This window comes from Paenibacillus sp. yr247 (genome assembly GCF_900103825.1).
Lineage (GTDB): Bacteria > Bacillota > Bacilli > Paenibacillales > NBRC-103111 > Paenibacillus_E.
Genome location: NZ_FNIF01000029.1, coordinates 1 through 52,313, shown reverse-complemented (window position 1 = coordinate 52,313; position 52,313 = coordinate 1). Strand labels below are relative to the sequence as shown.

General features: G+C 45.1%; 44 protein-coding genes, 5 tRNA genes, 1 rRNA gene and 1 pseudogene. 18 read left to right on the top strand and 33 right to left on the bottom strand.

What is annotated here, in order from left to right:
• The 3 genes from BLT91_RS26725 to BLT91_RS26715 form a co-directional block, all read right to left on the bottom strand.
• A 16S ribosomal RNA gene (locus BLT91_RS26725) occupies window positions 1-187 on the bottom strand; the annotation flags it as partial.
• A gap of 439 nt (window positions 188-626) precedes the next feature.
• Window positions 627-935 (bottom strand): YwmB family TATA-box binding protein, encoded by a 309-nt coding sequence (locus BLT91_RS26720; protein ID WP_090826836.1) that lies wholly within the window; start codon window positions 933-935, stop codon window positions 627-629.
• 126 nt (window positions 936-1,061) lie between these two features.
• Window positions 1,062-1,451 carry a VOC family protein gene (locus tag BLT91_RS26715; protein ID WP_090826834.1) on the bottom strand — a complete coding sequence of 130 codons (390 nt, stop codon included), beginning with the start codon at window positions 1,449-1,451 and terminating at the stop codon, window positions 1,062-1,064.
• Between the two features lie 250 nt (window positions 1,452-1,701).
• Between BLT91_RS26715 and BLT91_RS26710 the strand changes: the two genes are divergently transcribed.
• The gene (locus BLT91_RS26710) at window positions 1,702-1,980 is read left to right on the top strand and encodes a hypothetical protein (protein WP_090826832.1); all 279 of its coding nucleotides are present in this window, start codon (window positions 1,702-1,704) and stop codon (window positions 1,978-1,980) included.
• Between the two features lie 139 nt (window positions 1,981-2,119).
• Window positions 2,120-4,270 (top strand): 5'-nucleotidase C-terminal domain-containing protein, encoded by a 2,151-nt coding sequence (locus tag BLT91_RS26705; RefSeq protein ID WP_090826830.1) that lies wholly within the window; start codon window positions 2,120-2,122, stop codon window positions 4,268-4,270.
• A gap of 78 nt (window positions 4,271-4,348) precedes the next feature.
• Here the strand turns inward: BLT91_RS26705 and BLT91_RS26700 are convergent, their stop codons facing one another.
• Window positions 4,349-7,066 (bottom strand): response regulator, encoded by a 2,718-nt coding sequence (locus BLT91_RS26700; protein ID WP_090826828.1) that lies wholly within the window; start codon window positions 7,064-7,066, stop codon window positions 4,349-4,351.
• 94 nt (window positions 7,067-7,160) lie between these two features.
• Between BLT91_RS26700 and BLT91_RS26695 the strand changes: the two genes are divergently transcribed.
• The 4 genes from BLT91_RS26695 (at window position 7,161) to mscL (ending at window position 9,446) form a co-directional block, all read left to right on the top strand.
• A complete protein-coding gene (locus tag BLT91_RS26695) occupies window positions 7,161-7,703 on the top strand; it encodes a pyridoxal phosphate-dependent aminotransferase (protein ID WP_254777147.1) in 543 nt (180 codons plus the stop codon).
• A gap of 246 nt (window positions 7,704-7,949) precedes the next feature.
• On the top strand, window positions 7,950-8,330 hold the full coding sequence (locus tag BLT91_RS26690; protein WP_175532538.1) for a hypothetical protein: 381 nt from the start codon (window positions 7,950-7,952) through the stop codon (window positions 8,328-8,330).
• Window positions 8,314-8,817 (top strand): hypothetical protein, encoded by a 504-nt coding sequence (locus tag BLT91_RS26685; protein ID WP_090826822.1) that lies wholly within the window; start codon window positions 8,314-8,316, stop codon window positions 8,815-8,817. Before BLT91_RS26690 ends, BLT91_RS26685 begins: the two co-directional genes overlap by 17 nt.
• A gap of 161 nt (window positions 8,818-8,978) precedes the next feature.
• Window positions 8,979-9,446, top strand: coding sequence for a large conductance mechanosensitive channel protein MscL (mscL, locus tag BLT91_RS26680; RefSeq protein ID WP_090826820.1), 468 nt, complete (start codon window positions 8,979-8,981; stop codon window positions 9,444-9,446).
• Between the two features lie 39 nt (window positions 9,447-9,485).
• Here mscL and BLT91_RS26675 read toward each other — a convergent pair whose 3' ends face one another.
• The 9 genes from BLT91_RS26675 to BLT91_RS26635 form a co-directional block, all read right to left on the bottom strand.
• Complete coding sequence (locus tag BLT91_RS26675) at window positions 9,486-10,244, bottom strand: (S)-benzoin forming benzil reductase (protein WP_090826817.1); 759 nt, start codon at window positions 10,242-10,244, stop codon at window positions 9,486-9,488.
• Window positions 10,245-10,333: 89 nt separating this feature from the next.
• Entirely contained in the window at window positions 10,334-11,140 is an 807-nt protein-coding gene (locus BLT91_RS26670; protein ID WP_090826815.1) for a hypothetical protein, read from the bottom strand.
• 74 nt (window positions 11,141-11,214) lie between these two features.
• On the bottom strand, window positions 11,215-12,312 hold the full coding sequence (locus BLT91_RS26665) for a HupE/UreJ family protein (RefSeq protein WP_090826813.1): 1,098 nt from the start codon (window positions 12,310-12,312) through the stop codon (window positions 11,215-11,217).
• A 103-nt stretch (window positions 12,313-12,415) separates the two neighbouring features.
• Window positions 12,416-14,866 carry a heavy metal translocating P-type ATPase gene (locus BLT91_RS26660; RefSeq protein WP_090826811.1) on the bottom strand — a complete coding sequence of 817 codons (2,451 nt, stop codon included), beginning with the start codon at window positions 14,864-14,866 and terminating at the stop codon, window positions 12,416-12,418.
• A 95-nt stretch (window positions 14,867-14,961) separates the two neighbouring features.
• Window positions 14,962-15,165: a copper ion binding protein gene (locus tag BLT91_RS26655; RefSeq protein ID WP_090826809.1), complete on the bottom strand. Its 204-nt coding sequence runs from the start codon at window positions 15,163-15,165 to the stop codon at window positions 14,962-14,964.
• A 17-nt stretch (window positions 15,166-15,182) separates the two neighbouring features.
• On the bottom strand, window positions 15,183-15,515 hold the full coding sequence (locus BLT91_RS26650; protein WP_090826808.1) for a metal-sensitive transcriptional regulator: 333 nt from the start codon (window positions 15,513-15,515) through the stop codon (window positions 15,183-15,185).
• Between the two features lie 114 nt (window positions 15,516-15,629).
• Window positions 15,630-16,811, bottom strand: a complete 1,182-nt coding sequence (locus BLT91_RS26645; RefSeq protein ID WP_090826806.1) for a polysaccharide deacetylase family protein — start codon at window positions 16,809-16,811, stop codon at window positions 15,630-15,632.
• A gap of 571 nt (window positions 16,812-17,382) precedes the next feature.
• The gene (gene add / locus BLT91_RS26640; protein ID WP_090826805.1) at window positions 17,383-18,435 is read right to left on the bottom strand and encodes an adenosine deaminase; all 1,053 of its coding nucleotides are present in this window, start codon (window positions 18,433-18,435) and stop codon (window positions 17,383-17,385) included.
• 253 nt (window positions 18,436-18,688) lie between these two features.
• On the bottom strand, window positions 18,689-19,387 hold the full coding sequence (locus tag BLT91_RS26635; protein ID WP_090826804.1) for a DNA alkylation repair protein: 699 nt from the start codon (window positions 19,385-19,387) through the stop codon (window positions 18,689-18,691).
• Window positions 19,388-19,509: 122 nt separating this feature from the next.
• Here BLT91_RS26635 and BLT91_RS26630 point away from each other — a divergent pair, with 122 nt between their 5' ends.
• The 7 genes and pseudogenes from BLT91_RS26630 to BLT91_RS26605 all read left to right on the top strand — a co-directional run bounded on the left by BLT91_RS26630 (window position 19,510) and on the right by BLT91_RS26605 (window position 26,197).
• Entirely contained in the window at window positions 19,510-20,307 is a 798-nt protein-coding gene (locus tag BLT91_RS26630) for a Cof-type HAD-IIB family hydrolase (protein ID WP_090826802.1), read from the top strand.
• A gap of 142 nt (window positions 20,308-20,449) precedes the next feature.
• On the top strand, window positions 20,450-22,069 hold the full coding sequence (locus BLT91_RS26625) for a long-chain fatty acid--CoA ligase (protein WP_090826800.1): 1,620 nt from the start codon (window positions 20,450-20,452) through the stop codon (window positions 22,067-22,069).
• A 7-nt stretch (window positions 22,070-22,076) separates the two neighbouring features.
• Entirely contained in the window at window positions 22,077-22,526 is a 450-nt protein-coding gene (locus tag BLT91_RS26620) for an acyl-CoA thioesterase (protein ID WP_090826798.1), read from the top strand.
• Window positions 22,527-22,559: 33 nt separating this feature from the next.
• A pseudogene (locus BLT91_RS34025) lies at window positions 22,560-22,682 on the top strand (2,4-dienoyl-CoA reductase); the annotation flags it as partial.
• 282 nt (window positions 22,683-22,964) lie between these two features.
• On the top strand, window positions 22,965-24,074 hold the full coding sequence (locus BLT91_RS26615; protein WP_368086857.1) for an alanine racemase: 1,110 nt from the start codon (window positions 22,965-22,967) through the stop codon (window positions 24,072-24,074).
• Between the two features lie 22 nt (window positions 24,075-24,096).
• The gene (locus BLT91_RS26610) at window positions 24,097-25,701 is read left to right on the top strand and encodes an N-acyl-D-amino-acid deacylase family protein (protein WP_090826796.1); all 1,605 of its coding nucleotides are present in this window, start codon (window positions 24,097-24,099) and stop codon (window positions 25,699-25,701) included.
• Window positions 25,702-25,732: 31 nt separating this feature from the next.
• Window positions 25,733-26,197, top strand: a complete 465-nt coding sequence (locus BLT91_RS26605) for a RidA family protein (RefSeq protein ID WP_090826795.1) — start codon at window positions 25,733-25,735, stop codon at window positions 26,195-26,197.
• Window positions 26,198-26,451: 254 nt separating this feature from the next.
• Here the strand turns inward: BLT91_RS26605 and BLT91_RS26600 are convergent, their stop codons facing one another.
• The 7 genes from BLT91_RS26600 to BLT91_RS26570 all read right to left on the bottom strand — a co-directional run bounded on the left by BLT91_RS26600 (window position 26,452) and on the right by BLT91_RS26570 (window position 36,713).
• The gene (locus BLT91_RS26600; protein ID WP_090826793.1) at window positions 26,452-28,182 is read right to left on the bottom strand and encodes a methyl-accepting chemotaxis protein; all 1,731 of its coding nucleotides are present in this window, start codon (window positions 28,180-28,182) and stop codon (window positions 26,452-26,454) included.
• A gap of 130 nt (window positions 28,183-28,312) precedes the next feature.
• Window positions 28,313-29,344, bottom strand: a complete 1,032-nt coding sequence (gene mglC / locus BLT91_RS26595; protein ID WP_090826791.1) for a galactose/methyl galactoside ABC transporter permease MglC — start codon at window positions 29,342-29,344, stop codon at window positions 28,313-28,315.
• Between the two features lie 19 nt (window positions 29,345-29,363).
• Complete coding sequence (locus BLT91_RS26590; RefSeq protein ID WP_090826790.1) at window positions 29,364-30,881, bottom strand: sugar ABC transporter ATP-binding protein; 1,518 nt, start codon at window positions 30,879-30,881, stop codon at window positions 29,364-29,366.
• Window positions 30,882-31,032: 151 nt separating this feature from the next.
• A complete protein-coding gene (locus BLT91_RS26585; RefSeq protein WP_090826788.1) occupies window positions 31,033-32,103 on the bottom strand; it encodes a galactose ABC transporter substrate-binding protein in 1,071 nt (356 codons plus the stop codon).
• A 108-nt stretch (window positions 32,104-32,211) separates the two neighbouring features.
• Window positions 32,212-33,192, bottom strand: a complete 981-nt coding sequence (locus BLT91_RS26580; protein WP_090826786.1) for a substrate-binding domain-containing protein — start codon at window positions 33,190-33,192, stop codon at window positions 32,212-32,214.
• A gap of 54 nt (window positions 33,193-33,246) precedes the next feature.
• Window positions 33,247-34,974, bottom strand: a complete 1,728-nt coding sequence (locus tag BLT91_RS26575) for a cache domain-containing sensor histidine kinase (RefSeq protein WP_090826840.1) — start codon at window positions 34,972-34,974, stop codon at window positions 33,247-33,249.
• Window positions 34,975-35,054: 80 nt separating this feature from the next.
• On the bottom strand, window positions 35,055-36,713 hold the full coding sequence (locus tag BLT91_RS26570; protein ID WP_090826784.1) for a response regulator: 1,659 nt from the start codon (window positions 36,711-36,713) through the stop codon (window positions 35,055-35,057).
• A gap of 267 nt (window positions 36,714-36,980) precedes the next feature.
• Here BLT91_RS26570 and BLT91_RS26565 point away from each other — a divergent pair, with 267 nt between their 5' ends.
• From BLT91_RS26565 to BLT91_RS30975, 4 genes are all read left to right on the top strand, one after another.
• Complete coding sequence (locus BLT91_RS26565) at window positions 36,981-37,937, top strand: AAA family ATPase (RefSeq protein ID WP_254777146.1); 957 nt, start codon at window positions 36,981-36,983, stop codon at window positions 37,935-37,937.
• 3 nt (window positions 37,938-37,940) lie between these two features.
• Window positions 37,941-39,092 carry a DUF58 domain-containing protein gene (locus tag BLT91_RS26560; protein ID WP_090826782.1) on the top strand — a complete coding sequence of 384 codons (1,152 nt, stop codon included), beginning with the start codon at window positions 37,941-37,943 and terminating at the stop codon, window positions 39,090-39,092.
• On the top strand, window positions 39,055-40,422 hold the full coding sequence (locus BLT91_RS26555) for a DUF4129 domain-containing protein (protein WP_090826780.1): 1,368 nt from the start codon (window positions 39,055-39,057) through the stop codon (window positions 40,420-40,422). Before BLT91_RS26560 ends, BLT91_RS26555 begins: the two co-directional genes overlap by 38 nt.
• Window positions 40,423-40,629: 207 nt before the next feature.
• Complete coding sequence (locus BLT91_RS30975) at window positions 40,630-40,812, top strand: hypothetical protein (protein WP_141225086.1); 183 nt, start codon at window positions 40,630-40,632, stop codon at window positions 40,810-40,812.
• A gap of 65 nt (window positions 40,813-40,877) precedes the next feature.
• On the opposite strand, the gene BLT91_RS26550 is transcribed toward BLT91_RS30975, so the two are convergent.
• Window positions 40,878-41,147 (bottom strand): zinc ribbon domain-containing protein, encoded by a 270-nt coding sequence (locus tag BLT91_RS26550; RefSeq protein ID WP_090826778.1) that lies wholly within the window; start codon window positions 41,145-41,147, stop codon window positions 40,878-40,880.
• A gap of 14 nt (window positions 41,148-41,161) precedes the next feature.
• Window positions 41,162-41,458, bottom strand: coding sequence for a hypothetical protein (locus BLT91_RS32385; RefSeq protein ID WP_090826777.1), 297 nt, complete (start codon window positions 41,456-41,458; stop codon window positions 41,162-41,164).
• 63 nt (window positions 41,459-41,521) lie between these two features.
• Here BLT91_RS32385 and BLT91_RS26540 point away from each other — a divergent pair, with 63 nt between their 5' ends.
• Entirely contained in the window at window positions 41,522-42,625 is a 1,104-nt protein-coding gene (locus tag BLT91_RS26540; RefSeq protein WP_090826775.1) for a hypothetical protein, read from the top strand.
• A gap of 173 nt (window positions 42,626-42,798) precedes the next feature.
• Here the strand turns inward: BLT91_RS26540 and BLT91_RS26535 are convergent, their stop codons facing one another.
• From BLT91_RS26535 to BLT91_RS26485, 11 genes are all read right to left on the bottom strand, one after another.
• On the bottom strand, window positions 42,799-44,793 hold the full coding sequence (locus tag BLT91_RS26535) for a transglycosylase domain-containing protein (protein WP_090826773.1): 1,995 nt from the start codon (window positions 44,791-44,793) through the stop codon (window positions 42,799-42,801).
• 156 nt (window positions 44,794-44,949) lie between these two features.
• The gene (locus tag BLT91_RS26530; protein ID WP_090826771.1) at window positions 44,950-45,828 is read right to left on the bottom strand and encodes an aldo/keto reductase; all 879 of its coding nucleotides are present in this window, start codon (window positions 45,826-45,828) and stop codon (window positions 44,950-44,952) included.
• A 148-nt stretch (window positions 45,829-45,976) separates the two neighbouring features.
• Complete coding sequence (locus BLT91_RS26525) at window positions 45,977-47,635, bottom strand: thiamine pyrophosphate-binding protein (RefSeq protein WP_090826769.1); 1,659 nt, start codon at window positions 47,633-47,635, stop codon at window positions 45,977-45,979.
• 5 nt (window positions 47,636-47,640) lie between these two features.
• Window positions 47,641-49,434 (bottom strand): sensor histidine kinase, encoded by a 1,794-nt coding sequence (locus BLT91_RS26520; protein ID WP_175532537.1) that lies wholly within the window; start codon window positions 49,432-49,434, stop codon window positions 47,641-47,643.
• Window positions 49,435-49,461: 27 nt separating this feature from the next.
• Entirely contained in the window at window positions 49,462-50,352 is an 891-nt protein-coding gene (locus BLT91_RS26515) for a GGDEF domain-containing response regulator (protein ID WP_175532536.1), read from the bottom strand.
• Between the two features lie 49 nt (window positions 50,353-50,401).
• Window positions 50,402-51,439 (bottom strand): HD-GYP domain-containing protein, encoded by a 1,038-nt coding sequence (locus BLT91_RS26510; RefSeq protein WP_090826764.1) that lies wholly within the window; start codon window positions 51,437-51,439, stop codon window positions 50,402-50,404.
• A gap of 359 nt (window positions 51,440-51,798) precedes the next feature.
• Window positions 51,799-51,872 (bottom strand) — tRNA-Pro (locus tag BLT91_RS26505).
• Between the two features lie 25 nt (window positions 51,873-51,897).
• A tRNA-Arg gene (locus tag BLT91_RS26500) sits at window positions 51,898-51,974 on the bottom strand.
• Window positions 51,975-52,020: 46 nt separating this feature from the next.
• Window positions 52,021-52,095: transfer RNA gene (locus BLT91_RS26495), tRNA-Gly, on the bottom strand.
• 43 nt (window positions 52,096-52,138) lie between these two features.
• Window positions 52,139-52,218, bottom strand: a tRNA-Leu gene (locus BLT91_RS26490).
• 19 nt (window positions 52,219-52,237) lie between these two features.
• A tRNA-Lys gene (locus tag BLT91_RS26485) sits at window positions 52,238-52,313 on the bottom strand.

The window sequence follows — 52,313 nt, the reverse complement described above, 5'->3', positions numbered from 1 at the left end:
TGCGAGAAAACCAGTTATCCGGTCTTAGCTATCGTTTCCGATAGTTATCCCGATCTTATAGGCAGGTTACCTACGTGTTACTCACCCGTCCGCCGCTAACTTATCCCGAAGGATAAATCCGCTCGACTTGCATGTATTAGGCACGCCGCCAGCGTTCGTCCTGAGCCAGGATCAAACTCTCCATAATAGTAAAACTATTTGAAAGCTTAATTGCTCATTTGCGTTGCTAGCGAGATTTTACAATCTCTTTTTTGGTCGATTACTCGACCGTGCTTACTCACTCGTTGTTCAGTTTTCAAAGATCAATTTCTTTCGCTCACTGCCGTGTTACCGAAGCAGCGAGAAGTAATATACCACAGATCGTCCATCAATTGCAAGAACTTTTTTTCTTGTCATTTTCTGTCGTTGTCTGTCGGAAAGCTATAATAACATACGTTGCTGATTGAATGCAAGTCCCTTTTAATGGTTCATGGTATTTGCTGCTTCAAAGCAACGAGGACTAATGTAACACGTAGAGAAACCAATTACAACCCCTTCGGAAATGTTCCGCAATTGCAATTGTTTTGAATGTTCCTACTTGAACATACAACAAAAAAGGATGCATCGACTGCACCCTCGCTCTCTCTTTAGTATTCCATTGTAATAATCGGTGTCCCTACGGTTAAACGCCATAAGCCAGTTATAAATTCCTGATGAAGAGCATTCTGCAAATTCACCTTTTGATTTCCGCTCATTATTGAAGACTTAAATTCAGAGGAAGCTAGAGATGAACTTAACGTATTCACATCCCCATAGCTTTCAACAACTGCCCCTTTGAGCGCATGAGCCATACTATTCACTAAATCAGATGAGTTATTTTGCAAGGAGAACACTTCTGAAGAAACATATCCTTGGGTCATCACATTCCAATTGCTGTTCCAACTTTCCAGAAACATCTAAACGCACGCAATACTGTATAACAGAGAGAAAGCAGTCAGAACTTTTGCATCAAAAAAAGCACCTCTTTACTTGAATCTACAACTCTAGTAAAAGGATGCTATATCTAGCAGATTATAATCGGATCAACGTGTAGATTGAAAGAATTCGATGCGTTCTCCGTCTAAACCATTAAAGAAGAAATATCGGGATCCATTCGGGAGAGTTGTAATTTCAGCATCCAACTGCTCGACTTGCAGTCCTTTAATTCTTGTAAATTCTGCTTCAATATTATCCACGGTAAAGGCTAAATGGTGAACCTTCCCCTCTTGCGGTAATCCCGCGTTATAACCCTCAATTAATTCAACTTCGGTTTCATTCTGCGCTTCAAAGCCTAGAAAGCCGAGTCGAATCACACCGTTCGTATGTAGCAAAGTACTTTTGTGCTTAAGTCCGATTACTTCTTCATAGAAATGAATCGATGCTTCCAAGTTTGCTACCATTACACCGACATGCTCCATTTTCAAAACTGCCATTGTACATAACCTCCTAAATTCATCTACTTCTATTGTAACGAAAAGAGCGCGGGAGGGCTAGGTAGCAATTAAGAGATGCTTGTAAGCATCATTCTATCAACATCTCCGTTTCCAATCAAAAATTGTATATTTAAGAAACTAAGACAGTATCAGGACATTACTATATATGTGATAGGTTTATAAAATTTGGCCTTAGATCCCAAAGTCATTGTATACTAGAATAAGAGGTTCAGATTGGAGGGTACATAACATGAGATTGCTAAAGCTTCTTCAAATCTACGAAGTGGATGGAATTACACCCAAGCATAGGTCAGAACGATTCGATTTTGATGAGATTCAAGGGCAGACTTTTCGTGAAATGAACCCTACCGAGGTCGGGTCCCCAATGATCTTATCAGGTATTCATCGCTATATCCCCTTCAAAACAACTAGAGTTCAAGCGATAGACCAGGACGGACTGGATTTCCGGGTGCTAACACGTAATACCATCTATCATTTTGAAGTTTATACGGACCGCAAAGCCACGTAACCTTTGGAAGGTGAATGGCTTTTTTTGTTTGTTTTAATGATAATAATTTCTTCACTTCTCAAAATCTACCATTTTCCTTTATACTATAGATGGGCTAATTAAACAACGTTCTATTATATGAAGGAGGACTTTTTCCCACATGAAAAAAACATTGACCACTCGCCTTACTGCACTTGCTCTTGTAACCTTTCTTACTAGTACTTTCGCTAGCAGTCTAGCATTTGCCGAAACGTCAGCACCAGCTTCTACCGTTACGATGAAATCAGACATGCGTCTCGCCATTGATAACGGCGCTGTTGAGGGCTACGGGGATACCGATTACCGTGGCGCAAACGCGGCTACACGTGCTGAAGTCGTAACGATGATCAACCGTGCTGCCAAGCTGAAAAGTGCAGACCTAGGTACAGTTACGTTCACAGATCTTGCAAATTGGCAAAAACAAGCTGTTGCGAATGCTGTTGCAGCTAAGCTGATTAGTGGTTTTGCTGATGGTACGTTTCACCCGAATGCTTCCATTACTCGTCAAGAGCTTGCTGAGTTGATTGTTAAAGTCATAACTGGCGGCCAACTGCCAAAAGTGAACGAGAATGTGTTGAACTACTTCAAAGATTCCTCTTCTATTGCTAAAGAATCCCGCCCTTATGTCGCTTATGCCGTCATCAGCGGTATTTTTGCGCCTACCCTCGATGGTAACTTCAACCCTTCTGCTGAAGTGACTCGTGATGAAGTAGCGAAGGCGCTTAAGCCCATTTTATTTAAAGTCGTAGACATTTTAACTACCAATGATATTCACGGTAAAATCGAAGTTGGCTTCGATAAAAAACGAAATCAAGGTCAAGGCGGTATCGAGACACTCGGAGGTATAGTCACAGATTTCCGAGCTATAAATCCAGGTGGCACGGTAGTTGTTGATGGCGGAGACGCTTGGCAAGGTACGCTGATTTCCAATACAACGAATGGCCAATCCGTTATGGATACGATGGCTCAAGTGAAATATGATGCTGCCGCTATCGGGAACCATGAGTTTGACTTCGGCCGCGACGTTCTGATCGACAACATTAAGAAAGCTAAATTCCCAATTCTCGGAGCTAATATTATTGATGATAAAACAGGTAAACGTGTCGACTGGACACAGCCTTATGTGATTGTTGAAAAAGACGGCCTGAAAATCGGAATCATCGGCTTCGCAACACCACAAACAACGACAACAACCAAATCAACAAACATTGAAGGTCTCTCCTTTGTAAATCCGGTTCCCTTGGCAAAAGAATTGTCCGCTGAACTGCGAGCTAAAGGCGTTGACATCATTATGGTTACCTCCCACCTACCAGGTGAACAAAACCAAAAGTCTGCTGAAATCATCAGCGAGCTTGCTGATCTAGCAAAAGGCACTGGGAATGGCACTCTAGATGCGATTGTTGGCGGTCACTCACACATGCGTGTTGCCGGCATCGTAAACGGTATTCCTGTGGTTGAGGCTCAAAGCTGGCTATATGCGGTTGGTCACATTCAACTGTTTGTAGACAAAAAATCAAAGCAAGTCGTTTCCTCCAATGCAAGCTTGCTTGAAACCTATACGAACCTGACGACTGCTGACGCGAAGATTCACCAAACGGTTGAGGATTACAAAGCTAAAATCTCTGCAAAATCCGGTGAAGTAGAAGTCGTTGCTGCAGAACCCCTTGGTCGTAAGTCCTTCCGTTTTGCGACGAATGGCGGGGTTGACCGCGATGGCGCTTCACAATTAGGAAACAGCATCACGGATGCGATGCGCGCTTCCGAGAAATCTGACATTGCCTTCACCAATATTGGCGGTATTCGCGCTGATGTGGACAAAGGTGAACTGACGTATGGCAAAATGTTTGAAGTGTTCCCTTTCGGCAATTACAACGTTACGGGAACAATGACGGCAGCACAAATTAAAAAAGCATTGGAAGTGACAGATAAATATACCAATCTTCCGGCTATTCAATTCTCCGGCTTGAAAGTAGAGTGGGATAGCACGAAGCCACTCGGCGAAAAATATTCAAAAATCACCCTGGTTGATGGTACGCCTATCTATGTGGATGGCAAGTTGAATACAGATCGCACGTTCAAGGTAACTACCAATGATTTCATGGCAACAGGCAATGGCGACGGCTTTACAGTATTTGGTGAAGTGAAGGATTGGAAAGATGGCGCCATCATGCTGGATGCTTGGGTAAATTACGCTAATTCCTTAAAAGCTGCTGGCAAAGAGCTGTCTGTGCAGGACGATGGTCGCGATGTGCGTTTGGATCTGAAGAAGTAAGCTATTATTACTAATTATTAACCTCATTAAAAAAAAGATCTTTGACCCTGTCCATTTAGGATAGAGTCAAAGATCTTTTTACTCAGCTAACCAAACTCGCATTAGCGACAACAATTGGTTTAAATTCAGCGGTTTACTTATATAATCGGAGGCCCCTGCTTGTAAACAAATATCCCGATCCTGTTTCATGGCTTTGGCTGTTAATGCTATGATTGGCACTTTCTCATAGCTGGTGTTTTTCCTAAGCATACGCATAGCCTCATAACCATCCATAACCGGCATCATCATATCCATAAGGATAAGATCGATATGCGAATCTTGCTGAATAATAGTCAGACATTCCTCTCCATCATGCGCGACGCTGACTAACATCCCTTCTTTTTCAAAAGCATTGCTTAATGCAAAGACATTACGCACATCATCGTCAACGACAAGCACTTTCTTTCCTTTCAACTTGCTTGTCTCTGCCAGAACGACTGCCTGCTCATTATCACCCCCTTGAGATGAGTCGTATAGCGTTGGCAAATGCGCTGCTGCTGCTGCTTCCTCCAGTGCAGTCTTAAAATCATTTATCCCTGGTTCCAATGAAGGAACGTAGAGCGTAAAGGTACTTCCTACACCTTCCTCACTTCTCATCCCTATACTTCCTCCAAGAAGTCCGGCTAGCTCGCGGCTGATCGAGAGGCCAAGACCCGTTCCTCCATACTTTCGATTGGTTGTACCATCGGCCTGTCGAAACGGTTCAAAGATAAGCATCTGTTTGTTCGGAGAAATGCCTATCCCTGTATCGCTTACCGAAATAGCAAGGACTTGTCTATGCTTTGCTGAAGGTAGGAACTCCGAAATTTGTTCGGAGTCACACATACTTATGTTCACTTGAACACTGCCATCATGTGTAAACTTAAAGGCATTAGACAGCAGGTTTTTAAGAATTTGACTTAGCCGTTGTTCATCCGTATGAAAGATATCCGGCAACTTTGGATCTCGCTCAATGTTAAATGTGAGGTTGCGCTGCTCGGCCACCTTCGCAAATTGACTTTGGATGAGAGCAGGAAGTTCTTTAAGGTTCAATTCACCTACATGAATATCTAACTTTCCGGCTTCCACTTTCGATAAATCAAGAATGTCGTCAATGAGCAGCAGCAGATCCGTCCCTGAAGAATGAATAACACGGGCATATTCTTCCTCTTCCTTTGTCAATGTCCCCATTTTATTTTCTTGCAGCATTTGGGATAAGATAACCACACTGTTAAGAGGGGTCCGAAATTCGTGGGACATATTAGCCAAAAACTCCGATTTATACCGAGAACTTACCTGCAGCTGAATCGCATGCTCTTCAAGGGATACCTTGATACGCTCAAGTTCTCTCGACTTTTCTACCGCGCATCGATTGTGCTCCTCCAACTGTTCATTCGTCATATGCAGCTCTTCTTGTTGGCTTTGGAGCTCTTCTGTTTGGATCTGCAGTTCTTCCGTCATGATCTGGTATTCTCTCAGCAGCCGCTCCACTTCGACGCGCGTTTGCACACTATGTACGATCGTTCCCAGTACTTGAAGTATATCTTCAAGCAGTTCCAGCTGCTGCTGCGTAAACCTATTTAAGCTTGCTAACTCCATAATGGCAATGACTTCATTGTTATGTTTTATGGGCACAATAAGCACACTTTGCGCCTTCACGGCTCCAAGTCCGGAAGTAATCTTAACGTAATGATCCGGCACATTCATAAAGTGAAACATTCGCTTCTCTAACGCACATTGCCCGATAAGTCCTTCGCCTAATCGGAATCGTTGGATCCCGATGTCATCACTCTCCCCCATCACTGCGTAAGAAGCCAATTTAATCATGGCATCTATCCCTTCATGCGTAGAACGAAGGTAGAAGAGACCGAATGATGCACCGAACAGCTCAGCAGCTTTACTAATAAAAGATGTGCCCAAGGTCTCCAGATCGGATATGCCTTGAAGCATATGAACTACTTCCGCCAGCTTACGCTGCTGCCACTCCATTTCCTCTTGGTTCTCCAGCAGCATGTTGGTAGCCTCTGCGAGATCTTTCACCTCATCATTCATGGTGACATGTATGCGCAGGGAATGATCTCTCTTGAATGAGCTTAACTTCAGAATACTTTTTGTAACCTGCTTAATCGTTCCAACAATAGATTGCGAAATCAATAGCGCAGCGGTTAATGAAAATATCAGTAACACTGTTAACATCACAAATAAGGAAATCGTAAGCATCTTATTCTGATCGTCTAATTGCTTGGCTCTCTCCTTGGTAAGCCCAATCTCTATGTTTCGAAATCGATCAAGCTGTGAACGTATATCTTCGACATTTTGCTTACCCAAATAAAAATCATATAAATCGATGCTTTCAGGACCTATAATCTTTTTCATCAATGGGGCCGATGTCCCTCCAACTTGCATTACCCAACGCTCAATAGAATTTTTAATAGAAACTAAACTTTGCTCCTGTACGGCGTTATCCCTAGTAAGTTGACTAAGTGTCATGTAGGATTGCCGCCAGTTAGACTCCCCATTGTTATAAGGTTCAAGATAGGTAGGATCTCCGGTTAACAGATAGCCTCTTTGTCCACTTTCCATATCCATTACGAATTTTTCGATGCGATTGATTTCATTATGAACGGCAAAATCATGCTCAATGATATAATTTCTATCTGTTTGCATCGAAGTTACTTGGTTAAACACTAATGTAAACGAAATGCTTATACAGACGATAATGAAGATGTAGCCAAGCATTATTTTGGATCGGATACCAAACCTCTTCTTTTTCCCCATCCCGCTGAGTCCTTTCCTTTGTCGGAGTACGCTTCATTATGTATTATACTACTCTCCTAAAAGTTGGGATATGGGTTTTTATGTCCTAGCACACATGAAACCTTACTCTCCCGGAAAACCAATTTGGGAAGTTCAGCGGGAATTAGGTATTGAGAAAGTCACCAAGCTTGCTTCCAACGAAAATCCATTAGGCCCGTCCCCTCTAGCACTTACTGCAATTCAATCTTATCTGTCCGATATCCATCGTTATCCCGACGCGGACACGGTTGATCTCAGAGCCGCTATTGGAAATAAGTGGCAGTTTAAAGTCCTTGTCACTAATGGTGCAGATGAACTCATTACGCTCATTTCGGAGACGTTCTTGGAGCTGGGAGATGAGATTATAGTGCCTTCTCCAACTTTTAGCGAATATAAATTTGGGGCTAATTTGATGGGTGCACGCGTAGTTCACGTACCGCTTTGTAAAGATTACAGCTATGATGTCGACGATATACTCGCTGCTGTAACAGGACAAACCAAATTGATCTATATTTGCTCACCTAACAATCCAACAGGCACTTATATGAAGAAACAGGATTTGCATCAACTTATGGATAACATCGGACGATCAGCTCGCGCTGATTGGGGCGCTCCATGAAGTGCTGCATGAAGCTAAGGTTGATAAAAGGGACAGATAGGTTAGCTGCATAAACCTCTATGGATACTTCGAATGTATATGAATTCCCTAAATTGTACAATATAGACATCATTCACCTTCTTTATAAAAAAGGGGATTCCTATGGCTCTGTCCATCTCTATCACACTAGTGATAATCATTGTACATATTTTCTGTTTTCTGAAGAAAAAACTGTCTTTCCTGCAAAATTCAATCGTATTTATGATCATGGCTATTGCTACAAAAAATTACATAACCATCATGACAATGGAATTGAAAATGATTAAAACAACAGAAGACAATTTCTTATTCGTTTTTTTACTCATGTTTCGAGAAATGATAATTCCCTTAATCGTACTCATTTTTACAAATGCCTACTTGTTAACTCCCTCTTGGAAGAAGAGGATATTACTTTTTATTGTTGTTTTAGCAGTCATGCAAGGAATGGATTATCTTACCATTCATTTTAAAGTGATTCAATTTATCAAATGGAATTTTATTTGCGCTGCAATTATGGATGCCGCTTTCCTCCTATTCGGTTTAATGCTTGCCAAAACAGTATTGTATCTAAAAGAATGGGAGCGCAGAAAACATGAAAGTCGTGTATGATAATTCATTTAATGCAAATGAATGGTTTGTCATCTTGTCCCTTTTATCCTTAAACATACTCGTCTTCATTATCCCGAAGATCTTTTCTCTATTAGAAGGAACAGCACATTATATTTATGGCTTTTATATTGGCATGTTCTTTGATCATACGATTGGTATTCGACCGTGGGACTTTTATGATGTTAATGACACTTCAGATTATCAATTCATTGATTTTTTGAGTTATTTTATGTTTTGTCCCTATAGTTATTTTTATATATATCTCTATGAGAAGTTAAACATAAAAGGATATATGCATCTCATCTATGTTTTGTCTTGGACTTGCTTCTCACTTGTGATGGAATGGATCGGAGTACAAGTTGGATTGTATCATTATGATAAGGGATATAAAATGTATTGGTCGGTTCCGATTTATTTATTGGCTGAAAGTATGCAAATCATTTACTATCACTTCATTAAAAGAAAAGAAAACTTCAAACGATTATAGAACCTTTACTGACCTTTTCGCGTATTTCGATAGAATCAACTTTTTCTCCATGGACATATTCGACCTGAGGAAACAGAGCCCTTGCCAACCCTGCAGCCATTTGTTTGGGTACAACCGAATATGGTACAATGCTAACAATTATTGTCTCATGGGGGTAAGCGATGCTAAAGGAATTTAAGAATTTTGCATTCAAAGGAAATATGGTAGATTTAGCCGTTGGGGTTATTATCGGGGGGGCTTTTGGGAAAGTCATTACTTCGATCGTGAATGATTTAATTATGCCGTTGATTGGACTTCTGCTCGGTAAAGTGAAGTTCAACGATTTATTTATTTCATTAAACGGCGTTCACTACGACACTTTAGAGCAAGCAGCTAAAGCTAGTGCGCCTACTTTTAATTATGGTCAATTTATTTCGACTTTCCTGGACTTTCTTATTGTTGCTTTTGTTATCTTCCTTGTTGTCCGACAGCTTAGCAAGTTCCGTAAGAAAGAAGAGCCTAAAGAAAAGGCACCAACGACAAAGGTGTGTGCGCACTGCTTGTCCGATATTCCGGCACAAGCAACTCGCTGTAAATATTGTACATCCGAGCTCTCATCAGGGGCGGCTGTGACGGGGAGCATTCAGTAGGACTGCAATATGATGGGGATAGGAAAGCCCGAATCGGATTTACGATTCGGGCTTTTTTGTTCGTAGATCGGCGATCTCGCCTTGCGCGAAAGCATTCGCTTGCAGCAGGTTGAGCAGCTGCTTCGCCGTAGCTTCGGGCGATTGCAGATCGCCATTTTTTTGAAGCTCAACGAACCGGCTCACCTGCGGGAAGTCCTCTTTGGATGCAGCGCGAATCTCCCGCTGCATATCGGTGTCAACCACACCCGGTGCTATGGAGAATACCTCCACCGGGTAGGGCTGGTTCTCCTGCTCGACGCCAATACAGCGCGTCAGCATGTCGAGCCCGGCCTTAGCGGTGCAGTACGCACCCCAGCCGGGATAGGGCTTCTTCCCCGCGCCCGATGAAATATGGACGACCCGCTTCACAATCGGCAGCGCCTGCGTATGCCGAATGAAGCTGTTCGTCAGCAGCGCGGGCGCGACGAGATTGATCTGCAGGCTGCGCTGCAGGTCGTCATGGCCGGCTCGGCCGATCGATGTCATCGGCTCGAGCTGGCCTGCGTTGTTGATGAGCGTGATGGTATCCGCTTCATCGATAGAGCCGAGGATTCGCTCCATCAGCGAATCCAGACCTTGCGTTTGCGCCAAGTCGTAAGCGTGGAAGGTGAGTTCACCTTCCGCGCGAAGCGCCTCTTGGCGCAAGGTCTCGCTCTCGCTGCGGGAAATGCAGTGAACCGCAGCGCCCTGCTGTAAGAGCTGCTGCGTCAGCGCAGCTCCTAGACCTTTAGAGCCTCCCGTTATGATATAGGTAGGCATGTGTTAAGCACCTCTTTTCGTATGGGGATCGCATGGAATTTAAGGCACCTTTACCACGAAAGGAACAGTAAATACTTTGCCATCTTTAATTAAGGCACTTTCACAACAAAAGGTACGGTAAATACTTTACCGTTCTGCTGGAATTGTCCCCAAATCTTATATACACCGCTATGCGGGAACGTCGTCATAAATTTGGCATCCGGTCCTGACGCCTTTTCATCTGCAGGATGCACATGCAAATAATTTTCTGCATCTTGGGTTAAGATTACAACGTGGCCAACTGCCCCAAGGTAAGGCTGGAGATCCGTTATTGGTTGTTTTGACTGAGCGTTTTTAATGTTGAAGTTCAAGTTCAGTTCCATGTTTGCCATTAGGTGATCAACCGAAAGCGTGACTTCCTTCCCGTCCACTACTTTAGTTAGGATTGCGTCTGGCTCAATGGCTTTTGGCGCGGGAGCGTTCCCTTGAACTGTAATCCACTGGCTCTTATTCATTGCTCCCATACCCGTTGGAGTGATATCGGCAATCACCTTGAACTCACCGGCTGTTGGGAATTGTGTTGTAACAGTAAACTCGCCATTTCCTTTATAATCTGGGTGAATGTGGTTAAAGAATGACAAATCCTTGCTTACAATGATAAAGTGCATTTGTTTTTCATGCACAGTATCAAATTTATCAATCGCTTTACCGTTTTTGTCCTGAATTTTAATCGTAATAGTCGTATCTTGGTTTGGCAGTGTTTTATCACTAGAAAGCTTAAACTGAGCTTGTACATTTCCTGCTTGCGAGGAACTTGCCTCTTTTGTCATACCACTATGGTCCATCGAAACGCCTGATTTTCCGCATGCCGTTAAGAGCGCAGCTGTAAGTAAAATCGAAATTGCTACTTTTTTCATGATTTCCTCCTCTTTATTATAAAAGGTACTTGTGTGAAAGCGAAATCTATATTCTTGCTTATTATTATTTTCAATTACAAAATAATACCCATACGCTGTAATGCCCAATATACTGCGATTAAAAAGACAATAATAGAAACTCCAATTAACATTTTTCGATACCATGTAAATTTTTGAAGTTTAAGTAGGAATGGAAGGATTGCAAGAACAATACCCAGTTGACCAGTTTCTACTCCTACGTTAAAAGATAACAAAGAACTGATTAAATACTCTCTTGGTAATCCTATTTCACTAATTGCACCTGCGAATCCCATTCCATGTATTAAACCAAATAAGAACGTTATGACCCAGCGCATTCGAACCGATTTGATAAACGGATTTTCTATAGCAACGTAAGCAATGGTTAATGCAATCCCTGTTTCTATCCATCGTGAATTAACAGAAATGTGCCCTGTCGCAGTTAAAAATAATGTAATACTGTGGGCTAACGTAAAAGCAGTGACGATTTTTATTATATCTTTAAGTCTTATAGCAACTATAATTAATGAAAGCAAGAATAATAAGTGATCATAACCGGTTAAGATGTGTTTAATCCCCAATAAAAAATATTGCCAAGCAGAAGATGCCATTGTTGTATTATTCATGGGGACATAATGATAAAAGCGGTGTCCCGTGTCAAATATGGTTTGATCTATATCATCCTCTTTAGTGATGATTAAAAAATTAACGTGCTGAGGGTCGTAATCATCAAAAAGTAAATTATATGTGATTGAAAGACTTTCGACCGATGAAACCGACGTAAATTGTAAGTTGAATTCGATTGAAGGAATCCCAAGATTATCTGTCTTAGATATGGAATGCAAAGAACATTCTAACAGTTTCGATTTGTTTTCAAGCTTTAGATGAGTTTTAAAGTAACTTTCAATTTCTGTTCTCTGATTATTTAACTCTTCTAAGGTCAATACATTATTCTTGTCAGTGTCAAAAACAAGCAGACTGGATTCAGGTAGTGTCAAGTTAAAGTTAACCTTTTTACTTTCAATCGTGACCTCTGAGTATCCGCTGTCTATTGAATGTGCTTTGCTGGGAGTAATAAAGATAAAAAAGGGTATACATAAAATAAACAATAAACTTACGATTTTAGGGATCAATATCCTCATCCGTTGATCCATCTTCGTTCAAATCCTCCAACCTTTGTTATATCTCTTTTATTCTTTTGATGGACTAATGATGGTTCTTTTCAAATGAATACTGACTTCAGTTCCTTTGCCTTCTTCACTTTTGATATGAATTTCTCCATAACCTCATTCGTTGCAAGCGTAAGGCGTTTAAAACAACCGATACCGAGCTTAGAGCCATGGCAGCACCGGCTACCCAGGGTGCTAAAAGTCCAAGTGCCGCAATCGGTATTCCGAGTGCATTGTAACCGAGTGCCCAAAACAGGTTCTGTTTAATGTTCGTCATCGTTTTGCGGCTCATATAAATGGCATCTGCAATGCTAGTAAGTTCTCCGCGCATCAGTGTCACATCCGCTGCTTCAATCGCAATGTCAGTGCCCGTACCGATAGCTATGCCGACGTCAGCCGTCGCAAGAGCTGGAGCATCATTGATGCCATCACCCACCATTGCCACTTTTTTTCCTTGTCCTTGAAGTTTCTTCACTTCCTCAGCTTTGCCTTCCGGGAGCACTTCAGCAAGAACATGATCGATGCCAACTTGCTGTGCGATGGCATGCGCCGTCCGTTGGTTATCACCTGTCATCATGATGACCTCAATGCCCATTTCTTTTAAGCGAGCGACCGCCTCTTTTGATGAATCCTTGATTGTATCCGCTACGGTTACCATACCTGCGTACTTGTAATCCACCGCTACGAGCATAGCGGTTTTGCCTTCGGATTCGAGCTTTTCCATAGCAGTTTCTGCTTTTCCAAAGTCGATGGCTTCACGCTGCAGAAGCTTGCGGGTTCCAACAAGTACTTCCTTACCTTCTACGATGGCTCGAATTCCGTAGCCAGGAATGGACTCAAACTGCTCAGTAGTGGTAAGTAGGATACCTTTAGCAACAATCCCAGCAACAATCGCCTCAGCAAGCGGATGCTCTGATTTTTTTTCGGCAGAACCGATTAGTCTAAGAATTGTATCTTCTTCATCTATGTTTTCAATTTGAACGTCTGTAAGTTCCGGTTTCCCTTTAGTTACCGTACCCGTTTTATCAAGCACGATGGTTTGCACTTTTTGCATTGATTCTAAATGTTCCCCGCCCTTAAACAGGATGCCAAATTCCGCAGCGCGACCGGATCCGGCCATAATCGATGTTGGTGTTGCAAGTCCTAAAGCACAAGGGCATGCAATGACAAGGATCGCAATGGCCTTTTCCAGCGCAGCTGCAAACTCATTTGGAGCAACCCAGATATACCAAACCAAAAATGTTACAACAGCAATTCCTGCAACAATCGGGACAAAGATACCCGAGATCACATCCGCGATACGTTGTATAGGTGCTTTAGAACCTTGGGCTTCTTCTACAACTTTGATAATTTGAGCGAGAGCTGTCTCTTTCCCAACACGAGTTGCTTTAATTTTTAAGCTGCCGTTTTTATTAACAGTAGCGCCAATAACGGCGTCACCATTTTTTTTCTCAACAGGGATACTTTCCCCAGTAAGCATGGATTCATCAACAGCAGACAAACCATCTACAACTTCACCGTCGACTGGGACTTTCTCACCCGGTTTTACAAGAACAATGTCCTCAATGACAACTTCTTCAACTGGTATAGCCATTTCTTCACCATTCCGAATGACTAACGCTGTTTTCGCTTGAAGCCCCATCAATTTTTTGATGGCTTCAGAGGTGCGTCCTTTTGCCAACACCTCAAACAATTTCCCTAAAATAATCAAAGTTATAAGAATCGCGCTTGTTTCATAATACATATTCGGCGCATGGTGATTGGCATCAGCAGAAGCTGCCCATTGCAGTGTTAGGTATAAACTATAGAAGTACGCGGCTGATGTTCCAAGGGAAACAAGTACATCCATATTGGCGCTTTTATTGCGAAGTGCTTTGTATGCTCCCACGTAAAACTGACTACCGATAATAAACTGTACCGGTGTGGCAAGCACAAGCTGTACCCAAGGATTCATAAAGAACTCCGGCAGGTAAATCCACGATGTAAATGTAAAGTGGCTCACCATGGCCCACAGAAGTGGTAACGAAAGGATTGCCGATACCGCTAACTGTATTTTCTTGTGGCGAATCTCCTTTTGCTTATAATCGCCTTTAGTTTCAACTTCATCTTTACGTATGGCATTGTATCCTAGCTGATCTACTTTTTTAACCATATCGCTTACAGAAACTTCAGTAGCTCTATACTCGACATGGGCTGTTTCTAAGGCAAGGTTAACAGTAGCTTTGCTAACTCCTGGCATTTTATTTAAGCCTTTCTCAATACGAGTCGAGCACGCTGCGCAGGTCATACCTATGATATTAAAATCGACTGTATCCTTTACGGTGCTGTAACCCAGGTCTAGTATTTTTTCTTCCATGGCAGTTACGCTTATTTGTCTCGGATTATATGTTACAGATGCCTTCTCGAGGGCAAAATTTACGTTGGCATCAGCAACACCTTCTAATTTCTTCAAGCCTTTTTCTATCCGGTTCGCACACGCCGCACATGTCATGCCCGTAATTTGTAGACTTGCTTGTTGCTGCTCTAATTGTTTCACCATTTCAACCCTCCTACGCCACAATACCCCTATGGGGTATATTTTATTCAAAAAAAATAGGTGTTACAATGGAGCCGCATGTAGCGGCTTATCTATCTTCATTTCGCGACATCATAGCCATTATCTTCAATTGCTTCTTTAATAGCGTCCAAAGAAACTTTAGACTCATCGAAATCTACAGTAACAGAACCACCACTCAAATCAACTTTGCCGGAAGCACCAAGTTTCTTAACTGCGCCTTCAACGGAATTCACGCAATGACCGCAGGACATACCCTCAACTTTAAGTGTAACTGTTTGCATATTAATCTCTCCCTTTATTATTTAATTAATTTATTCATAGTAACCATAAGCTCTTTAATAACCTCATTATCGCCTTCTTGAATGCGTTCTAGCACACAGCTGTTTAAATGATGTTCGAGAAGCAGTTTCCCAACACCGTTTAAAGCTGATTGAACCGCGGCGATTTGATTTAACACATCGTCACAATACGTATCCTTCTCTATAAGACCTTTCACACCGCGAATTTGTCCTTCGATGCGATTGAGCCTAGAAATCAAATTGTTTTTTGTTTTATCAGAATGATGACTTTTTCGATCACTGCCCGAATGGCAACTGTCCTCATTTAATTCTTGTTTATCTTGTTGTTCCATTGCATTTCCTCCTCACATTTCCAACATACCATACCCCCATACCCTATATCAAGCCTATTTTAAAATTTTTCCATGGAAAAACCCCAGTTCTACTGAGGTTTTTTAAAGTATGGTCTATTCACTTGCTGCCATTGACCAAGTCCTGTCAAAAAACTTTTGGGTGATTGGATCGTAGACGATGTGAGCGTCCATCATTTTCGTTAAATCGTCTAATCCGATGCTCAAGGTGCGCTTTAGTCCAATCCGCTTAAGTGGTTTTTGCAAAGGAACGATATGCCCGTTCTCTGATACAGTCAAAGCTTTTAAATCCACGATGTAGTGATGCCCGTTATAATATAGACTTATTTGTTTCTTACTATCCTGCAAAATCGTTCCGCCAATCTGTTCGACCCCATCACGTACGGGTACGTAATCAAACTTCTTCTGTAGATCGACGACTCTGCGTTTGATCAATTGGTCGAGATTATCTGGCGAAATAGTCGGGCTCCCAGCATTGATTCTAGGCAAAAACATCGGATTATCTTGACGGTTCGCAAGACCATTCACAATCGTGAACGCATAACCGATTCCCCCCTGATGAATCAGATCCGCAGCTTCTTTATGGTAAGCCCCGAATGGATACGTGTACAGATCGATTGGATCAGAGGAAATTGCCTGCAGTTTGTTGATACAGGTTTCGGTATCATTTATTATTCGCGATTTGTAATCCGCCTCCGATTCGACCTTACCCGTCTGTTTAATGAAGCTTGTCAGTAAAAATCCTCCGTCATTCTGCTTGGAGTGTAAGCTATCAGAATGGCACTGGAATGCGAAGGCGGGATCCTTTTGCTTCATCTCGGCGATATCTTGTCTGGATAAGAAAGGGACCGGGTTATTGTCGGAATCGTCCATATTTTTCGTAATAACAAAGTTGATTGCAGGAATATGCATCAGTTCCATAATCGGAAAAGCCTCTTGGTAAAAGCTTTTGTACCCGTCATCGAAGGTAACAAGCACTGCGTTATCGACTACAGGGCCGCCTGCCATAAATGTTTTGAAATCACTCACTGTAATAAAATGATATCCTTCTTTTTTGAGTTTGGTAAGCTGCTTGCTAAATAGATCCGTAGTGATCGTAATGTTGCTTTTCGCCGAATCGCTAATGTTGTGATAGATGAGGATGGCAACCTGATCTTTGTAGAAGGACTGCGGATGAAAAGAAAACAAAGATATGCTCGATGAACATAGTACGACCAAGATGATGAAGACAGCGCTGAGATTAGATAGTACTTTTCCCCTTATTATTTGTTTTTTCATGTCACCCACTTGAATGCGCTTTCATAATAATAACAACTTGAATTTGAAGTTGATCAACTTTTAACATCCCGCGATTATCTCCTTTGAGGAACGTAAGAAATGAATAGAATTATTGTGATGAAGTCATTAATCTAATATACCAAAATTTTTAATGTCAGACTATTATTTTTTAGTCCTTAGGACCTAGAAAATAAAGGATTTCGTAAACTACCTAAGCCATCCTTGGCTAAAAGCGTATTCCCTTAAATAGTTTCTGAAGCAAAAACCAACTTTTTAGGCCCGTACTCATCCGTTCGTATGTCTGGAATCCTCCTCCCTTTCAGGGGTTTTCACTTGCCGTAATAATATAGACCGACTCTGAGGTCAACTTCCGGGTGATTTGAAGATAACGACAGCATAACGATAAATTTTTATCAAACAAAAAGATTTTGCCGATTGAAGAGATGAATAAATTGTTTCGCCGGCTTTCGTTGATGCTGCGACTAATATAAATTCTGATTTATTGCTTCCCCCTCCCTTGGTCACACGAACGAGATTGTATAACGTGCAGAACAGTACGGCAATAGGTATGTCAATTTAACAAACTCAGACCCAGACTGCTTATCTCATCTTCCATTTCTCGTCTTAACGAAAGCTTATCATTCTCCTCCAGAAACGCGGCATCTACCCCATTCATGATAAGCTTCACGAGCTCTGGTGCGGTAAAGCCAAAACGGTCCGACAGAACGCGGTATTCATTCGTAATATTGGTTCCCGATACGCTTGGATTATCTGTATTAATTGTGACGACGAGCCCTTGCTCTAAATATTCGCGGATCGGATAGGCTTCCCATCCGGAAACCGCCTTCGTTTGGATGTTGCTGATGGGGCACATTTCCAGCGGGATACGACGATCTTTGACCATTTCTAAAATGCTTCTGTTTTCCCTTAATCTAACACCGTGCCCAATTCGGACAGCGCCAAGATTCGTTACGGCTTCAAACACATTTATCGCTCCGGCTGCTTCCCCGGCATGGATTGTGACAGGGATTCCGAGCCTTCCCGATTCGGCAAAAACCTCTCGGAAAAACTCCGGCGGATACGACGCCTCATCTCCGGCTAAGTCGACAGCAACCAAACCTTTACCTACAAACTTAGCAGCTGCTTCAATGACTTCGAGATTACTTCCGTAAGAATGATTTCTCATGCAAATTGCAATGACGCCGGCTCTCACACCAAAATCCCGCTGCCCCCGCTTCATTCCCGCCACCACATGATGAATCGTTTCTTCAACAGTCAAACCATTGTTTCGATGCAGTTGCGGGGCAAAACGAACCTCCACATATTTGCAGTTATGTTCCGCCGATTGCTGAGCAACCTCGTAAGCAACACGCTCCAAAGCTTCACCCGATTGCAGAAATTGGGTTGTGAAATCGAATTTACTTAAGTATTCGATGAGACTGCCGCACTCCTCACCTACACGCATATGTGGAATTAATCCCTCTTTATCGTAAACGGGAAGATCAATGCCTTGATCCAGGGCAAGCTCAAGAATCGTTTCCGGCTTTACACTCCCGTCCAAGTGCAAATGAAGATCAACTTTAGGCAGGCGCGATAATAATTCATGCGTCCGATTATGTGCCATCTCCCATCATCCCTTCATCCCTTCATAAAATTTTAGTGTAAAAAAAGCGGAACAGATATAAGCCTCCACAAAGAATTTTATTAACTTTAAACCAATGTCACTAACATGTCAATATATATGACAAAATCATTCGATTTATTATTGTATGCGTAAGGTTTTATGACGTGATAAGCCAACCCTTACTTTAACCTTGGAAAATACCCCTTAGCACATAAAAAAATCCACACAAGGTACAACCCCTGTGTGGATTTTACTACTTCTCTCTCTCACGAGCCTCCTTGCGCTGAATGACCTTCAGCGCTTCCCGCACGCTAAGCGGTGAAAGCTCCGTCTCTGCAACGAACGCTTGCACGGCAGCAGCATCCGTCTTCGAGTACTCCCGAAGCGCCCAGCCAATCGCTTTACGGATGAAGAACTCATTGGAGTCCGCCATTCGCCGGATGCTGCTAAACAACAGCGGAACATCCGTCCGCTGCTTATACTTCAATTGAAACAAGATGGCTGTGCGCTGCAGCCACATGTTGCCCGAGGCCAACCATTTCTCTACATAGGCAGGGATCAGGTCCGGATATTTCTGCAATTGAAAGCCAATCAAATGGTCTGCGATCGTATCCACTGAATCCCACCAGGATTGGGTAGCTACCATTCGCTCCAGAACCTCAATGCGCTCCCGTTCTGCTTCCTTGCGCAGCTGAATGAGCAGCAGCATCGCCGTGTAGGCAAACTCCCGCTCTGGCAGTTGCCAAAGTTCCTCTGCGACTCGTACACCTTCCGCTCCTTTGGGGAAGCCATTTTCCTTCCAAAACTGCTTCGTCAGCGCCACTCGCTCCGGATTTCGAATCCCAAGGAACGGGAACTGATTTTGCATGTAGGCCGCCATCGCCGTCGAATCGGCCGCATTGCTGTGTGCTCGCAGCCAAGCCTCCAGCTTGTCCGTATAAGGTGATGCCATCGTCTGCGTGCCTCCTTTTTACCAGTTAAGCTATACGCTTTATTGTAGCAATTCTGCCATGATTCGGGTATGCTTATAGCAGAATTTTTATATAGATTACCTATCGGATAGGAGAGAACTGCATGACTTACAAACTAATTGCCGCTGACTTAGATGATACACTGCTGCGTGATGATCTGACGATTTCACAAGAAACGATCGAGGCGATGCATCAAGCTGTTGCCAAAGGCGTGACCGTAACGATTGCAACGGGAAGAAGCTTCCCATCCGCAGCCAAGATCGCCAATCAACTCGGACTCAACGTACCCATCATCACGTACCAAGGAGCCTTGATCAAAAATCTTCTTGATGAGGAAGTCCTCTACGAGCGGACTGTTCCTGTAGAAAGTGCCCGATACTTGCTTGATTTTTGCGAAAAAAGAAATCTTCATCTTCAGCTTTACCATGGCGATCAGCTTTATGCAGGTGAAGATAACGATAAGATCCAAAATTATGTACGCCTTTCCAAAACTCCTTATATCATCGGTGATCTGCGCCAGTGGATCGACATTCCTCAGCCCAAGCTGCTGATCATTGATAAACCGGAGGTTTGCGACCACATCCGCGAGGAGCTGCTGCCTCTGCTTGGTGATCAGATGCACATAACGAAATCCAAACCGCACTATTTGGAATTCATGCACAAAGAAGGCACTAAGGGTCATGCTATCACCTTCCTTGCTGAGCATATTGGCTGCACTTTAGATGAAGTCATAGCACTCGGCGATGCGTGGAACGATAGGGAAATGCTTGAAGTCGCAGGACTTGGCGTCGCGATGGATAATGCTTTGCCAGAGCTTAAAGAGCTGGCCAACTACATTACCAAAAGCAACAATGAGGATGGCGTCAGGCACGTCATTGAGAAGTTTATTTTGAATACTTAAGAGTCAAACCGATTCCACCTGCATATCGACATGCGATGGTGTCGGTTTTTTTATTTACAATTGATTATTTTTTTTGGACATATCCTACCACTTAGATTTATATATTACAATAGATTCAGACAATCTCCGGAGGTGTTTCCACATGGAAAATTTCCCATTAACGCTGCGCTCTCTCTTTGAACGTTCACAATCCTTGTTTCCCAAAAAAGAGGTTGTTTCACGTACAAGCACCGGCATCCACCGGTACACTTACGCCGATTTCGGGAGGCGAGCGAAGCAATTGTCCAGCTCACTACAAGCACTTGGCGTCAAACCAGGTGATCGGGTTGCCACATTTGCCTGGAATCATCACTGGCATCTAGAGGCCTATTTCGCCATCCCCTGTATGGAAGCCGTCCTGCACACCGTCAACATCCGCCTCCCCGCTGATCATATTGCTTATATTCTCAATCATGCAGAAGACCGTTTCCTCTTCGTTGATGAGACCTTACTTCCTATCATTGAGAAGATTCAGGATCAACTTACGACGATAGAAGGCTTTATTTTGATGACGGACAAAAAGGAACTTCCGCCTACATCTTTACATCCCGTCTATTTATATGAGAACATGATAGAAAGCGGCGATCCTCATTTTACATACGCTGCCGATATTAATGAAAGCGCTCCCGCAGGCATGTGCTACACGTCTGCTACAACAGGGAATCCCAAGGGTGTGGTGTATTCCCATCGCGGGATTTACCTGCATTCCCTCTCTATCGGCCTGACGGATACGCTGGGTCTTTCCGAACGAGACACTGTTCTGCCTATTGTGCCGATGTTTCACGTCAATGCTTGGGGGCTTCCGTTCTCCTCGGTCTGGTTCGGCAGCAAGCAAGTGCTTCCGGGGCCTTCACCGACCCCGGATATCCTGCTTCGCTTGATCGCAGACGAGAAAGTAACGATTGCGGCTGGTGTTCCTACAGTGTGGACGGCAGCCCTTAAGGCGCAAGAATTACTGCAGGCGGATCTATCATCCCTGCGGGCAGTAGTCTGCGGCGGTTCGGCTGCCCCGCGAAGTTTGATAGAAAGCTACGAGCAGCGGCTCAATGTTCCTTTCTATCATGCCTATGGGATGACCGAAACGTGTCCTCTTGTTACCGTTGCCCGTCTCAAAAGCTATCAGGAAGAGGCTTCTCTCGATGAACAGTACGATACGCGGGCTATGCAGGGAATACTTGTTCCTGGGCTTGATATGAAAATCGTTGGACCTCGCGGTGAGGTGGCTTGGGACGGTAAAGAGATGGGCGAAATCTTACTCCGCGGGCCATGGGTAGCTACGGAATACTACAAAGATGCCAGAACGCAGGAATCGTTCCAAGACGGATGGTTCTATAGCGGAGATATCGCGGTTATTGATAGCGAGGGATTCGTAAAGCTGGTCGACAGAGCCAAGGATTTGGTCAAAAGCGGTGGCGAATGGATTTCATCTCTAGACTTAGAAAACACATTAATGGCACATCCGAATGTTTTCGAAGCTTGTGTCATCGGCGTGCCGCATCCCAAATGGGATGAACGGCCTCTCGCCTTCGTCGTACTCAAAGACGCCGCTTTACAGACTGATGACGACAAAGAGGATTTACTCAATTTTCTGAAAAACAAATTTGCCAAATGGTGGATTCCCGACGATGTTGTCTTCCTTCACGAAATACCTAGGACGTCGGTTGGTAAATTCATGAAACGCGAGCTGCGCGAGCAGTATCAAACCTACTTTACAGGAGACTAGACTTGTTATGAACAATCCCGAATTAGAAGGCTACCGCTATTTTACACCAACGAAAGTCCGTTTCTGTGAAACCGATGCGAACGGACACCTGAGTCATCTTTCTTCCGTCATTTACATGGAGCAAGCCCGCTGTGAGTATATGAACGAGTTGGGTTTATTTTTTGCAAACTCGGAAGTTAATCTGGTTGATAAAACCTTTTTTCTCGTCAGCCAGAGCGTAGAGTACAAGTCTCAGGCACATTTTAACGATAACCTTGATATCTATATGAAAGTGAGCCGAATTGGCAAATCGTCGATTGAAATGCATTATGCAATTGTTAAGCGTGAAAATCAGCAAGTCGTGAGCTTTGCTATCAGCACCGGCGTTTATGTCGATGTTCACACGCAAAAAAGCACCCCGCTGCCAGAAGATTTAGCAAGCCGAATCGAGCAATTTGAAGCTACTTTCCCCCAATAGCAGCATTCACATCATTAATCATTAATAGCGCAAATTGAGCGCTCGCTTGCCGTCTAGTGGGCGCGGCACGGCATCCGGAAGGTCGCCATCGCGCCTGGGCTCTTCCTGACCGACGGCGCGTGGAGCCGACTGGCTCCAACGCCTGAGCTGTCGGAGAATGGCTGAATGGCTAGCAGTCACCAGAAGTCTAAACGTAAGTAACCGTCAGGCTGTACCTGACGGTTTTTTCACTTTTATTAACACCTGTCTCAAAAATTGGCCAGTGTGGAGTGTCAACCGCAGCGACTATCTCCGGCGTGCCTTCCGCTAAAATGCCTCCTGCACAATCGCAAACATTAAAGTTATAATCTAGTTATACAATAAAATCAGGCATACTGCTTGGCTGACACTTTATAGCCGCTTAGAAGAAGGCGAAAGCGCCGCGAAAGAGAGTGAAGCATGATGACAGAAACCTTGGAAACGCCTTGTATAATTATTGACACAGAACGCATGGATCGCAACATTCAAGTTATGGCTGACATGGTCAACAAACATCATGTGAAGCTGCGCCCGCATGCGAAGACGCACAAGCTCCCTTCTATCGCACTCCAGCAGATGGAAGCCGGCGCTGTCGGCATCACGGTAGCGAAAGTGTCTGAAGCCGAAGTCATGGCTGCGAATGGAGTAAGCAACATCTTCATCGCTTATCCGCTTGTGACAGTTAGCAAAATTGAAAGAGCTATTCGCCTAAGCGAGCAAATCGAGCTGATCGTCGGCGTCGATAGCTTAGCAGGCGCTCAGCTATTGGAGCAAACCGCTAGCCGGCTAGGTCACTCGTTGCAAGTTCGGCTGGAAATCGATACGGGCTTGCGCCGAACCGGCGTCCTCTACGAGCAAGCCTCAGCGCTCGCTTTTGAGATCGCCCGCATGCCGCATTTGCGGCTGACAGGCATCTATACGTTTCGCGGCTCACTGCTTGCAGGCAAGCCTACGCTTGACGTGGCTGCGGCCGGTCAAGAAGAAGGCAAGCTAATGGTGCAGCTTGCCGAGCGTCTTAGAGCGCAGGGCATCGCCATCACGGATGTTAGCGTAGGATCAACACCAACTGCCGCTTACGCCGCTGCAGTTGAAGGCGTGACGGAGGTCCGCCCAGGTACCTACGTGTTTCACGATCGAATGCAGGCGCGCTTAGGCGTTTGCGACCTCGATGACTGCGCTGCCAGTGTGCTTGTCACAGTCGTTAGCCGCCCGTCAGCTGATCTCGCGATCATCGATGGCGGCAGCAAAACGTTCGCTACTGATGTGCAGCCAGGCACCGATCCACTTCAACTGCGCGGCTTCGGCCACATCGTTAATCTAGAGGATGCGCTGCTCATTCGCATGACGGAAGAGCATGGCATGGTTGAACTCGGGCCACTCGCCCAAGCGGCTAACTTACAGATTGGCGACAAACTCCGTATTATTCCTAACCATATTTGCAGCACCGTCAACCTGCATAATCAAGTTATTTTACAGCGCAGTGATAAGCTTGAGCGCTTGCCGGTGCTCGCGCGGGGTATGTTGGAGTAAGAATTAGGGAGGCGTTACCTTTATGTTGGATCTTATCTTGAAAAACGGACGGATTGTTGATGGTACCGGCAATCCTTGGTTTTCAGGCGATGTAGGGATTTCAGACAATAAAATCGTCGCCGTTGGTCAGATTCATGATGAAGCTGTGCAAGTGGTTGATGTGCAGCATCAGGTCATTTCCCCTGGCTTTATTGATGGACACTGTCATTCTGATCTGATGATCTTCGATTATCCACACAGCGAAATCAAGATGCGTCAAGGGGTGACAGCTGAGGTTGTCGGGAACTGCGGATTGGCGCCTGCCCCTTTTGTCCCTGCACAAGAAGAGCTGCTGCAAAGTTATGTCCAGCCTGTGCTCGGTCAGACGAAATGGGCATGGCCTTGGGAAACTGTCGCCGAATACATGGATGCTGTTTCAAATTCCCGTCCTTCTGAGCATATGGCTACCTATGTCGCTCATGGCTCACTTCGTATTGCGGTGATGGGATTTGCCAATCGACCTGCAGCTCCACAAGAAATCACGCTGATGAAGCATATGCTGGAAGAAGGCTTGAAGGCCGGAGCTATCGGCCTCTCGATCGGTCTCCTCTATGCGCCGGGCAGCTACACGAGCAAAGAAGAAATTGCTGAATTGTGTTCGGTACTCCCGAAATTTGGCGGTCTCTTCTCAACACATATTCGCGGGGAAGGTAACAATCTGCTGCCCTCGGTTCAGGAAGTGATTTGGATTGCCGAAAAAGCTGGCGTATCTCTGCACATCAGCCATCTCAAAGCTGCCGGCAAACGGAATTGGGGTCAAATCGTTGATACTTTGGATTTGATTGAAGATGCAAGAGCACGCGGTATGGATGTAACCTGCGATGTTTATCCCTACAACGCAGGCTCAACGAGTTTAACGACCATACTTCCTCCTTGGGTGTTGGAAGGCGGGATTGAAAAAGCGTTAGACGTCATTCGCATCCCTAAAATGCGCGCCCTTATCCGTGAAGAATTAAGTCATGAACAGGTTACTTGGGACAATCTCGTTTGCTCCACCGGTTGGCAAAGTGTGTTCCTATCCGCCATGCACACGGAGAAAAACCGTCATCTCGAAGGCAAGCACATCGCCGAAATTAGTGAATTTCGCGGGCAGCATTCTGCAGATTGTATGATGGATTTGCTTCTGGAGGAAGATGGAAGGATCTCTATCGTCTACTTCCATATGTCCGACGATGACGTTAAACAAGTTGTCGCTTATGATAAATCGCTCATCGCTTCGGATAGTCTCACTTGCGATACTGGGAAGCCGCACCCGCGTCTATATGGGACGTTCCCGCGGGTTTTCGCCAAATATGTGCGCGAGAACCGCGTTCTGACTTTGGAACAAGCGGTTCGCAAAGTCACATCCTTCCCTGTGCAGCGCTTCAAGCTCGGCATGCGCGGTCTTATTGTCCCCGGCTATATCGCTGATGTGGCGGTCTTTAACCCCGATACGATTCAGGATCATGCGACATTCGAGGAGCCTAGACGCTATCCAGACGGTATCTCGCATGTCGTCGTAAATGGAACGTTATCTTTATCCAATGGTCAGCATACACAAGCACGAGAAGGTATTTTCATTCGTGCGCAGCACTGCTGCCGACATTAAGCCGAAATCAAATGACTTGGAGGTCAACATGATGTCCCGAATCGAACAACGCCTACAAGAGCTAGGCATCACGCTTCCCCCATCCCCCGAACCGCGTTTCACGTATATTCCTTGTAATCAAACAGGGAATCTCATTTATTTGTCCGGTCAGGATTGTCGTATTAACGGAGAGCTCATGTACGAAGGTAAGCTTGGCCGCGAAGTAACCCTCGAACAGGGACAAGCGGCAGCCCGTCAAACCATTATCAATTGCTTAGCTGTTATGAAGGGATATCTCGGAGATTTGGATCGTGTTGTTAAAATCGTGAAAATGCTTGGTTTCGTCAACAGCGCACCGGGCTTTGGAGATCAACCCTATGTCATCAATGGCGCGTCCGACTTGTTAGTGGCTGTGTTCGGTGAGCATGGCAAGCATGCTCGTTCAGCGATTGGTACGAGTGAGCTGCCTTTTCACACACCGGTAGAAATTGAACTTATCGTAGAAGTACGTGATTAGGAGTAAAGTACTGCAAAAAGTAGTAAAGAATGCAGATGAGTTCGTTAATTAGGCGAAAATTGCCCGGATTACAATGTACGCAGAACTACGAAAAACGCCCGTTTTCATGAGCAAAGAGGAACGAGGATTCGTTATTTCGGTCCACGTTCCGTTAGAATCGCGTTATAACTCACTTTTACCAAATTAGCGGATTTTCGTTCCTCTTATGTAGTCAAACTGGACCGATATGCCCTTTATCTTTGCTTACTAAACTATCACACACGGAATCTTCCGATTAATGTTTGCAAATCAGCAGCCATGTTGTTGAGAACAGTAGCTGAGGAGACAATCTCCTCCATGCTCGCATATTGAACCTCGATGTTGAAGGAAACGTTTCTTGCTCCCGAAGCCGTTTGTCCAGCCACTTCATCGATCGCGCGAATCACATCTACAGCTGCACGAGTTTTCTCGGAAATAGCTGCCGAGCTGCCGGCTACTTCCTCGATCTGCCTGGCGACTTCGTCCATCGCCTCGCGAATACGCTTAAAGGTATCTCGCGCTACGCCGACCACCTCAAGCCCCGTCTCCACCTCTCGGCTCCCCGCCTCGGTAGAACTTACGACCTCCCTTGTTTCATCCTGAATGCTCGAAACAAGATTAGCGACTTCTTCAGCAGCTGCTCCCGTCTGCATGGATAACTTGCGGACTTCCTCGGCGACGACCGCAAAGCCTTTGCCAGCGGCACCGGCACGTGCTGCTTCAATGGAGGCATTGAGCGCGAGCATATTCGTCTGTCTTGCGATATTTGCAATCATCCCGTTTGCATTGACGATTTGTTCAGACCGTTGACCCAGCCTCTGTACCGATTCAGAAAGCTCCTTCATCTTCTGGTATATGGCATTCATCTGTGTTATCGCTGTCTCGACAGCTGCATTGCCTTCTCCTGCCTCTTGCTGTGCGAGGGAAGACTGATGGTTAGCTGACTGCGTTACACTTGCAATTTGAATGACGGCTGCGGACATTTCCTCCATAATAGAGACACCCAGATGTATACTGCGAACTTGCGCATCCGTTCCCGTTGAAATTTCTTGAACAGTGTTTGTAATCCGTTCGGAAGACTCGCTAACTTGTCCGGAATTGCTGCTGAGCGCTTCCGATGCAGCAGCAACATGCTGGGCACTGCTTCCTACCTGACTAATTAAGCTATGCAGATTGGCTTTCATTTGATTAAAAGCCGACGCTAAGTCTCTTAATTCGTCCTTGTTCTTCACGTGAATATCGCTAACCGTTAAATCGCATGCTGCGATTCGTTCAGCAGCCCGTACCATAGAACGCATCGGATTAACAATCATGCGAGAAAGCAAGAGGCCGATCGCTAAGGCGAATAGGAAGGCGACCAAACTTACCCAAATCAACGTTCTAACGATTGATTGAACTACGTCATGATTGCGAGCAGAGGCTTCCTCCTGGATTACCCTTTCCAGCTCTTCAATCTTGACGGCTGCATGCGTCAATGTTTCTGTCGTCGGAATGGCCCACTGCATAGCTTCAGCTTTGGCTAGAGCAGCATTCCCTTTGTCCGCGTATTCCGTCACTTTCTTTACAAGACGAGCAAAAGTCATGTTTGAATCTATCATGGACTGGATCGCACTCTGCTCATCCTCATTCTTCGAAAGCTTGCCCATCTCTGTAATGATTGAAGCAAGCGTGACATTCATTTCTGTTAATTGTTTCTCTTTATCCTTCGATGGATCTAACACATAGCCGAACAGCATACTGTTTTGCATTTGTGTTTTCTCTTTAATATCAGAAACATTTCGAAGAATAGAAACATTATCACTTAAGAGTTTAGAATACGAGTTGTCCACTTTATTCAAGTATGTATAAGACATGCCGCTGGTTACTGCTGCGAGTAAAGATACGATAACAAATGTCCCTACAATTTTGCTTCTCAAAGAAACCGAAAGTAATTGCTTTCTCCAACTAGTCGAATTACGATTTACCATGACTATGCCCTCCTGCAATTGTAAAGTAATCGCTTTCATTTTATACACGATAACAGGCTGTCGTTATGTTGCGACAGCCTGTTTCACCTTTTACATATAACCAAATGATGTTGATCGTCTTGGTGTTTACTTATTTGGAGTTCATGTATTTACGCATATCGAACGCTACCGCAGCGACGATAATAACACCTTTTATAATCAACTGCCAGTAAGGGCTGATGCCGATAAAAGTCAAACCATAGTTAATGACGCTGAAAATTAATACCCCTGCGAGAACACCAGGAACCGTTCCGATACCACCGGAAGTGGATACACCGCCGACCACACAAGCCGCAATCGCATCAAGCTCATACATATTCCCATAGTTATTCGTAGCACCGCCGGTTCTCGCTGCTTCCAGCACCCCGGCTAAGCCATACAAAGCACCTGCAATCGAGTAAATATAAATCAGATACCGGTTTACGTTTATACCCGAAACGGTTGCTGCATGAATGTTGCCGCCGATCGCGTACATGTACTTACCGAGCTTCGTTTTGTTGAAAACAACCCAGACGATAATCGCAACGACAATAGCGATAATGACAATGAAAGGAATCGAATACGTGGCGTCAGATCCAACAGATCCGGTTCCAAGTTTACTGAAGTCAGCTCTGAGACCACCGATAGGCTGTGACTGATTCGGTTTCATATCGAAGTAAAGCGAGTTGGCGCCATATACAGCTACCATCGTACCTAATGTTGCAATGAATGGCGGAACCTTTAATTTTGCTACGATAAGTCCATTGATCAACCCCACCAAAAGACCAGCTGCAATAGCAATGATAATAGGCAGAATCAGAGGCAATTCCGGTAGATCCGGGAAAAATCTGCGGCCATAATCCTGCGTTTGCAGCATGGAAGCGGAGATAACGGCGGTTAAGCCGACGATACGTCCTGTCGAAAGATCCGTACCCCCTGTGATCAAGATGAATGCAGCACCCAAGGCGATAATGACACGTGTGGATGATTGCAGCAAAATATCACGAAGGATATTGACGGATAAAAAGCGTGGATCATAAATTGCAATTCCGATTACTAGTACGACAAGTACGATGTAGATTGCATATTTGGTTACGAACCCACTAATGTCTCTGGATTTCAATGTCTCTGTTTTAGTACTCATGGTTTCTTGGCCCCCTCCATTATGCCATATGCTGTGCAGCAAGGCGCATGATCTCTTCTTCTGTTGCTTTATTTCCTTCTACAATCCCCGTAAGGCGTCCTTCACACATGACCATGATTCGGTCTGACATCCCAAGCAATTCGGGCATTTCAGAAGAGATCATGATAATACTTTTCCCCTGCTTCGCAAGGTCAGCAATGATGGAGTAAATCTCGAATTTAGCACCTACGTCAATTCCCCGTGTCGGTTCATCCAGCAGGAGCACGTCCGGTTCCGTGAGCAGCCATCTGGCAAGCAGCACCTTTTGTTGATTACCACCCGACAGATTCTTGATTAGGGCATGCATGTTCGGCGTCTTCACCCGAAGCATTTCGATACTTCGTTCGACTTCTTCTTTACGTTTAGCTTCATTAATGAAACCTAGCGGATTCATATATCTGTTTAAATTCGCAATAACTGTGTTCTCCAGAACCGATAATACAGGAAAAATACCGGTTACACGGCGCTCTTCTGTGAGCAGCGCGATTTTATGCTTAATGGCATCAATCGGCGACTTGAGCTTAACTTGCTTACCATTGATAGAGATGCTGCCGGAAGCAACTCCTCTCATCCCGAACAAAGCTTCAATCAGCTCCGTCCGCTGAGCACCTACAAGACCACCGACCCCAAGAATTTCTCCCTTACGAAGATCAAAAGATACATTCTTAAAAGATCTTGGAATGACAGAAGTTAGTCCCTCTACTTTCATTAATACACCGTTCGGTACATTACTTCGCTCAGGGAATCGTTCTTTCAAATCACGTCCAACCATCTTCGAAATGATCATATCGGTTGTTAGCTCAGATGATGCCCATGTACCAATCTTGGCACCGTCACGCATAATCGTTACTTCATCGGAGATTTCAAGAATTTCTTCCATTTTATGTGAAATATAGATGATCGAGACGCCACGACTTCTCAAGTCGCGAATAATGCGAAACAGCTGCTCGACTTCATTGCCTGTTAGCGACGATGTCGGCTCATCCATAACAATGACTTTCGAATTGAATGAAACAGCCTTGGCAATTTCAATGGACTGCACCTTGGAAACAGACAATGTTCCAACGAGTGTATCCGGCTTAATATCCATCTGGAGCTGTTTGAACAAGCTCTCTGTATCTTTGCGCATCTTCTTGTGATCCACTAATTTCAAAGGTCCGATACCTGTTAGTGGGAAGCGGCCCAACCAAATGTTCTCCATCACGTTACGATGAGGAACCGGGTGAAGCTCTTGATGGATCATTGAAATTCCATTTGCTAAAGCGTCCTTTGAATTTTGAATGGACACTACTTCACCATTCAGCATGATCTCTCCGCCATCTGGCTTATAAATACCGAACAAGCATTTCATCAGCGTCGACTTACCTGCCCCGTTCTCTCCCATCAGCGCATGAACGCTTCCTGGGCGAACCTTGAGGGTGACGTTATCCAGCGCTTTGACGCCGGGGAACTCTTTGGAGATTTGATTCATTTCCAGTAAATAGTCATGTACAGTCATGGTAACTCCCCCTACCAGCTCACGATAATCCACACAAAGTGAAGCCTTTCTTCGAAGCTTATTTCTCTTTACCTTTGTACGGGTTCCCAAATAAGGAAGGCAAGAGCGCAACGAAAGCTTACGTTGCTGCTCTTGCCCGCTTCTATTCGGATTACTTCGCTTCGTTCATGTTAGCTTTTGTAATCTTTTTGTAGGAAATCCATACATATTTACCGTCTGTTACATCATAGCCAGTTGTTTCTTTGCTTGGTGTTTGACCGTTAGCAAGCGCTGTTGCTACGTTCGTTGTTGCTGCACCTTGGTTTTTCGCATCGTTCAGAACCGTTCCGAGTAGTGTTCCGTCGGTAAGTGCTTGAAGAGCAGGAGCTGTAGCATCTACGCCTACAACCGGTAAGAATTTGTTGTCTTTGAAGTAGCCTTTTGCTTTCAAAGCTTCGATAGCGCCAAGAGCCATATCATCGTTGTTCGCAATAACAGCTTCGATTTTGCTTTCGCTGGAAGCAAGGAATGCAGCCATTTTCTCTTGACCTTTTACACGATCCCACATTGCTGTATCTTCTGCTACTTTTTCTACACCCATACCAGCATCTGTGATCGCTTGGATGGAGAACTTCGTACGAAGCTCAGCATCTTGGTGACCTGGTTCGCCTTTAAGCATTACGTATTGGATTTTACCGTCTTTGTTTTTATCCGCTTCTGGATGAGCTTTGAAGTAGTCAACTAGCAGTTGGCCTTCCATTGTACCGGATTGCTCTGCTTTAGCGCCTACATAGTAAACTTTATCCCATTTCTTCATGTCGTCAGCAAGTGGTTCACGGTTCAAGAAGACAACTGGCACATTTGCCGTTTTGGCTTTATCGATGATAACGCCTGCCGCTGTACGGTCAACTGCGTTAATCGCTAGAGCGTTTACTTTTTTCGTGATGAACAAATCAACTTTATCATTCTGTGTTGGTTGCGAGTTTTGGCTGTCAACGATATCAACCGTTGCTTTATCTTTCGCAGCATCAGCAATCGCAGCACGAACACCGGACATAAATGTATCGTCAAATTTGTAGATAGCTACACCGATCGTTGGTTTTTTGCCTGTGTCAGCTTTTGGCGTTGCTGCTGCACCAGTAGATGCCGCTGGAGCTGGAGTTGGAGTTGTTTTTGCACTAGAACAGCCAACTACGGTTGCAACAAGTGCACCGGCAACGGCAATGGTAAGAAGTTTTTTCAAGGTAAGACCCTCCCTAAAAGGTTGTGATGTGTATTTACATTTCTTACTATAAGGGATAGCATCCCCAAAACAAATGCAATATCCTCATATGTTCTATCGAAATTCTCATCACTTTATAAAGGGAAATAACAGCTTCTGATTATCCGACCAGAACATATTACCCAGGTCAATAGCTTTAATCCCGGTATCCACACGGCTGGGAACCTTCTTCCCTTTCGAAGCTTCAACCGCGTTCTTTACACCTAAATAACCGATACTGAATGGATTTTGAATAATCGTTGCTTGAATAACCCCCTCTTGCATCAGCTCCAACTCTTCGGATGTACTGTCAAATGTAATGATTTTCACCTTGTCCTGCAGATTCATACGCTGGATCGCATCCGCAACACCAATAGAGGAAATTTCATTCAGAGCAACAATTCCGTCTAATTGGGGATGCTTCTCCATAATGTTATGGGTAAGCTGTGCGGCAAGCTCGCGGTCGGTCAGACTATAAACCTTATCTATTACCTTAATATCTGGATATTTAGATATTTCATCCAAAAGACCTTGCTCCCGGAGCTCTGTATTACGCTCTCCTTGCTTAAAGCTAACAATCGCAATTTGTCCGCTCGTCCCAGCTAGCTTGATAAGCTGTTTTCCAGCCATTTGTCCGGCTTCATAATTATTGGCTCCGATGAAACTCTTGGCTTTACGTGTCTCCACTTCGGAGTCGATCGTGATGACTGGAATACCTAGCGTCGCCGCATCATCCACAACCTCAGACAATTCCTTAAAATCGTTAGCAGCCAACACAATGGCGTCAGGTCCGCTGCTGATTGATTGCTCCATCAAGGCGATTTGCCCCTTCACATCCGCTTCATCACCTGGTGCCCGGAAATCCAAAGTGACATCAAACTCCTTCGCGGCCACCTCGGCTCCCATCTTCACCGTTTTCCAATAATCGCCGTTTTGACTTCTGAGCACGACTTCCAAATGCTTCTTCTGTTCGGTCGGTGTCGTCTCGGTTTGTCTGGTACAAGAGGAAATGGAGATGACAGCGACCAGGACAGCAAACAGGAGGGGTATTATTTTCAATGTTTTATCCATGGTTTTTGCTCCTTAGAGTTTTGCTTTAGCAAAACTGGCTTCGTAAGCGTTATCTTATTCATCTACGAGTACTAAAGGAATCCAGATTTTGACGAGAGTTCCTTCTTCGAGCTCACTTTCAACCTTGACACCATACTCCGAACCGAAATATAACCGAATGCGCTCATGCACATTTCGCAGCCCAACGCCGGATCCCTTTTCACTTTTCACATGACCGGACAAAATGTTTTTGAGCGTTTCTTCCGACATACCCACACCGTTATCCCGAATCTGGAAAAGGATCTTATCTTTGATTTTACCGACCGATATGTGAATAATGCCTTTGTCCACCATATATTCAATGCCATGATAGAGCGCATTTTCTACAAACGGCTGCAAAATCAGCTTCAAGGTCTTGTAGGGCAGCACCTCATCATCCACCTGAATCTCGTAATCGAACTTGTCCTTATACCGCATCTTCTGAATGATCAAATAGTTGCGAATGTGCTCGATCTCTTCTCCAATGGTAATAATGTTTTTGCCCTTACTGAGGGAAATACGAAAAAATTTGGACAAGGAAGTAATCGTTGTGACGACCTCTTCATTTTTTCCATTTCCGACCATCCTAACAACAGAATTGAGTGTATTGTACAAAAAATGCGGATTAATTTGAGACTGCAGAACCTCAAGCTCATTCTTTCGCTTCGTCTCCTGCTCATGCATATTTTGATCCATCAGCTCTCGGACCCTTGAAACCATGAGATTGAATCGCCGCGAAAGCTGCTCCACTTCATCAGCGCCTCGGACATGAATATAGGTGTCAAAATAGCCCTTTTCGACCATTTCCATCGACTTCTTCAGCCGCTTGATCGGTTGTGAAATACGTGCTGACATGAAAGACGAAATCAACAAAATAAAAACAAGGACAATGACTAGAAGCCAAATCATAAACGTACTAATTTCCTTGCGGGTCGTAATCATCTCATCGAGGTAGGAGACACCAATAATTTTCCAACCAATGTTATTAACAGTCCTAACCACATTAAGCCGCGACTCGCCATTGCTGACATCCATGTACTTCCCATATGAGAATTTAAGCGCTTGTTCCACATTTTCATATTTCAAGCCAATATAAATAAGCTGCTGCTGTGGATGATACACGATGTTTCCAGCTGAGTCGTCAATGATGTAAACGTAGCCCTTTTTGCCAAGAGAAACCGTACGAAACACGTCATCCAGCGTCTTGAAATTAACATCCACAAGAAGCACCGCATCCTCCCACTTGCCATTCTTCTCAATGGAGACCCCTTTGCTCATAGAAACAACCCATTTATACGGATCCTTGAACAGGTTTTGTATATGCGGGAGTGAAAAAGTGAGATGGTTCGGATTATCCAGCGCAGACTTAAACCACGACTGTTCGAGTAGTCGCGTATTTTTACGCATCTCGGTCGTGTGGATACCAGTAACTAGTCCCCCATCGGCCGTAAATAGATGAATGGAGACAATATCCTCGCGCGTGCTTGCAATCGTTTCTAGCTGCTCGAGCAGCTTGTCCGAAGGAATACCATGGCTCTTAGTAATCTTTGCATCCACAACCTGGAAGGTATCAGCCATGCCTTTAATATAGTTTTCCAAGTTAAACTGTACCTGCTCGATCACTTGCTGGGTATTCAGAAAAGCACTCTCTTCCGCTGTTCTAGAAAATTTATTATAAAGCACCAGTGAGACGATCAACATGACAGTCACCGTGATCAAAATAAAGGACATCGTAATCGTAAACTGAATACTCTTCACCCTCATCGTATCCAGCAGTACATCATACAATGCCTTGAATAGCGTTCTCACTTTTCGATTCAATCTTTCACCCCCACTCCTTGAACTTAGAGCCCATTGGAACTATTATTGCGATACTCTTTTGGGGAAACACCGACATTTTTGCGAAAAGAGAAGCTGAAGTAATTGGCATCAGCATAACCAACCTTCTCGGCGATCGTAAGTAGCTTCATATCTGTGGAGCGCAAGAGCTCCTTGGCCGCTTCCATACGAATATGGTTCAAATAGTTCACGAAGGTCATTTTCGTCTCTTTCTTGAAAATACTGCTGAAATAACCCGCGCTAATATGTAGGTGGCCGCACACTTTATTAATCGTGATATCCCCTTCGTGATAATGGCTTCTCGTATAATCTTTGGCCATCTCGACCAGGTTCTTGTAAGTATATTGGCGATCCTTCGCGATATGATTCATGATGCTGGCGCACAACTCAGCAAGCCAATGCTTGGCTTCCTCCAAGGATGTAAACTTATTAATTTCTGTAAAAGGAATGAAATGATCGCCGAACACCTCATCGACATTCAGGTTCGAGTCCTTGGCGGCTTTGAGGATACAGGTCAATATTTCGAGTAAATAAATTTGGTAGTCCTTAACGGAAACTCCACCCTCTATCCCTTGAAAAAGCTCATCCATCGTCTCTCGAATCTCCTGATTCGTCCCGACCTTAATGCAGCGCGTCAAGGCGTGCTCCTTCACATCGTCAAAGCGAATTTTCTCCACGTTCCGCTTCTCCACATCATCGATGCAAATCATGCGGTTGTTGCCCAGAATTAATCTGTAATCAAGCGCCAGCACAGCATCTTCATACGAATAGCTGATCTTGGTTATGTCTTTCATGACAGTTCCAATACCCACGGTTAATGTAAACTTCAAATATTTCTCTACGTTCTGCCGCACTTCTTCCAGCACCTTCATCGTTTCTTGAAGCGCTGCTTCTCTATCTCTGCTCTCCCTAGTTGCTAATACAACGACTTGATCATTATGCATGAAAACAAGGCCAAGACTGTGTTTATCGGCAATTTCTTCCGTAATATTCAGCAGGGCAAAATATTTCAGCGCCTGATCCTCCGAATATTTCAAAGAAACGGACTTCGGCAGTTCGCCGCGATTCTCCAGGTCCTCTTCATGGATGAGTACCCCATCGATGCTCATAACGGCAACGACATAACGATTACCGCTGAGCTCAATTCCGTAGTTCGCCGCCTTCTCGTACACCTCATCGCGCGGGAGTTTCCGGTTCATCAGGGTAGCCAGAAAATTTTCCTTGAGCACAGGCATGCTCTTGCGGTAATGCTCCTTCAACAGCTGCACGTTCTCCCGATGTGCCACTTCCTCCTGAATCTGCTCCTTCACCTTAAGTAAAGCATTGATCAACTCTTGCGCAGAAAAAGGCTTCAGCACATATTCATCAATGTGCAGCTTAATCGCTCTTTGGGCATATTCGAACTCGTCATGCCCTGTAAGGATAATGAGCTTAATCGTCGGAAAGCGCTCACGGATCGCTTCTGCGAGCTGGAGCCCATTCATGAACGGCATCTGAATGTCCGTCACGACCACGTCTGGCTGCAATCTCTCTACCATTTCCAGCGCTTCTCTGCCGTTCTCTGCTTTCTCTATCACTTCAAAGCCAATCGCTTCCCAATTCACTTCACGGACGACACCTTCCCGCACGTCCTCTTCGTCATCCACTAATAGCAGCTTGTACATGTCCGTCCTCCTAAGAGTTTTGCTTTTGCAAAACTGACTTCGTAAGGATTCGCTTTCAGCTTCACATTCCAAAAGCTTTCTTCGTAAGCGTTGTCCTTTTTCACCATCATTGTACTAACTGCCTATGGAATACACAACTGGCTGATGAACGAATGAGGAAATAATGGTAAAAATCACCTCTTGTCTGTTAAAATTAAGGAGACATGCGCCTTTGGAAATTAGAAATCGACGAACCTTAATCACGTAAACTTTTAGGAGGTAAAACCATTGGACTTCGTACAAATAGGACGAATCGCTTCTCTCATTAAAGAAAACGTAGGTAAAGTCATTGTTGGGAAAGACGATACGGTCGAACTTATGGTGATTGCCCTCATTGCCTCCGGGCATGTGCTGCTCGAGGATGTCCCCGGCACCGGGAAAACGCAGCTCGCAAAAGCACTGGCCCGCTCCCTGGATGGTACGATGAAGCGCATCCAGTTCACGCCAGACTTGCTGCCGTCCGATGTAAGCGGCATCAATTTCTTTAACCAGAAGCTCGGCGAATTCGAATTCCGCCCAGGACCGTTGTTCGCTCACATCGTTCTAGCCGATGAGATTAACCGCGCGACGCCGCGCACGCAGTCCAGCTTATTAGAAAGCATGGAGGAACGCCAAGTGAGCATCGACGGGGAAACGCGTATGCTCGAAGCGCCGTTCCTCGTCATTGCCACACAGAACCCTGTCGAGAATCAGGGGACGTTCCCCCTGCCGGAAGCCCAGCTCGACCGCTTCCTCATGAAGCTCTCGCTCGGCTACCCTTCCGAGGCGGAGCAGCTCCAGATCTTGAAGCGTTACCAGCAGCATGATCCGCTCGATCAGCTGCTGCCGGTTGTAGGGCGTGCTGAGCTGCTAGAAGCTCAGTATCGGTTCACGCAGGTGCGCGTCAGCGACGAGCTGCTGCAGTACATCGTGCAGCTCGCCGAAGCGACGCGCACGCAAGCAGATGCCGCGCTTGGCGTCAGCCCGCGCGGCGTTCGCGCCTTGATGAAGTCGGCGCAGGTGTACGCGGCGCTGCGCGGCCGCGACTACGTGCTGCCGGACGACATCAAGGCGCTGGTCAAGCCCGTCTGGGCGCATCGCATCCTGCTGCGAACGCGATCACGCCAGCAAGACCAGCAGGTGCATGCACTGCTGGCCCATATCCTTGCTGTTACCCCCGTCCCTACGGAAGTGAAGCTGGGTTAGCCGATGGGAATAAGTTGGATTCTCATCATCGCTGTCGCTCTGTTCCTTCTCCAGCATGTCTTATTTGCCCGCTGGGGGTTTCGCGGACTGCGCATTGAACGTACCTTCAACCAAACCCATTGCCATGCGGGAGATGACATCGAGATGATCGAGACAATCATCAATCGCAAGCTAGCTCCAATCCCCTGGCTCCGTCTAGAATCAACGATTCATGCGGGGCTTCACTTCGCGAAGCAAAGCAATCTCGAGGTGAGCAGCGGGGCTATTTTTCAAAATCATAGAAGCTTGTTTAGCCTAATGCCCTATACAAGAATAGTCCGGCGCCACCGCATACGCTGTGCGAAGCGTGGGTGGTATAAGCTCGAAACGATTGCCGCTACGATCGGAGATCTGGTTGGCACGCAGGCAGCCACGACAACCCAGCGAGTGCAGATGGAGCTCCTGGTGTATCCCCCTTTGGTAAACAGGGATGATATACCGCTCCTCTCCAGCCAATGGCAAGGGGACATTACGGTGAAACGCTGGATTATGCCGGATCCATTCCTTGTTTCCGGCGTACGGGAATATCGCTTCGGCGATTCCATGAACAGTATCCATTGGAAGGCAACCGCACGCAGCCAAAGGCTCCAAGTATACCACCGGGAATTCACTGCAGATCCTAGGCTGCTCTTGATCGTAAACACCCAGATAACGGAAACGATGTGGGATGCTGTGACCGATCCCGAGCTCGTAGAGAAAGGTCTGTCGTATGCCGCCACACTGGCAGAACATGCTGTGAGTCAAGGCATTCCTGTTGGTTTCGGCTATAACGGTTGGCTGCATGGTCAACCCGGCGTTCCCGTGTATCTCGCCCCCGAGGGCGGCTGGCCGCATTTGGAACATCTATTCGAAACGATGGCGAAGCTTGCCATCTCCTGCTCCCGTTCCTGCAGCGACTTTCTCGAATACGGAATTGAACAGGAAGGGAGCGCGATGGACATCATCCTGCTGACAGCCTTCGTCTCTGCAGGGATGGAAGAAAGTATTGTGCGGCTTGAAGCGCTAGGGCATTCCGTCTTTATTGTTCCTTTGCAGCACAACCTTCTTGACCTTAACGATAAGGAGGTGAGTACTTCCCATGTTATCACCCATTCAGGCGCCTTCACAGCGAGTTAACCCAGCTATTCTGCTGAGGAAATTGAGCTTATCGATCTTATTCGGTTCAATCGAACTCATTATCTTCTTCCCCCTTCTGGTGCTGGCCCACATCTTTGTGTCAGAGGCTCAAATCTGGCTGACTTGCCTTCAATTCTTGCTCTGTTTTGTGATCGGCTGCTTTTTGGGGTATATGAAATGGCTAACACGTACTCTCTACGAGCTAGTAATCTGTCTGGCAGCAAGCTTTACGATAGCCTGCCTCCTGCAAGGGAACAATTGGCATGGCTGGGCATATGCAGCCATCGGTTTACTGCTCGCCTATCGCGGCATTCATTCCACCAAGGACGGATGGCTTTCGCTCTTCCCAGCGAGCGTATTTGTTCCCGCGGGTTTGATTTATTTCGCAGGTGTCCCGATTATGGGGCGCATAGCTCTCTTCCAGCCTTATATGAGCTGGATGAATGGATTCGGGTTCTGTTCGCTGGTTCTCTTTTTCTTTGTCATGAATCGCTCCCAGCTCCTTAGCGCCACGTTAGCTGGTACTGAACGCGCAGCAGCTTCGTCACTCTCTGAGACAGTGAAACGCTCCAGCCGCATTTGGTTAATCACATTAATTGTTTTCATCGCCATAGTTGCCTACTTCCAACAACTGAAGCAAGGCATCATCGCCCTTCTTCGTGCTTCGATAGCTTGGCTCCTGCGCCTTATGCAGTCCGAGCCATCGCCTGAAGTGCCGCCGCAGCCTAGTCCTTCAACACAACCGCCGCTGCTCCCGCCTCCTGCCCCTGCAGGCGAACCAAGCTGGTTGGATATACTGTTTCACTATGCCCAAGTTATTATCGGCTATCTTATCGTCATTGTCCTTATCCTAGGCGCTATCTATGTCATCCTATCTAAGCTGACACCTGTTCTGGTCTCGCTTATCCGGCGCTTACTGAACCGTTCACTTAGCAGCAGAAAAGGCGCGGAATCCGAGGGATTCACCGACGAGAAAGAAACCCTTCTGGCATGGAAGGAGCTGCCGCGCATTTGGTGGCAGCAAGCGATGAAGAACAGGTCTAAAAAGAAGAAGTGGTCACTTTTGCCGAACAATCGGGAAAGAATCCGCTTCCTCTACCGCGCGTTGATCCAGCAGGCAGCCATAGGCGGCTACACATATAACAAAACCCTGACCCCCAATGAAACAGAGAAGGAGCTAATGAACAAAGGGACACTGCCACAACAAAGCGTTCATGCCATTACCTCAGCTTATAACAAAGTAAGATATGGCGATGACGATGTATCTGATTTATTGCTTGATCAGGTGCTGCAAGCTGTTGACCCCAGCATTCGTAATCAATTGAAATAACCTCGTTTGCAAACAAAAAAAGAGACTGTGCAGCAACAAACTGCACAGCTCTTTTGGTGACCACTCTCGTGATGCTTATCGCGCCTCTTCCCACGTTTTCACTAAAAACAAAAAAATAGTCACATTATTGCAATCCGCCGCATATGCATAATTGTTTGAATACAATTGACAGAGGTGGTTTTGAGATGTTAGCGTTAAAAACAAGCTGTGAAAGAGAAGAAGTGGTTCAAACATTATGTGAAATGGGGTTGGATCAAATCGCAAAATGGATCATGGTATTACCTGAAGACAGGTGGGAAAGCATGTTTCTTTCGACATGGCCAACACTTGCGAAAAAATGCGGCTTCAACAGATAGCTGCTTTTACATAAACATACGAAAAAGCCCATGATGGCATCCGCTCTTTGCGCTCCTTGCATAGAGCTTTTTTTGTCGTCATGGCTGTCGTCATATAGCTTATTTGTTAGGTGACCATCTTTGCAGCTTATGGATATTTCTCGTAAAGAGCCCCGTTAGAAACCGGGGAAACCCAAACTCAACCAGCTTCTGTTTCACTCGGTCCTTCATCTCGTCTGCTGTTAAATCAGGTAAAGTGAATTCACCGTTCTGGTAGCAATGACTGCAGTATACCTTACTCTTTATTCCTGACTTCTCTGTTCCTCCGCCTTGCTCATCCCGAGCGAGAGGCATCCCGCAGCTTTGACAGTTTTTGTAGACAGCATCCATGTTCTTCAATCCTCCTAAAAGCTTCTCCTATCTATCATACCAAGGAAGCAATCAAATGCAATGCAATTCGGGGTATTAATCCTGACCGTAATATCATCCTGATCGTGGTGATTCAGCTTTTTCAGGCCTCTTTCTTGCCATAGCTGATACGCATACAGGATAAATGCTATTCCCACCATGATGAAATAGATGTGATAGTGCTTCACGTTGATAAGCTCCACTGACCCCAACTTTTCGCCTCGTCGAAGATATGCATAGCCCCATGGAAAAATGGAATACAGGCTCCACCAGCACTGTGTTTGACTTTTCATCGATGCGGGGTACCGTCCCAAAACCACCTTTTAAACCGAAAGTTGTTAGTGGAGGTGCACATTATGCGCAAAAGATTAACATTTACAATCATTTCGATTACCCTTGTGGCTTTGATGCTTTGTGGGTGGACGGCCTATGCGGCAACCTCGCCTAACACATCGATTTCTACTTCCGTAACGGGTACATTCAAAGCTGTCAGTTCGGATGCAGTCACTGTAATCACAGATAAAGGTGATCAAACGGTTCCTTTAGCAAAATCGGTATGGGTTTACCGAGACGATCAGAAGGCCAAGCTGGCTGATTTACATGCTGGGGATCGAATCGAATTAATCGTGAATAGCAAGCAGCAGGCAGCTTATGTAAAAGCGACTTCAACCGGATCACCAAAGACCGAAGCGGTAAAAGTACCTGCAGCACCAGAGCCAACACCATCGCCTACGCCAGCCACTTCAGGAACGAATGAGCAAGCGGCAGCAACTGTGACCAAAGAACCTGTATCCACAACACAGCCCTCTTCCCAAAAGGACCAAGAGGTTTATCCTGACTTAGAGGACATCGATCTAAAAGTGGATGGCAAGCATTTAAAGCTGCATATTGAGCAAACCAAAGGTTCGAATGGCATCTTGTATGATCTGAGTATAAAGCCTGAAAAGGCCGGTACGATTCATCTCAAGGGGAACCAAGCCGCTGTTTGGATCAAAATGCTGCTCGCTTCCGTCGACCTCAAATCTTCTGATGCTGAGAAGGTATTAGCGCAGCAGCTTGCCGAGCACTATGACTTGGATGCGAGCAAACTGAATATCCAAATAAAGATGAAATGGCAGCAAAAACTAGCGCCTTCTAAGCAAGAGCAGCCGGTTTCGCATGAAAATGAGCAAAATCAAGAGGGCGAGCATCAAGACAAGGATGACCACAAAGACGACAGCAAAAGTACAGACAAAGATCAAGATAAAAGCGTTGTAACTATTAAAAGCAATGACAGTAATAAAGACAAACAATTAGTTAATGACAAAAACAATAAAGAGGACGATGACAAAGACGAAGATAACAACAATAAAAACAACAACAACCATAAAAACAAAGAGCACAAAAACAATGAACGTTCAGGGAAACACGATGATCGCCAAAAGAATGAGAAGCAGCGTGGAAGCAACCACGATGATTAATTACGTACATCAGATTTAGGCATTTCTCAGTCTTCTAAGCCCCAAATGGCAAATATTAGATGTGCTTTATGCAGGTTCTGCCTTTCTGCAGCCTGTTTATGAACAAAAATGATGCAGTTTTTACAGTAAAAAGCCGTCGATATCCGAAAAGGAGACCGACGGCTTTTTGCTGCTTATTTTTTCTTACCTTTGCCATGCCCATGCTCAGAAAGCTTTTTATCCTCCTTGTCGGATTTTTCCGCAGACTCAGATGAATACGAGGACATTGCCGCTGGAGCCTCTGCCGCCATGATCGGCATATCAAATGGAACGACAGGTGCTTGAGCCAAAGCCCGATTCATAATTTCTCGAAATAAGATAGCAGGAACAGCACCGCCGGATGTCGTTAAGTAATGCGCTTTGTCTGTTCGGTCATAACCAACCCAAACAGCAGCCGTTAGCTCAGGTGTGTAACCGACGAACCACGCATCTTTGGCACTGCCACTGCTTAAGCCTTCGAATTCCTTCGTCTGTGGCAGCTGTGTTGTGCCCGATTTACCCGCAACAGGACGGTTCATCGCAGCGTTCTTGCCTGTTCCCTGCGCTACTGCCACTTGAAGCATCGATGTCATTGCATAAGCCGTCTCTGGCTGCATGACCGGTACGCCCTTCAGTGTGGCCCCAACGAGCACATGACCGCTGCTCGTCTCGATTTTTGTGATGGTATGCGCTTGGTTCAGAATGCCTTTATTTGCAAATGCGCTAAATGCTTGCGCCATTTGAAGCGGTGATACCCCCTCCGAAAGTCCGCCAAGCGCGATGCTGAGTTGACGATCCTGTGCCGGTAATGGAATGCCCATGGATTTAGCAAATTGGATGCCACGATCAATGCCAATCTCATGGAGAAGCCAAACGGCGGGTACATTCCAAGAAGAGACAATCGCCTCCTGCATCGTCACTTGCCCTCTCGTTTGGTGATCCCAATCTTGGGGCTTATAGCCTTCGATGTTTAAAGGACCATCATATAAGGTGGAATATGGTTCATAGCCTTTCTCAAGCGCTGGACCATAGACAACAATGGGCTTAAATGATGACCCTGGTTGTCTCTTTAACTGTGTTGCATGACTGAACCCGCGGAAGACCCCTTCTCCTCGTCCACCTGCTAAAGCTCGGATCCCACCGGTTCGCTGATCTACGATTGCAGCACCGCTTTGAATAAGCTGGTCCGGTTTGCTTTCCGGAAATAGGCGCTCGTCCTTATAAACCTCCGCAACTGTGTTCTGTATTGAGGGGTCAAGCTCCGTTGTGATTCGCAAGCCTCCCGTCAGCAGCTGTTCTTCCGTAAAGCCATACACGTTAACCGCTTCGTTAATGACCGCATCAACGTATGCCGGATAGCGCCCCTTCAGATCATTTCCTTTGTCAGATTTCACGACACCCAGCGTAGAAGCCTTCGCTTTCTCGTAGGCCTGCGCCGTTATTTTGCCTTCATCGCGCATCAACACCAGCACGGTATTCCTTCGCTCTAGTGCCTGATCTTCATCCTGAAAGGGTGAATACCGGCTAGGAGCCTTAGGAAGAGCCGCTAGAACCGCTGCCTCGGGCAAGGTTAAGTCCTGCACATTTTTGTTAAAATACGTCCTGGCCGCCCCCTGAACCCCCCAACTCCCTTCCCCGAAATAAATACTATTGAGATACATTTCCAGAATTTCATTTTTACTGTACGTCGTGTCGATTTTGATCGCGTACGCAGCTTCCCTTAGTTTGCGCCCCAGTGTTTTGTCCGCATTTAGAAACAGATTACGAGCCAGCTGCTGTGTGATCGTACTTGCTCCCTCGGAATAGCTGCCTCGCAGCACGTCTCGAGCTACAGCACGGAAAATGGATTTTATATCAATACCCGTGTGCTCATAGAATCTTCTATCCTCCACAGCCACAACAGCATCCGTAAGTACCTTCGGCATTTGTGAAATCTGCACAGGATCAATCTTCGAAGCCGATAGCTGCGCCGCCGCCTTTCCGTTCTTATCGAGCACAAGCGTTGCCTCTGGCAGCGGCTGATTCAACTTCGAAACATCAAGCCCGCGAATGTATGAATAACAAGCCATGAAGACGGCTATACCTCCAACCAACACAATACCGCAGCTAATTTGCCAAAACCGTTTCCTTTTCCAAAATGATATGATCATCTTATCTTCCCCCTTATGTCCGCTTATAGTTATTCGCAGATTTCCTGATGTTAACGACGCATAAGGGTTACGAATTCATGTCGATTTGCACGAATATAGTGCTAAAATAACGCAAAAAACGCGCCTTTTCCACATGGAAAGAGACGCGCTAGTTATTTATGCGATCGAGGTTGGAGCTCCGAAAATAGACGTATATCCGCTGATACTGCTCAGGATACGCTCCGCTTCCTCGTTATCCATGGAGCCATATCGCTCCACAGCATCGACGATTTTAGGGAACAAATGAATATCTCCTGCGCTTGCGAACCCGCACACTCCCGGGAAAGATAACACAAAATGCACACAGGCATCTATGATCTGCTGCTGATCAAAGGGCTCATACCAAGTCGTATAGGGACGTTTCTCCCCTTCAACCCATGGAGCCTTAGCAATCGCTTTAATAACCCTTACAGCCGCGTTCTGCTTGTTCGCCTCCTCCATGAGTGCATCGAATGCCTCCCGATACTCCGGCAATCCATACATATAATAGTTAAGCGGCAGCAGCACGGTTGCGAAGGGAAACCTATTTAGCGCTTCCAAATGAACGGTTGGCGCATCATGCCCATGTCCAGTAATGCCAATTTCCTTAACGAGGCCCTCCTCTTTCGCTTCCAAGGCAGCTTCGAGAGCACCGCCCTTTTCCGTGCAGCGGTCCAATTCTTCCATAGTACCTACCGCATGCAGTTGAAGTAAGTCTACAGAATCAACCCGCATCCGTTCCAATGAGCGATAAATTTCTTCCTTCGCTTCCTTCTTCGTTCTTTGCCCTGTTTTCGTAGCCAGGAAAATATCATTGCGTACTTGGCTAATCCTTGGGCCCATTCTGATTTCCGCATCCCCATAGCTGGCCGCCGTATCAAAATGGTTAACACCATGCTGCAAGGCAAAAGAGATGGATGCATCCGCTTCCTCTTGGGTCACACTCCCGAGACTTGCGGCACCAAACATAACGACTGAGCTTTCGTAATTCAAACGACCTATTGTTCGTTTCAACATGGATGAAGCGCCCCTTCCTTATTGATCTTGCTTATCCTTACCATATCATTTACTGGGCCAAGAATATAGTCCCTCTTCTGGCTATAAACAAAAAAGCTCTTGGATAAAAGCATCCAAAAGCTTAACGCCAAGTCTTATGTAACCCCAATTAATAAGTTGCCCCTTGCAAGAACTTCACTCTTTCACCCATAGGTGGAATTTCGTTGCCTTCTACAATCACTTCAACGACGACAGGACCTCCATGAGATAACCACTCTTGTACATGGCCCCCCTGCAATTGATCAATTGATCTAACCTCGGCATGCCGCAAGCCAAGTGATTGGACAACACCTGCGATACTTACTCTCTCTTGGGAGAAATCTTCCAGGCACCTTTTATATTGCAGCATGTGACCATGATAAACCATCCCTAGTCGGGCATTGTTAATGACGACGAAAAGAATCGGAAGCTGGTATTCCTTGGCAGTTAGCACCTCTAGACCATGCATGAAGAAACAGCCATCGCCTGTAATGCAGATCGTTGGACGATTTGGCTCGGCTAGCTGGGCACCTAAGGAACCACCGATACCCGAGCCCATCCCTCCGAAATTGATGTCGATATCGAACTCTTGACCACTCTCGATCAATAAATTTTGGATCGAGTACGTCATGAATTCACCGATATCCAGGAAGAAGCGAGCATTCTTCGGTGCAGCAGCACGAAGTCGACGGATTGCTGCCAACGTATTCCATTCCTCATCGCCCTGTTCATATGCTGCGGCTGCTTCAGCTAATCCTTGGAAGACATCACTGGCATGAGCTATATCTTGACCGTCTACCGAGAACTGATTTAACAACTCTGCCATGACAATTTTTATTTCTCCATGCACAGGATAGTGGGTTTCATAGCATTTTCCCAATACACTTTGATCATAATCGATGTGAATGAGCTCTTTGCCTGCAACCAGCCGCGACTCCCAGTTGCTTGTCGCTAGCTCTCCTAAGCTTGAACCGATGATCAGTAATACATCATGACCGCTGCCATTCAAGTATTCGCTTGCTTTGATATTGGCTGACAAGCCGTATACGCCTAAGGAAAGCGGGTGATTTTCCGGGAAAGCCCCTTTGCCGCGAGGCGTTGTAGCAACTTTCCAACCTATCGTTTCAGCAAATTGTACGATGCTGTCGGAGGACGCTTTAGCGCCATTTCCCAATAAGATCGCTCCATGGAGACCAGCAGCTTTTATCCGCGTTGCAGCCGCCTTAACAGCTGACGAATCCATGACCGGCTGCTCGATTGGCGGTAACACAGGAAGTTCTCTTACCCCAATGTCCGTCATTTGAATATCGATAGGAATTGCCAAATGAACAGGACCTGGTACACCGCTAATCGCTGTATGATAGGCCTCAGCCAGAATGTCTGGCAGTTGATGAGGGTCTAGAACCGTTCGGCTCATCTTCGTAATCGATGCAAAGATCGGCTCTGCATATAGCTCTTGTGCCCCGCCCTTGCCCAGTTTGGTTGATGGAACCGATCCTGTAATGAAAATAACAGGAAGCTTCTGCTTCCAAGCATTCGCAGCTGGCGTAACCAAGTTCGTCGCTCCCGGTCCACTGGATGCCACGCAAATCGATGGAATACCGGTAATTCTGGTATATGAACCAGCCATGTAACCGGAGCTGTTTTCATGCTTAGCTACAATCGGCTTAAGCTCAGGAATGTCCAAAAGGGCGTCATAGATCGCATTGATTGAGCCTGCTGGAATACCGAAAACATATCGCACACCTTGCTGCACTAGGAATCTCAATCCTACTTCAATCGCCCGCATATTGGTTACTCCTCTCCTATAGGTAAAGTAAATTTAAATACTGAACCTTCGCCTTCCGTGCTCTCGAACCAAATCCGGCCGCCATGCAGTTCAATGAGCTGCTTAGAAATCGCAAGACCTAAACCCGTTCCATTAATTTGATTATTGGCTTGATAGAACTTAGTGAAAATATTTTTCTGCTTCTCAAAAGGGATACCAATCCCGCTATCATGCACTTCAACTGTAAGTAAAGTTTCCTCAAAAATGGTTTTTATCGTAATAACACCTAATGGTGGTGTAAATTTGATCGCATTGGAAAGTAAATTCAATAGAATCTGCAGGATACGTTGTTTATCAACTCTTACAACCGTAACCATATCCGCATCTGATTCAACGACTAGAATTAATTTCTTCTTATTAATCAAAGACTGCACGATGTGGACAGATTCCTGAATAATTTCTTTGAAATCAGCTTCCGTATACATCAATTCAAACTTGCCGTTCTCCATTTTAGCGAAATCCAGCAATTCATTCACTTGATCTAACAAACGCTCAATCGACTTGGCCGCTATATCCAGCAAATCCTTCTGTGACTCGTTGAGATCACCAAGAATTCCTTTCCCTAGAATATCTACAGATCCTTTGACAGCTGTAATCGGCGTACGCAGCTCATGAGAAAGTGTTGCGATGAAATCACTTTTCAACTCATTCAGATGCTCTAATTCTCGCACTAGACCTTCTAGCTTGAAGTTAGCATGCTGTAATTCGATGGAACGCTCATTAACGGATTGGTCTAAAGTCTCCGTATGCTGAGCATTGGATAGTGCTGTTGCTGTTGCATCAGAGATCGACTGACAAAACTCCAATATACTTGCTTCATACTTCCTAGGCTTACCGATAGATGGTATCGCAACGACACCGTAAACGGAACCTTTAGCCACGAGCGGAAACACCATGATACTCCGGATATCAAAAGAAACGAACGCTTTATGATTAGGCCGCGGATCCGCGTACACATCCTCGATGGCCGCTGCTTTTTTTTCTGTGATAACTTCATATAACAGGCGGTCATTTTCAATCGTCAACTTGACTTCTCTATGTTTAACCTTCCATTCGTCCACTGTTACATTCTCAGAAGACAATTGATAAGGCTCAATCGTATGCTCTTTTTCATTGTACAAATGAATTCCGATATCCTTAGACCCACTGGCTTTCCGCATGTAATGGAAAAAAGTGTTCAGAACATCTTTAACAGACAGTGACTCCGATAAAGCTTTCGTCGCATCGAGAAGCAGCTGCTGTTTCTCCATCAAAAGCTGTCGCTGCTCAAACATACGAATGTTACGAATGGCCACACTTGCCATATTGACGAAAGCTTCTGTAACTTCCATCTGTTCTTGTGTAATATCCATTGGTTTACCGAAATCATGAACGAAAACAAGGCCAAACACGTCATTATCCACAATGACGGGAATTCCGAGTATCGATTTGATTTTCAACAACTGTCTCTTAGATTGATCTAATCGTAGATCACTGCTGGTGTCCGAAATATAATCACTGGACTGATTGCGTAAAATATCCCTCACAAACTCGTCTTCCTTCGGATCAATAAGCAGCTCCGTAATATCTACAGGCAATTTATTGCCTTTATAGCCTTGAAAAGTGCCATCCGGCTGCTTCAGGAAAAAACCAACAAGATCCGCCTGTGTAATCTCCCCCGCAATAGCGTCAACGAAAACCTGCAGGATTTCTGACATTTCGAATTGCGAATTAATGACTTTCGTCATCTGAAACAATTTTTGAAAACTTATCAGTTCCATGACCATGCCTCACCCATTCCCCTTTAGTTAGCGAATCTTTATTTGATGTCTTCCACTATTCTTGGCTCCGAGAAGTGCTGAGTCTGCTTGTGTGATGATTTGAACAAATGAGGAAGGGTCGAAATTAGTTGTCAACCCGATACTCACCGAGAATTCCTGTGATCTATTTGGTGCCAAACTAACCTTTAAGCTGTCAACCGCCTTAATAATATTGTCTGCAATCTCTAGGCAATTCTCTTCATTCTTCAGTAAGACCAAGTACTCGTCCCCGCCATATCGAAAGGCCAAATCGTTTTCCCAACAGATTTTCGACTGTATGATCGCAGCTACTTCCCGCAATACTTGATCCCCAACCAAATGACCAAAACTATCATTAATATCCTTGAAATAATCCATGTCAACCATCATAGCTGCATGAAATTTCTTGGTCCCCTCTTTGATCATCCGAATAATAATTTCTAAGTAGGCCCGATTATATAAACCAGTTAGTGCATCCACATACACCAGTTTGGCTAGCTGCTTATTATCCTTCTTCAAGGTTTTAAGTTCCGCTTTTTGTTGGAGGGCAATCTCAACCTTTCGTTCAAGCACATCCAGATCGAATGGTTTGGTCAAATAGTCGATTGCTCCTAATCGTAGTCCATGTAAAATGTCTTCTTTCTGGGCATTGGCCGATAAGAAAATAATAGGCGTGTCAAAGTCATTTTCGGCTATCAATTGTTTGCAAATTTCAAATCCTGTAATTTCAGGCATCATCACATCGAGCAAAATCAGATCAGGCGTATTTTCTTTTACCATCGAAAGAGCCTCTTTACCATCCTCAACTGTGAAAATTTCATAGTGCAAAGAATTCAAAAATATACGCAGTATATTTAAATTATGAGGTTCGTCGTCGATGATAAGAATGCGACCGTTCATTAATTTATCCCATCTTTCATTACTAAAATAGTTATTATTTGAACTATACTCATCCATTCATTTGCATTTGTTCATCGATGATATCTAAGAAAACCCGCACTAACTTCTCATCGAATTGTTTGCCCGCGTGAATGCGCAATTGTTCTCTGACTTCATGCACGTGCAGCGAATCCCTGTAGACCCTCGTAGAAGTCATCGCATCGAATGCATCTGCTAGACTTACAATACGCACAAGTACAGGTATATCCTCACCGATCAGATTGTCTGGATAACCTGTTCCATCCATGCGTTCATGATGCCATCTAACGATAGGAAGAAGATGCTCAACATCCGGCAAGTCCTTCAGCAGTTCATATCCGATCATTGGATGTTGTCGAATGACATTAAATTCCTCATTCGATAACCGTCCCGGTTTCATTAAAATATGATCAGGAATGGCTATTTTCCCAATATCATGTAAAAGGGCCCCTAACTTCAAACGTTCCAGATCAACCTCACTTACTCCGGCCTTCGCCCCAAGTAAAGAAGAGTAGAAAGCAACATTGTAACAATGATCCACAGTGAAGCTATCTTTGACTCTCAACGTATTAAAAAGGCTTTCGTATGCTTTCTGCTTTAACACTTGTCTCCGAAATTGAATCTTCTTAATCAATTGCTCCATATGCAGCTTAATGAGATTGCACAGATGCAATTGATCGTCCTTAAGGTGAATATCGGAAGGAAAGGAAAATAGTAAAGCCCCATACGAGGGACCATGCTTTATATGAAATCCGTAGATACATTGGTATTCACTCAGTATAAGATAATCTTTTATCGCACTTTCAGCCTCATGCACCGATAAACGTGAACCATCCGGCATTCGGGAAAAAAACTGGGTTTTAAGAACTATATGCTGTAGCTGTTTCATGACGGCCGTACTAATATTAACCGAATAAGACGCTGGGGTATGCTGTTGTTTCTCATCCATAAGAAAGAGAGAGATATGCTCACAGCCAATTATATTCTTGGCGATATCGCTCAACTGCCCGATCGACTCGAAGATAGAATCAGAATTTATCACATTTTTGAAAAACAACGAATTCTGCATAGATGTACCTCTTATTCTTCTCAAGTAAACTTCCCCAACTATTTAATTAGTATTAGTTCTTCTTATTAAGGAGATTCTCCTCTATTAGAAAAGAGTATTTCCCATTATTTTAATATATTTTAACTAAAAAAGTTATAATTACACACTTTTTGTGGCTTTTTGGAGGCTACGGCCGTCGATTAATGTCAAATAACTTATCGTAGAACACGACAAAATGAAAGAGGCCATCCGATTTCCAAATGAAATGGGCTGACCTCTTCTAGTTATAAAGTATAAAGGTGTCAAAAGCGTATAATCATCGTGCAAAAAAAAGCATAGCCAGAGCAGCTATACCGCTATCTGACTACGCTTATTGTTTATCGGGACGACACGATTTGAACATGCGACCCCCTGCTCCCAAAGCAGGTGCTCTACCAAGCTGAGCTACGTCCCGAAACTACTATTTCTATTTTAAAAGATGGCGCGCCCTGAGAGATTCGAACTCCCGACCTTTTGATTCGTAGTCAAATACTCTATCCAGCTGAGCTAAGGGCGCTTAGATAAATGCGAAGCATTTATAGCTTCGTAAGCCTAAACTTAAATGGAGCGGAAGACGGGGATCGAACCCGCGACCCTCGCCTTGGCAAGGCGATGCTCTACCGCTGAGCCACTTCCGCATAGGGATCCCCAAGGCGTAAAATACTCCTTGGGGATAATTGATGCGCGTAGAGGGACTTGAACCCCCACGGTCGCCCGCTAGATCCTAAGTCTAGTGCGTCTGCCAATTCCGCCATACGCGCATGCTGTAAATAAGGCAAATGGTGAGTCATGTAGGATTCGAACCTACGACACCCTGATTAAAAGTCAGGTGCTCTACCAACTGAGCTAATGACTC

Bases quoted from the DNA above. Each gene is read 5' to 3' on its own strand.
- BLT91_RS26535 (WP_090826773.1), bottom strand. From the start codon at position 44,793: ATGATCATATCATTTTGGAAAAGGAAACGGTTTTGGCAAATTAGCTGC.
- BLT91_RS26710 (WP_090826832.1), top strand. From the start codon at position 1,702: ATGAGATTGCTAAAGCTTCTTCAAATCTACGAAGTGGATGGAATTACA.
- BLT91_RS26605 (WP_090826795.1), top strand. From the start codon at position 25,733: ATGTCCCGAATCGAACAACGCCTACAAGAGCTAGGCATCACGCTTCCC.
- BLT91_RS26575 (WP_090826840.1), bottom strand. From the start codon at position 34,974: ATGAGGGTGAAGAGTATTCAGTTTACGATTACGATGTCCTTTATTTTG.
- BLT91_RS26705 (WP_090826830.1), top strand. From the start codon at position 2,120: ATGAAAAAAACATTGACCACTCGCCTTACTGCACTTGCTCTTGTAACC.
- BLT91_RS32385 (WP_090826777.1), bottom strand. From the start codon at position 41,458: ATGAAAAGTCAAACACAGTGCTGGTGGAGCCTGTATTCCATTTTTCCA.
- BLT91_RS26700 (WP_090826828.1), bottom strand. From the start codon at position 7,066: ATGGGGAAAAAGAAGAGGTTTGGTATCCGATCCAAAATAATGCTTGGC.
- BLT91_RS26625 (WP_090826800.1), top strand. From the start codon at position 20,450: ATGGAAAATTTCCCATTAACGCTGCGCTCTCTCTTTGAACGTTCACAA.
- BLT91_RS26590 (WP_090826790.1), bottom strand. From the start codon at position 30,881: ATGACTGTACATGACTATTTACTGGAAATGAATCAAATCTCCAAAGAG.
- BLT91_RS26630 (WP_090826802.1), top strand. From the start codon at position 19,510: ATGACTTACAAACTAATTGCCGCTGACTTAGATGATACACTGCTGCGT.
- BLT91_RS26670 (WP_090826815.1), bottom strand. From the start codon at position 11,140: ATGAAAAAAGTAGCAATTTCGATTTTACTTACAGCTGCGCTCTTAACG.
- BLT91_RS26665 (WP_090826813.1), bottom strand. From the start codon at position 12,312: ATGGATCAACGGATGAGGATATTGATCCCTAAAATCGTAAGTTTATTG.
- BLT91_RS26645 (WP_090826806.1), bottom strand. From the start codon at position 16,811: ATGAAAAAACAAATAATAAGGGGAAAAGTACTATCTAATCTCAGCGCT.
- BLT91_RS26715 (WP_090826834.1), bottom strand. From the start codon at position 1,451: ATGGCAGTTTTGAAAATGGAGCATGTCGGTGTAATGGTAGCAAACTTG.
- mglC (WP_090826791.1), bottom strand. From the start codon at position 29,344: ATGAGTACTAAAACAGAGACATTGAAATCCAGAGACATTAGTGGGTTC.
- BLT91_RS26530 (WP_090826771.1), bottom strand. From the start codon at position 45,828: ATGTTGAAACGAACAATAGGTCGTTTGAATTACGAAAGCTCAGTCGTT.
- BLT91_RS26660 (WP_090826811.1), bottom strand. From the start codon at position 14,866: ATGGTGAAACAATTAGAGCAGCAACAAGCAAGTCTACAAATTACGGGC.
- BLT91_RS26580 (WP_090826786.1), bottom strand. From the start codon at position 33,192: ATGGATAAAACATTGAAAATAATACCCCTCCTGTTTGCTGTCCTGGTC.
- BLT91_RS26615 (WP_368086857.1), top strand. From the start codon at position 22,965: ATGATGACAGAAACCTTGGAAACGCCTTGTATAATTATTGACACAGAA.
- BLT91_RS26520 (WP_175532537.1), bottom strand. From the start codon at position 49,434: ATGGAACTGATAAGTTTTCAAAAATTGTTTCAGATGACGAAAGTCATT.
- BLT91_RS26515 (WP_175532536.1), bottom strand. From the start codon at position 50,352: ATGAACGGTCGCATTCTTATCATCGACGACGAACCTCATAATTTAAAT.
- BLT91_RS26695 (WP_254777147.1), top strand. From the start codon at position 7,161: ATGAAACCTTACTCTCCCGGAAAACCAATTTGGGAAGTTCAGCGGGAA.
- BLT91_RS26675 (WP_090826817.1), bottom strand. From the start codon at position 10,244: ATGCCTACCTATATCATAACGGGAGGCTCTAAAGGTCTAGGAGCTGCG.
- BLT91_RS26685 (WP_090826822.1), top strand. From the start codon at position 8,314: ATGAAAGTCGTGTATGATAATTCATTTAATGCAAATGAATGGTTTGTC.
- BLT91_RS26525 (WP_090826769.1), bottom strand. From the start codon at position 47,635: ATGCGGGCGATTGAAGTAGGATTGAGATTCCTAGTGCAGCAAGGTGTG.
- BLT91_RS26555 (WP_090826780.1), top strand. From the start codon at position 39,055: ATGTTATCACCCATTCAGGCGCCTTCACAGCGAGTTAACCCAGCTATT.
- BLT91_RS26635 (WP_090826804.1), bottom strand. From the start codon at position 19,387: ATGGCATCACCTTATACGGACAAGCTGGAGGCTTGGCTGCGAGCACAC.
- BLT91_RS26720 (WP_090826836.1), bottom strand. From the start codon at position 935: ATGTTTCTGGAAAGTTGGAACAGCAATTGGAATGTGATGACCCAAGGA.
- BLT91_RS26600 (WP_090826793.1), bottom strand. From the start codon at position 28,182: ATGGTAAATCGTAATTCGACTAGTTGGAGAAAGCAATTACTTTCGGTT.
- BLT91_RS26510 (WP_090826764.1), bottom strand. From the start codon at position 51,439: ATGCAGAATTCGTTGTTTTTCAAAAATGTGATAAATTCTGATTCTATC.
- BLT91_RS26655 (WP_090826809.1), bottom strand. From the start codon at position 15,165: ATGCAAACAGTTACACTTAAAGTTGAGGGTATGTCCTGCGGTCATTGC.
- BLT91_RS26690 (WP_175532538.1), top strand. From the start codon at position 7,950: ATGGCTATTGCTACAAAAAATTACATAACCATCATGACAATGGAATTG.
- BLT91_RS26560 (WP_090826782.1), top strand. From the start codon at position 37,941: ATGGGAATAAGTTGGATTCTCATCATCGCTGTCGCTCTGTTCCTTCTC.
- BLT91_RS26570 (WP_090826784.1), bottom strand. From the start codon at position 36,713: ATGTACAAGCTGCTATTAGTGGATGACGAAGAGGACGTGCGGGAAGGT.
- BLT91_RS26540 (WP_090826775.1), top strand. From the start codon at position 41,522: ATGCGCAAAAGATTAACATTTACAATCATTTCGATTACCCTTGTGGCT.
- BLT91_RS26650 (WP_090826808.1), bottom strand. From the start codon at position 15,515: ATGGAACAACAAGATAAACAAGAATTAAATGAGGACAGTTGCCATTCG.
- BLT91_RS26610 (WP_090826796.1), top strand. From the start codon at position 24,097: ATGTTGGATCTTATCTTGAAAAACGGACGGATTGTTGATGGTACCGGC.
- add (WP_090826805.1), bottom strand. From the start codon at position 18,435: ATGGCACATAATCGGACGCATGAATTATTATCGCGCCTGCCTAAAGTT.
- BLT91_RS26550 (WP_090826778.1), bottom strand. From the start codon at position 41,147: ATGGATGCTGTCTACAAAAACTGTCAAAGCTGCGGGATGCCTCTCGCT.
- mscL (WP_090826820.1), top strand. From the start codon at position 8,979: ATGCTAAAGGAATTTAAGAATTTTGCATTCAAAGGAAATATGGTAGAT.
- BLT91_RS26620 (WP_090826798.1), top strand. From the start codon at position 22,077: ATGAACAATCCCGAATTAGAAGGCTACCGCTATTTTACACCAACGAAA.